53 protein-coding genes and 2 tRNA genes (2 of these 55 running past the window's edge) are annotated in these 56,223 nt (G+C 65.7%); 16 read left to right on the top strand and 39 right to left on the bottom strand.

Annotated features, from left to right (window positions below):
- The 20 genes from nusA to tpiA all read right to left on the bottom strand — a co-directional run.
- Window positions 1-873, bottom strand: partial view of a transcription termination factor NusA gene (gene nusA / locus DFR29_RS22730; protein WP_133820927.1) — the 5' portion only. 618 nt of this gene lie to the left of the window's left edge; only the first 873 of its 1,491 coding nucleotides appear in the window; it begins with the start codon at window positions 871-873; the stop codon falls past the left edge of the window.
- Between the two features lie 40 nt (window positions 874-913).
- The gene (gene rimP / locus DFR29_RS22725; protein ID WP_133820926.1) at window positions 914-1,537 is read right to left on the bottom strand and encodes a ribosome maturation factor RimP; all 624 of its coding nucleotides are present in this window, start codon (window positions 1,535-1,537) and stop codon (window positions 914-916) included.
- A gap of 142 nt (window positions 1,538-1,679) precedes the next feature.
- Window positions 1,680-1,756 (bottom strand) — tRNA-Met (locus DFR29_RS22720).
- A gap of 256 nt (window positions 1,757-2,012) precedes the next feature.
- Window positions 2,013-3,452, bottom strand: coding sequence for an NADH-quinone oxidoreductase subunit NuoN (gene nuoN, locus DFR29_RS22715; RefSeq protein ID WP_133820925.1), 1,440 nt, complete (start codon window positions 3,450-3,452; stop codon window positions 2,013-2,015).
- 10 nt (window positions 3,453-3,462) lie between these two features.
- On the bottom strand, window positions 3,463-4,977 hold the full coding sequence (locus DFR29_RS22710) for an NADH-quinone oxidoreductase subunit M (protein WP_133820924.1): 1,515 nt from the start codon (window positions 4,975-4,977) through the stop codon (window positions 3,463-3,465).
- Between the two features lie 21 nt (window positions 4,978-4,998).
- Window positions 4,999-7,098 carry an NADH-quinone oxidoreductase subunit L gene (gene nuoL / locus DFR29_RS22705; RefSeq protein WP_133820923.1) on the bottom strand — a complete coding sequence of 700 codons (2,100 nt, stop codon included), beginning with the start codon at window positions 7,096-7,098 and terminating at the stop codon, window positions 4,999-5,001.
- Window positions 7,099-7,105: 7 nt separating this feature from the next.
- Entirely contained in the window at window positions 7,106-7,411 is a 306-nt protein-coding gene (gene nuoK / locus DFR29_RS22700) for an NADH-quinone oxidoreductase subunit NuoK (protein ID WP_133820922.1), read from the bottom strand.
- Entirely contained in the window at window positions 7,408-8,022 is a 615-nt protein-coding gene (locus tag DFR29_RS22695; protein ID WP_133820921.1) for an NADH-quinone oxidoreductase subunit J, read from the bottom strand. Before DFR29_RS22695 ends, nuoK begins: the two co-directional genes overlap by 4 nt.
- Window positions 8,023-8,041: 19 nt before the next feature.
- Window positions 8,042-8,533, bottom strand: a complete 492-nt coding sequence (nuoI, locus tag DFR29_RS22690; protein ID WP_133820920.1) for an NADH-quinone oxidoreductase subunit NuoI — start codon at window positions 8,531-8,533, stop codon at window positions 8,042-8,044.
- Entirely contained in the window at window positions 8,530-9,594 is a 1,065-nt protein-coding gene (gene nuoH, locus DFR29_RS22685; protein ID WP_133820919.1) for an NADH-quinone oxidoreductase subunit NuoH, read from the bottom strand. The genes nuoI and nuoH overlap by 4 nt, the downstream gene beginning before the upstream one ends.
- 4 nt (window positions 9,595-9,598) lie before the next feature.
- Window positions 9,599-11,944 (bottom strand): NADH-quinone oxidoreductase subunit NuoG, encoded by a 2,346-nt coding sequence (gene nuoG / locus DFR29_RS22680; RefSeq protein ID WP_133820918.1) that lies wholly within the window; start codon window positions 11,942-11,944, stop codon window positions 9,599-9,601.
- A gap of 13 nt (window positions 11,945-11,957) precedes the next feature.
- Window positions 11,958-13,289, bottom strand: a complete 1,332-nt coding sequence (gene nuoF, locus DFR29_RS22675) for an NADH-quinone oxidoreductase subunit NuoF (RefSeq protein ID WP_133820917.1) — start codon at window positions 13,287-13,289, stop codon at window positions 11,958-11,960.
- An 8-nt stretch (window positions 13,290-13,297) separates the two neighbouring features.
- Window positions 13,298-13,825: an NADH-quinone oxidoreductase subunit NuoE gene (nuoE, locus tag DFR29_RS22670; RefSeq protein ID WP_133820916.1), complete on the bottom strand. Its 528-nt coding sequence runs from the start codon at window positions 13,823-13,825 to the stop codon at window positions 13,298-13,300.
- Window positions 13,826-13,843: 18 nt separating this feature from the next.
- A complete protein-coding gene (locus DFR29_RS22665; RefSeq protein ID WP_133820915.1) occupies window positions 13,844-15,097 on the bottom strand; it encodes an NADH-quinone oxidoreductase subunit D in 1,254 nt (417 codons plus the stop codon).
- Window positions 15,098-15,100: 3 nt separating this feature from the next.
- Window positions 15,101-15,835, bottom strand: a complete 735-nt coding sequence (locus tag DFR29_RS22660; protein ID WP_133820914.1) for an NADH-quinone oxidoreductase subunit C — start codon at window positions 15,833-15,835, stop codon at window positions 15,101-15,103.
- A 12-nt stretch (window positions 15,836-15,847) separates the two neighbouring features.
- Complete coding sequence (locus tag DFR29_RS22655) at window positions 15,848-16,402, bottom strand: NuoB/complex I 20 kDa subunit family protein (protein ID WP_133820913.1); 555 nt, start codon at window positions 16,400-16,402, stop codon at window positions 15,848-15,850.
- On the bottom strand, window positions 16,393-16,749 hold the full coding sequence (locus DFR29_RS22650) for an NADH-quinone oxidoreductase subunit A (RefSeq protein ID WP_133820912.1): 357 nt from the start codon (window positions 16,747-16,749) through the stop codon (window positions 16,393-16,395). Before DFR29_RS22650 ends, DFR29_RS22655 begins: the two co-directional genes overlap by 10 nt.
- A gap of 79 nt (window positions 16,750-16,828) precedes the next feature.
- Window positions 16,829-16,913: transfer RNA gene (locus DFR29_RS22645), tRNA-Leu, on the bottom strand.
- Window positions 16,914-16,925: 12 nt separating this feature from the next.
- The gene (gene secG, locus DFR29_RS22640) at window positions 16,926-17,396 is read right to left on the bottom strand and encodes a preprotein translocase subunit SecG (RefSeq protein WP_208113682.1); all 471 of its coding nucleotides are present in this window, start codon (window positions 17,394-17,396) and stop codon (window positions 16,926-16,928) included.
- A 25-nt stretch (window positions 17,397-17,421) separates the two neighbouring features.
- Complete coding sequence (tpiA, locus tag DFR29_RS22635; protein ID WP_133820911.1) at window positions 17,422-18,168, bottom strand: triose-phosphate isomerase; 747 nt, start codon at window positions 18,166-18,168, stop codon at window positions 17,422-17,424.
- Window positions 18,169-18,305: 137 nt separating this feature from the next.
- Between tpiA and DFR29_RS22630 the strand changes: the two genes are divergently transcribed.
- Window positions 18,306-19,124, top strand: coding sequence for an SDR family NAD(P)-dependent oxidoreductase (locus tag DFR29_RS22630; protein ID WP_133820910.1), 819 nt, complete (start codon window positions 18,306-18,308; stop codon window positions 19,122-19,124).
- The gene (locus DFR29_RS22625) at window positions 19,121-20,980 is read left to right on the top strand and encodes a hypothetical protein (protein ID WP_133820909.1); all 1,860 of its coding nucleotides are present in this window, start codon (window positions 19,121-19,123) and stop codon (window positions 20,978-20,980) included. The genes DFR29_RS22630 and DFR29_RS22625 overlap by 4 nt, the downstream gene beginning before the upstream one ends.
- An 89-nt stretch (window positions 20,981-21,069) precedes the next feature.
- Here the strand turns inward: DFR29_RS22625 and DFR29_RS22620 are convergent, their stop codons facing one another.
- From DFR29_RS22620 to rlmE, 5 genes are all read right to left on the bottom strand, one after another.
- A complete protein-coding gene (locus DFR29_RS22620) occupies window positions 21,070-22,005 on the bottom strand; it encodes an isopenicillin N synthase family dioxygenase (RefSeq protein ID WP_133820908.1) in 936 nt (311 codons plus the stop codon).
- A gap of 81 nt (window positions 22,006-22,086) precedes the next feature.
- Window positions 22,087-23,442 (bottom strand): phosphoglucosamine mutase, encoded by a 1,356-nt coding sequence (gene glmM, locus DFR29_RS22615; RefSeq protein WP_133820907.1) that lies wholly within the window; start codon window positions 23,440-23,442, stop codon window positions 22,087-22,089.
- Between the two features lie 61 nt (window positions 23,443-23,503).
- Window positions 23,504-24,394: a dihydropteroate synthase gene (gene folP, locus DFR29_RS22610; RefSeq protein ID WP_133820906.1), complete on the bottom strand. Its 891-nt coding sequence runs from the start codon at window positions 24,392-24,394 to the stop codon at window positions 23,504-23,506.
- A 115-nt stretch (window positions 24,395-24,509) separates the two neighbouring features.
- Entirely contained in the window at window positions 24,510-26,435 is a 1,926-nt protein-coding gene (gene ftsH, locus DFR29_RS22605; RefSeq protein WP_133820905.1) for an ATP-dependent zinc metalloprotease FtsH, read from the bottom strand.
- A 12-nt stretch (window positions 26,436-26,447) separates the two neighbouring features.
- Window positions 26,448-27,071: a 23S rRNA (uridine(2552)-2'-O)-methyltransferase RlmE gene (rlmE, locus tag DFR29_RS22600; protein WP_133820904.1), complete on the bottom strand. Its 624-nt coding sequence runs from the start codon at window positions 27,069-27,071 to the stop codon at window positions 26,448-26,450.
- 103 nt (window positions 27,072-27,174) lie between these two features.
- Here rlmE and yhbY point away from each other — a divergent pair, with 103 nt between their 5' ends.
- Entirely contained in the window at window positions 27,175-27,471 is a 297-nt protein-coding gene (gene yhbY / locus DFR29_RS22595; RefSeq protein ID WP_133820903.1) for a ribosome assembly RNA-binding protein YhbY, read from the top strand.
- A 7-nt stretch (window positions 27,472-27,478) separates the two neighbouring features.
- Window positions 27,479-27,868, top strand: a complete 390-nt coding sequence (locus tag DFR29_RS22590) for an Mth938-like domain-containing protein (RefSeq protein ID WP_133820902.1) — start codon at window positions 27,479-27,481, stop codon at window positions 27,866-27,868.
- Window positions 27,869-27,933: 65 nt separating this feature from the next.
- Here DFR29_RS22590 and DFR29_RS22585 read toward each other — a convergent pair whose 3' ends face one another.
- The 5 genes from DFR29_RS22585 to surE all read right to left on the bottom strand — a co-directional run bounded on the left by DFR29_RS22585 (window position 27,934) and on the right by surE (window position 32,303).
- Entirely contained in the window at window positions 27,934-28,851 is a 918-nt protein-coding gene (locus DFR29_RS22585; protein ID WP_133820901.1) for a sigma-70 family RNA polymerase sigma factor, read from the bottom strand.
- Between the two features lie 236 nt (window positions 28,852-29,087).
- Complete coding sequence (locus DFR29_RS22580) at window positions 29,088-30,203, bottom strand: peptidoglycan DD-metalloendopeptidase family protein (protein WP_243746148.1); 1,116 nt, start codon at window positions 30,201-30,203, stop codon at window positions 29,088-29,090.
- An 11-nt stretch (window positions 30,204-30,214) separates the two neighbouring features.
- Window positions 30,215-30,820, bottom strand: coding sequence for a YqaA family protein (locus DFR29_RS22575; RefSeq protein ID WP_133820900.1), 606 nt, complete (start codon window positions 30,818-30,820; stop codon window positions 30,215-30,217).
- A gap of 29 nt (window positions 30,821-30,849) precedes the next feature.
- The gene (locus DFR29_RS22570; protein ID WP_133820899.1) at window positions 30,850-31,527 is read right to left on the bottom strand and encodes a protein-L-isoaspartate(D-aspartate) O-methyltransferase; all 678 of its coding nucleotides are present in this window, start codon (window positions 31,525-31,527) and stop codon (window positions 30,850-30,852) included.
- Entirely contained in the window at window positions 31,524-32,303 is a 780-nt protein-coding gene (gene surE / locus DFR29_RS22565; RefSeq protein WP_133820898.1) for a 5'/3'-nucleotidase SurE, read from the bottom strand. Before surE ends, DFR29_RS22570 begins: the two co-directional genes overlap by 4 nt.
- 119 nt (window positions 32,304-32,422) lie before the next feature.
- Between surE and DFR29_RS22560 the strand changes: the two genes are divergently transcribed.
- Complete coding sequence (locus DFR29_RS22560; protein WP_133820897.1) at window positions 32,423-32,980, top strand: Smr/MutS family protein; 558 nt, start codon at window positions 32,423-32,425, stop codon at window positions 32,978-32,980.
- A 9-nt stretch (window positions 32,981-32,989) separates the two neighbouring features.
- On the opposite strand, the gene DFR29_RS22555 is transcribed toward DFR29_RS22560, so the two are convergent.
- From DFR29_RS22555 to pyrG, 9 genes are all read right to left on the bottom strand, one after another.
- A complete protein-coding gene (locus DFR29_RS22555; RefSeq protein ID WP_133820896.1) occupies window positions 32,990-33,211 on the bottom strand; it encodes a hypothetical protein in 222 nt (73 codons plus the stop codon).
- 137 nt (window positions 33,212-33,348) lie between these two features.
- The gene (gene truD, locus DFR29_RS22550; RefSeq protein WP_133820895.1) at window positions 33,349-34,386 is read right to left on the bottom strand and encodes a tRNA pseudouridine(13) synthase TruD; all 1,038 of its coding nucleotides are present in this window, start codon (window positions 34,384-34,386) and stop codon (window positions 33,349-33,351) included.
- Window positions 34,383-34,856 (bottom strand): 2-C-methyl-D-erythritol 2,4-cyclodiphosphate synthase, encoded by a 474-nt coding sequence (gene ispF / locus DFR29_RS22545; RefSeq protein WP_133820894.1) that lies wholly within the window; start codon window positions 34,854-34,856, stop codon window positions 34,383-34,385. The genes truD and ispF overlap by 4 nt, the downstream gene beginning before the upstream one ends.
- 226 nt (window positions 34,857-35,082) lie before the next feature.
- Window positions 35,083-35,778 (bottom strand): 2-C-methyl-D-erythritol 4-phosphate cytidylyltransferase, encoded by a 696-nt coding sequence (gene ispD / locus DFR29_RS22540; RefSeq protein ID WP_133820893.1) that lies wholly within the window; start codon window positions 35,776-35,778, stop codon window positions 35,083-35,085.
- Complete coding sequence (ftsB, locus tag DFR29_RS22535; protein ID WP_133820892.1) at window positions 35,775-36,086, bottom strand: cell division protein FtsB; 312 nt, start codon at window positions 36,084-36,086, stop codon at window positions 35,775-35,777. Before ftsB ends, ispD begins: the two co-directional genes overlap by 4 nt.
- 13 nt (window positions 36,087-36,099) lie before the next feature.
- On the bottom strand, window positions 36,100-37,395 hold the full coding sequence (eno, locus tag DFR29_RS22530; protein WP_133820891.1) for a phosphopyruvate hydratase: 1,296 nt from the start codon (window positions 37,393-37,395) through the stop codon (window positions 36,100-36,102).
- Window positions 37,396-37,451: 56 nt separating this feature from the next.
- Window positions 37,452-37,850 carry a hypothetical protein gene (locus tag DFR29_RS22525; protein WP_133820890.1) on the bottom strand — a complete coding sequence of 133 codons (399 nt, stop codon included), beginning with the start codon at window positions 37,848-37,850 and terminating at the stop codon, window positions 37,452-37,454.
- Window positions 37,847-38,680, bottom strand: coding sequence for a 3-deoxy-8-phosphooctulonate synthase (gene kdsA, locus DFR29_RS22520; RefSeq protein ID WP_133820949.1), 834 nt, complete (start codon window positions 38,678-38,680; stop codon window positions 37,847-37,849). The genes DFR29_RS22525 and kdsA overlap by 4 nt, the downstream gene beginning before the upstream one ends.
- A gap of 2 nt (window positions 38,681-38,682) precedes the next feature.
- On the bottom strand, window positions 38,683-40,344 hold the full coding sequence (gene pyrG, locus DFR29_RS22515; RefSeq protein ID WP_133820889.1) for a CTP synthase: 1,662 nt from the start codon (window positions 40,342-40,344) through the stop codon (window positions 38,683-38,685).
- Between the two features lie 229 nt (window positions 40,345-40,573).
- On the opposite strand from pyrG, the gene DFR29_RS22510 reads away from it, so the two are divergent.
- From DFR29_RS22510 to parE, 11 genes are all read left to right on the top strand, one after another.
- Complete coding sequence (locus DFR29_RS22510) at window positions 40,574-42,361, top strand: aminopeptidase P family protein (protein WP_133820888.1); 1,788 nt, start codon at window positions 40,574-40,576, stop codon at window positions 42,359-42,361.
- Between the two features lie 79 nt (window positions 42,362-42,440).
- On the top strand, window positions 42,441-43,565 hold the full coding sequence (wecB, locus tag DFR29_RS22505; protein ID WP_166654278.1) for a non-hydrolyzing UDP-N-acetylglucosamine 2-epimerase: 1,125 nt from the start codon (window positions 42,441-42,443) through the stop codon (window positions 43,563-43,565).
- A gap of 213 nt (window positions 43,566-43,778) precedes the next feature.
- Entirely contained in the window at window positions 43,779-44,846 is a 1,068-nt protein-coding gene (locus DFR29_RS29370; RefSeq protein ID WP_166654277.1) for a hypothetical protein, read from the top strand.
- Window positions 44,843-47,035, top strand: a complete 2,193-nt coding sequence (locus DFR29_RS29365) for a glycosyltransferase (protein ID WP_166654276.1) — start codon at window positions 44,843-44,845, stop codon at window positions 47,033-47,035. The genes DFR29_RS29370 and DFR29_RS29365 overlap by 4 nt, the downstream gene beginning before the upstream one ends.
- Window positions 47,032-47,781, top strand: coding sequence for a class I SAM-dependent methyltransferase (locus tag DFR29_RS22495; RefSeq protein ID WP_166654275.1), 750 nt, complete (start codon window positions 47,032-47,034; stop codon window positions 47,779-47,781). The genes DFR29_RS29365 and DFR29_RS22495 overlap by 4 nt, the downstream gene beginning before the upstream one ends.
- Before the next feature lie 794 nt (window positions 47,782-48,575).
- On the top strand, window positions 48,576-49,190 hold the full coding sequence (locus tag DFR29_RS22485; protein WP_133820883.1) for a cupredoxin domain-containing protein: 615 nt from the start codon (window positions 48,576-48,578) through the stop codon (window positions 49,188-49,190).
- Window positions 49,191-49,193: 3 nt separating this feature from the next.
- The gene (locus DFR29_RS22480) at window positions 49,194-51,194 is read left to right on the top strand and encodes a protein kinase domain-containing protein (RefSeq protein ID WP_133820882.1); all 2,001 of its coding nucleotides are present in this window, start codon (window positions 49,194-49,196) and stop codon (window positions 51,192-51,194) included.
- 24 nt (window positions 51,195-51,218) lie between these two features.
- Window positions 51,219-52,097, top strand: coding sequence for a DUF3034 family protein (locus DFR29_RS22475; RefSeq protein WP_133820881.1), 879 nt, complete (start codon window positions 51,219-51,221; stop codon window positions 52,095-52,097).
- A complete protein-coding gene (locus DFR29_RS22470) occupies window positions 52,097-52,594 on the top strand; it encodes a group I truncated hemoglobin (RefSeq protein ID WP_133820880.1) in 498 nt (165 codons plus the stop codon). Before DFR29_RS22475 ends, DFR29_RS22470 begins: the two co-directional genes overlap by 1 nt.
- A 281-nt stretch (window positions 52,595-52,875) precedes the next feature.
- Window positions 52,876-55,629: a TonB-dependent receptor plug domain-containing protein gene (locus DFR29_RS22465; protein WP_166654274.1), complete on the top strand. Its 2,754-nt coding sequence runs from the start codon at window positions 52,876-52,878 to the stop codon at window positions 55,627-55,629.
- 89 nt (window positions 55,630-55,718) lie between these two features.
- A protein-coding gene (parE, locus tag DFR29_RS22460) for a DNA topoisomerase IV subunit B (protein WP_133820878.1) crosses the window boundary here: on the top strand, window positions 55,719-56,223 show its start. It continues 1,385 nt past the right edge of the window; only the first 505 of its 1,890 coding nucleotides appear in the window; it begins with the start codon at window positions 55,719-55,721; its stop codon lies off the right edge, out of view.

Genomic DNA, 56,223 nt, shown 5'->3' with positions numbered 1-56,223 from the left:
CGCGTTGATGACGAACTGGGCCGGGTTGTCGTTCCACAGCACGATGTCGATGCGCTCGCCATTGAGCTCGTTCGACACGGCCTGCACGCGCGAACCGCGCATGCCGATGCAGGCGCCGATCGGATCGGTGCGCGTATCGGTGGCCAGCACGGCGATCTTGGCGCGGTCGCCCGCATCGCGGGCACAGGCCTTGATCTGCACCAGGCCCTGGCCGACTTCCGGCACTTCGAGCTTGAACAGCTCCATCATGAATTCCGGCGCCGTACGCGATACGAACAGCTGCGGACCGCGCGCTTCGGCGCGCACATCGTACAGATAGCCGCGCACGCGGTCGCCGGTGCGCACGGTTTCGCGCGGAATGGTCTTGTCGCGGGCGATGAACGCTTCGGCATTGCCGCCGAGGTCCAGGTATACCGCGCCGCGCTCCACCCGCTTGACCACGCCGGTGATCAGTTCGCCGATGCGGTCGCGGAACGCGTCCACCACCTGGGCGCGCTCGGCTTCGCGGACACGCTGCACGATCACCTGCTTGGCGGCCTGCGCTGCAATGCGGCCGAATTCGGGGTTTTCAATCGGTTCCTCGACGAAATCGCCGATCACCGAGCCGGGCTTCTCGTCCTCGGCGTCCATCAGACGGATCATGCGCTCGGGCGATTCCATCACGATGTCGTCGGCGACCACTTCCCAGCGGCGGAACGTCTCGTAGTCGCCGTTGGTGCGGTTGATCGATACACGAATCGACACGTCCTGGTCGACGTAGCGTTTCTTCGCCGCCGACGCCAGCGCCGCTTCCATGGCGTCGAAGATGACAGCCTTGTCCACGCCCTTTTCGTTGGCGACTGCGTCCACTACCAGCAAAAGTTCTTTGCTCATCGCTTGTCACTCCAGCCCGCGTCGCCGACGCCGGCACTATTCACTTCGTTGGCTTTTTCTTGGCAACTGCAGGCGCAGCAGCAGGGTCGGCAGCATCGGGCGCAGGGCCCGGCTTGCTGGGGTTTCTGAGATTTTTCGGTTTTTCCGGCGCCAGACCCAGGGCAACGTAATCGGGAACGATACGCGCCTTCTCGATATTGTCGTGATCGACGACAACGTCGACACCGTCCTGCTCGATGGTGATGCGCTCGCCGTCAACGGCGCGGATCGGGCCTTGCAGGCGGCGGCGGTTGTTTACCGGCAGGTTCAGCGACACCTTGACCTTTTCGCCCAGGAAGCGGGTGAACTGCGCGGGCGTGAACAGCGGACGGTCGATGCCGGGAGAGGAAACTTCGAGGGTGTAGCGGCCGCTGATCGGATCATTCACGTCCAGCTGAGCGGACAGTTCGCGACTGACGGCTTCGCAATCTTCGATCGCGATGGGACGTTCGGGATGGTCGATATAGATGCGCAGCAGACTATTGCCGCGGCTGGGGGCGTACTCGATGCCAAGGCATTCGAGGCCCAGGTCGGCAACTACAGGATTGATCAACTGGATGAGTTCGTCGTCTTTCACGCTGCTTCTTTCTGCACAAAAAAAAATGGGCACTAAGGCCCATTCCATAGTCCGCCGTTGTCTCGCTTCCCAACATCGGCAACGCGCGCATCCTGCGCTTTCTTTTGCCGGCCGACACCGATCTAGCTCGTAAGATCGGTGCTCCGGCTCTAGCAAAAAGGCCACACTAGGTGGCCTTTCGCTTGAATCCTGGTAGCGGGGGCAGGATTTGAACCTGCGACCTTCGGGTTATGAGCCCGACGAGCTGCCAGACTGCTCCACCCCGCATCAGAGAAACGGAAGTCTACGTACCTTGAGGGATTTACGCAAGCGTTAAGAGCAAGTTCGATGCATTCATCGATGTCGCTCCTGGTGCTCGGGCGCAAATCTCTGCAGAGACGCGTCGATGGACGCGCAGACGGCACACTGCTGCACCGATTGCCCTGTTCCATCCCCTCTCGACCGCAGAGGGCGGTACCACTACTGACTGCGCCGCAACACACGCGCAACACAGCCAGATTCACTGCAACTCACCGCTGCTGCGTTACTGCGCGATACCCAGCGCACGGGCGCACCAGCCGTACAACGGACCCCAGGTGAGGCCAAGTACCAGCAATGCAAGCGCGTTGATGGAAATCAGCGTACGCACCGGCGCATCGGCTACGGGCGGCAATGCGGAAGCATCGTCGGCGCCGTCGAAGTACATCACCTTGACCACTCTCAGGTAGTAGTAGATGCCGATGATCGCGAACACGGCGCCGACAATGGCCAGCCAGAGCGCGCCCGCGTCGACCGCGGCCTTGAGCACCAGCAACTTGCCGAAGAAGCCGAACAGCGGCGGCACGCCGGCCAGTGAGAACATGACCAGGGCCATCAGGAAGGCGTACCACGGCGCGCGCTGGTTCAGTCCCTTGAAGTCGTCGATCTCTTCCGATTCGAAGCCAGCGCGGGACAGCAGCAGAATCATGCCGAAGGCCGCCGCTGCGGTCAGCGCGTAGCTGATCGCGTAAAACATGGCCGCGGCATAGCCCGCCGGCTGGCCGTTGACCAGGCCGAGCAGCAGGAAGCCCACGTGCGAGATTGTTGAATACGCCAGCATGCGCTTGAGATTGCTCTGCATGATCGCAGCGATATTGCCGATCGCCAGCGACATCACCGCCAGTACGGCCAGCATCTGCTGCCAGTACGGGCCAACGCTGCCCAGGCCCGATTCGAACATGCGGTAAGCCATGCCGAACGCAGCCAGCTTGGGCGCCGAGCCGATGAATGCGGTCACCGCCGTGGGCGCGCCCTGATAGACGTCGGGCAGCCACATGTGGAAAGGTGCAGCGCCGAACTTGAACGCGATGCCTACCACGACGAAGACCACGCCGAACAGCAGCATGCCGCGCTGCGGCGTAGCAGCGGCAGCAGCGTGGATCTTGTCCAGGTCGAGCGTGCCGGTAGCGCCGTAGATCATCGACATGCCGTACAGCAGCATGCCCGAGGCCAGCGCACCAAGAACGAAGTATTTCATCGCCGCTTCGGACGACAGCGGCGAATCGCGGTTCAACGCCACCAGTGCGTACGACGACAGGGCCAATAGTTCCAGGCCGAGATAGATCATCACCATGCTGCCGGCAGACACCAGCAGCATCATGCCGAGCACGGCGAACAGGCTGAGGATGTAGTACTCGCCGACGAACAGGCCACGATCGCGCAGGTAAGGCCGTGCGTAGACGAACACCAGCGCTGTGGTCAGCAGCAGGAACACTTTCAACACGTCGGCGATGCCGTCGCGCACGAACATGCCGCCGAAGGCGCGCGGCGCGCCGTAGTGCTGCAGCACCAGCCAGCCGGTCACGCCCAGCACGGCAATCGCCAGGTAATGGGTGATGCTGCGCTGCCCGGGCTTGAGGAACAGGTCCAGCAGCAGCAGAGCGCAGATAGCCACGGTCAGGAACGACTCGGGCAGCAGGGTCAGGATGTCGGTAAGGCTGATCATGGTCGGTCCTTCACGCGCCCTTGCTGATGACGATGTGCTTCACCAGCTCGGCGATCGGCGCATCCATGAGATTGCCCAGCGGCTGCGGCCACAGGCCGAACAGCAGCACCGCGATGGCGAAGGTGACGAGCACGAAGGTCTCGCGCGCATTCATGTCGCTGAGGCCGGCGACCTTGTCGTTGGCCACTTCGCCGAAGATCACGCGCTTGACCAGCCACAAGGTATACGCCGCGCCGATGATCAGGGTGAACGCCGCCAGCGCGCCGACCAGCGGGTTGGACTGGAATGCCGCCAGGATCACCCAGAACTCGCCGACGAAGCCGCTGGTGCCCGGCAGGCCGCAGTTGGCCATGGCGAACAGCACGAACAGGGTGGCAAAACGCGGCATCGTATTCACCACGCCACCGTAGTCGCGGATCATGCGTGTATGCAGGCGGTCGTACAGCACGCCGACGCAGGAGAACATCGCGCCGGAAATGAAGCCGTGGGAAATCATCTGCACCATCGCGCCCTGGATGCCGATCGCCGCGCCGGTGGCGTTGCCGCCGCGTGCCAGCGACAGGGACACGAAGATGCCGAGCGTGACGAAGCCCATGTGTGCGATCGACGAATAGGCGATCAGCTTCTTCATGTCTTCCTGCACCAGGGCGACATAGCCGACGTAGACCACCGCGACCAGCGACATGGCGATGACGACCCAGGCGTATTCCATGCTGGCGTCGGGCACGATGGGCAGCGAGAAGCGGATGAAGCCGTAGCCGCCGATCTTAAGCATGATCGCCGCCAGCACCACCGAACCGCCGGTCGGCGCCTCGACGTGGGCATCCGGCAGCCAGGTGTGCACTGGCCACATCGGCACTTTCACCGCGAACGCGATGAGGAAAGCGAAGAACAGCCAGGCCTGCTCCTTGCCGCTAAGGCCGACCTGGGCCAGCGTAGCCAGTTCGAAGCTGCCGGTCTTGAAGTACAGGTAGATCAGTCCGATCAGCATGAAGATCGAACCGAAGAAGGTGTAGATGAAGAACTTCAAGGTGGCGTACACGCGCCGCGCGCCGCCCCAGATGCCGATCAGGATGAACATCGGAATCAGCATGCCTTCGAAGAAGACATAGAACAGCAGCGCGTCCATGGCGCAGAACACGCCAACCATCAGGCCTTCCAGCACCAGCATCGCCGCCATGTACTGGCTGACGCGCTCGTCGATGGAACCCCAGCCGAGGATGATGACCAGCACGCTGGTGAAGGTGGTCAGCAGCACCAGCGCGACCGAGATGCCGTCGACACCGAGGTGGTAGCGCACGTTCAGCGTTTCGATCCAGCTGTGGTTTTCCTGCAGCTGCATCGCCGCGCTGGACGAATCGAAGCCGGGCAGCATGCACAGGCTGACGGCAAAGGTCAGCACCGCGACGATCAGCGCCAGCAGGCGCGCCGTGTCGGGACGTTTGTCGCCCGCCAGCAGCACCGGAATCGCGCCGAGTATGGGCAGCCAGATGAGCAGGCTAAGCAAGGGCCAGTTTGCAAACATTGTCATTATTCCCTTGTGGCCTCAGCGCGCCGCCATCCACAGACCGCCGAGCAGCACGATCAGGCCCAGAATCATCGCGAACGCGTAGTGATACAGAAAACCCGACTGCACGCGGCGCACGCTGGCGGCAATGCGGCCGACCAGGGCAGCCGAGCCATTGACCAGGCCGTCGTCGATCACCGCCACATCGCCGCCGCGCCACAGGCCGCGGCCGAGCTTGAGGCCGCCGCGGGCGAACACGGCGAAGTACAGATCGTCGATGCCGTATTTGTTCTGCAGCAGCCGGTACAGCGGCGCGAACATCTTCGCTGCGCGGTCGGCAATCGACTGGTTGAACATGTACACATACGTCGCCACGGCGAAGCCGGCCAGGGCCAGCCAGAACGGCGGCGCCATCAGGCCGTGCAGCAGCATGGCCCAGGGGCCGTGCCAGTGATGCGCAAGCTCGGCCAGCGGACCGCCCTCCTTCACCACGATGGCACCGGCAAAGAAATCGCCGAACAGCATGGGCCCGATGGTGAGCCAGCCGATGATGACCGACGGAATCGCCAGCAGGATCAGCGGCAGAGTGACCACCCAGGGCGACTCGTGCGGCGCGTGCTCCAGATGCCCCGGCGCGTGATGGCCGTGGTCGTCGTGGGCGTGCTCGTTCTTGCCATGGCCGGCGTAAGCGTGATCGTCGTGGCCGTGCTTGTCTGCGTGCGCATCGTGATGCGCAGCGTGAGCCTGCGGTGCGTGCTCGACGACGAAGCGTTCCTTGCCGTGGTAGGTCAGATAGATCAGGCGGAAGCTGTACAGCGCGGTGACGAAAACGCCGGTCAGCACGCAGAAATACGCGTAGCCGGAACCGAAGCGATGCGATTCGTGCACGGCTTCGATGATCGCGTCCTTGGAGAAGAAGCCGGAGAAGCCGGGGAACCCGGTCAACGCCAGCGTGCCTATCCAGCCGGTGATGAAGGTGATCGGCATGTACTTCTTCAGCCCGCCCATGTGGCGCATGTCCTGCTCATGGTGCATGGCGATGATGACCGAGCCGGCGCCCAGGAACAGCAGCGCCTTGAAGAAGGCGTGGGTCATCAGGTGGAAGATCGCAGCGGAATAGGCCGACACGCCCAGGGCCACGGTCATGTAGCCCAGTTGCGACAAGGTGGAATACGCCACCACGCGCTTGATGTCGTTCTGTACGATGCCGATCAGGCCGGTGAACAGCGCCGTGGTGGCGCCGATGATCATCACGAACGACAGCGCCGTTTCCGACAGTTCGTACAGCGGCGACATGCGCGCAACCATGAAGATGCCCGCCGTCACCATGGTGGCGGCGTGGATCAGTGCCGAGATCGGCGTCGGGCCTTCCATCGAATCGGGCAGCCAGACGTGCAGCGGCACCTGGGCCGACTTGCCCATCGCGCCGATGAACAGCAGCACGCCGATCACCGTCGCTGCCTGCCAGGGATGGCCGGCGAAGATTTCCAGCGTCTTGCCCGCCAGCGTCGCATCGGCGCTGCGGAACACGGTTGCGTAGTCGAGCGAACCAAACCAGAACAGCACCGCTGCAATGCCGAGCAGGAAGCCGAAGTCGCCGACGCGGTTGACCAGGAACGCCTTCATGTTGGCGAAGATCGCCGACGGCCGCTTGAACCAGAAACCGATCAGCAGGTACGACACCAGGCCGACCGCTTCCCAGCCGAAGAACAGCTGCATGAAGTTGTTGCTCATGACGAGCATGAGCATGGAGAAGGTGAACAGCGAGATGTAGCTGAAGAAGCGCTGGTAGCCCGGATCGTCGCGCATGTAGCCGATGGTGTAGACGTGCACCAGCAGCGACACCGAGGTGACCACGACCATCATCACCGCGGTCAGGCGGTCGACCAGGAAGCCGACATGGGCACTGAGGTTGCCCACTTCGAACCAGGTGTACAGATTTTCGTTGAACACGCCCCAGCCGCCGGTGGCCAGCTGGTAGAGCGCATAGCACGACAGCAGGAACGACCCCAGCACGCCGGCGATGGTGACCGTATGCGCACCGGCGCGGCCGACGCGCTTGCCGAACAGGCCGGCGACGATGGCGCCGAACAGTGGCAGCAGCGCGGTGACGAGGAGAATGAGCTTGGGCGTGATCATCGGAAGCCTATCCCTTCATCGAATCGATTTCGGCCACGTTGATCGTGCCGCGATTGCGGAACAGCACGACCAGGATGGCCAGGCCGATCGCGGTTTCCGCCGCGGCGACCGTGAGAATGAAGAACACGAAGACCTGGCCGGACGGATCGCCGAGAAAGCGCGAGAACGCGACAAAGTTCATGTTCACGGCCAGCAGCATCAGCTCGATCGACATCAGCAGCACGATGACGTTCTTGCGGTTGATGAAAATGCCGGCGACCGAGATGCAGAACAGGATCGTGCCCAGCACGATGAAATGCGCGAGCGAGATCATGCGGATTCTCCGGGTTTGCCTTCGCTGGCCATCTTGACCACGCGCAGACGCTCGTTGCGCTGCACCTGTACCTGTTCGCTCGGCTTCTGCGTGCGCACGCCGCTGCGCTTGCGCAGGGTCAGCGTGACGGCGGCGATCAGCGCGACGGTAAGGATCAGCGCAGCAATTTCGAACGGCAGCAGGAATTGCGTATACAAGGCCTTGCCCAGCCAGGCGGTGTTGCTGCCGTCGGCCAGGGCCGGGTTCGGCGGCAGCGCCTGCGCCTGCAGCGCCTTCACGCCGATCAGGCTGAGCATTTCCACCAGCATCACCAGCGCGACGATGACGCCGACCGGCAGGAAGCGGATGAAGCCTTCGCGCATCGATTCGGGCTTGATGTCGAGCATCATCACCACGAACAGGAACAGCACCATCACGGCGCCAACGTAGACCACGATCAGGGCCAGGCCGAGGAATTCGGCTTCGGCCAGGATCCAGATGCCGGCGGCGGTGAAGAAGGTCAGCACCAGGCTCAGCGCGGCGTGGACCGAATTCTTCAGCGTGATCACCGCCAGCGCCGAGGCCACCAGCACCGTGGCGAAAAAGTAGAAGATAACCAGTTGGGTCGTCATCGGGCGTTCTCCTGCACGCTCAGCGGAAGGCCGCGTCTTGCGCGCGTGCGGCCGCGATCTCGGCCTCGTATCGGTCGCCCAGAGCCAGGAGCTTTTCCTTGGTCAGGATGTTTTCGCCGCGTTTTTCAAAATGGTATTCGTGGATGTCCATCTCGACGATGGAGTCGACCGGGCAGGACTCTTCGCAGAAGCCGCAGAAGATGCACTTGAACAGGTCGATCTCGTAGCGCGTGGTGCGGCGCTGGCCGTCGCTGGCGCGCGGCGCCGCATCGATGGTGATGGCCAGGGCCGGGCAGACCGCTTCGCACAGCTTGCAGGCGATGCAGCGTTCCTCGCCGTTGGGATAGCGGCGCAGCGCATGCAGGCCGCGGAAACGATTCGACTTGGGAATCTTTTCCATCGGGTATTGCATGGTGTACTTCGGCTTGACGAAGTATTTGCCGGTTACCCACATGCCCTGCAGCAGTTCCAGCAGGAACAGGCTTTTGATGTAGCTGATGACGCGGTTCACGGAGTGCCTCCCGGGCCGATGGTCACACCGCCGAAAAAGGCGAGGCAGCCGGCAACGAAGGTCCAGGCGATGGTGATCGGAATGAACACCTTCCAGCCCAGGCGCATGATCTGGTCGTAGCGGTAGCGCGGAAACGTCGCGCGGAACCAGAGGAACAGGAAGGCCATCACGAAGGCCTTGGCGAACAGCCACCACCAGCCCGGTGCCGACAGTATGCCCAGGCCCCAGCCCTGCAGCGGCGACAGCCAGCCGCCAAGGAACAGCACTGAGGACAGGAACGCCACCAGGATCATGTTGGCGTATTCGGCCAGGAAGAAGATGGCGAAGGCCGAGCCGGAATATTCCACATGGAAACCTGCGACGATTTCCGATTCGCCTTCGGTCACGTCGAATGGCGCGCGGTTGGTTTCGGCCACGCCCGAGATGAAATAGATCACGAACATCGGCAGCAGCGGCAGCCAGTACCATTCCAGGAAACCCTTGCTGCCGGCCTGCGCCTGCACCACGTCGCTGAGATTGAGCGAACCGGTCAGGATCAGCACGCTGACGATGGCCATGCCCATGGCGATTTCGTAGGAAACCACCTGGGCGGCAGCGCGCATCGCACCGAGGAAGGCGTATTTGGAATTCGATGCCCAGCCGGCCAGCACGATGCCGTAGACGCCGAGCGAGGTCATCGCCAGCAGGTACAGCAGGCCTGCATTCGCGTTCGACCAGGCCATCTTGTCGCCGATCGGCACGACGGCCCAGGCCGCCATGGCCGGCACCAGCGCGATCAGCGGCGCCAGGTAGAACAGGAAGGTGCTGGCTTTTTCCGGCACCGTGATTTCCTTGAACAGCAGCTTGAACACGTCGGCGAAGGCCTGGGCCAAGCCCAGCGGACCGACCTGGTTCGGCCCCATGCGCACGTGCATCCAGCCGATGACCTTGCGTTCCCACCACACGTACATCGCCACCGAGATGATCAGCGGCAGTAGCGGCAGCAGGATCAGGCCTATGGCCAGCGACAGGTTGGGCCAGTCGTTGACGAAGGAATTGAACAGCGCGATTACCGAGTCCATGCGCTTATGCCTTGCTGATACTGAGTTCGGCGCCGTAAGCCGGCAGCGCAGCGGTTTCTACGTAACCCGCCTCCAACCAGGCGCCGCCCCTGGGCACGCCGGCACTGACTACCACGGGCAGGGTCGCGGTACCGGCGGCACCGTTGATCTTGACCATGCTGCCGTTTTCCACGCCGAGGCCGGCGGCATCGGCCGGATTCAGGCCCAGCCCTGCGCCGCTGTTGAGCGGATGTGCCTGCAGCGCCGCGGCACGGCGCAGCACCGCGTCGGCGCGGTAGATCGCGACGCTGGCAATGCGCGCCAGGCCCTTGCCGTCGTGGCGGCTGGCGATCTTGGCCTGCAGCTGGGGGACGGTCTGCGCCGGCTTGGCCGCCAGCGCTGCGCGTACTTCGCCGATGTCGGTGAAATCGAAACCGGTCAGTCCCAGCTTGGCACCGAGCGCACGCAGCACCTTCCAGCCCGGACGTGCCTCTCCCGGCGGCTTGGCACCGGCGTTGACGCTCTGGCTGGTGCCGTTGAAATTCACCAGGGTGGCTTCAATCTCAGGCAGTGCCGCAATCGGCAGGATGATGGTAGCCACGGCCTTGAGCGCTTCGGACGCGAATGCGCTGAACGCGATCACGGCATCGGCCTTGCTCAGCGAGGTCATGGCCAGGCCGCCGTCGCCGAAATCGAACGGCGGCTCGGCGCCGTATACAAGGTAGCCTTTGCGCGGCAGGGCCAGCATGGTGCGCGCATCCAGCCCACCGGCAGCCGGCAGCGCGCCGACGCGGCTCAGGCCGATTGCGTTGGCACCGAGCGGCACTTCGTTATAGGCCGAATCAGTAGCCTGGGCGACGAAGCGCGCGCAGGCGCGCAGCAGCGAGGCCTGCGGATGCATGGCCGCGCTTTCGCCAAAGATCAGCAGCGAGCCGCTGGCATCCTTCAAGGCCTTGGCCTGGGCCCTTGCGGCGTCATCGGTCGCGGCCGAGGCCAGCAGTGCAGCGAGTTCCGTCGGCACATCGACGCCCAGTTCGGCAGCGGCCTTGGCCAGTTTCGCCGCTTCGTCGACGAGTGCCGCCGGCGCGGCGATCACCTTGCCGGCGAAGTCGTAGTTGAAATCGAAATCGATGGGGTTGAGCGCATATACCTTGGCGCCACGCTTGGCCGCCTTGCGCACGCGGTGATTTACCAGCGGCAGTTCGTGGCGCAGGTTGCTGCCGAGCAGGAATACCGCATCGGCCTTCTCCACCTCGGCCATGCTGCTGGCAAAGCCCCAGCCTGCCGCCGCGTCGGTGAAGTCGAGCTGGCGCAGGCGGTGGTCGATATGCTTGGAGCCCAGCGCGCGGACGAATTCGGCCAGCAGGTGGCCTTCCTCGTTCGAGGTGGCCGGATGCACCAGGGCGCCGAGATCGTCGCCGCGCACCGTGCGGAGTTTCTCGGCAACGGCATCAAGCGCCTGTTCCCAGCTCACTGCCGCCCACTCGCCGTTTTTCTTCATCAGCGGCTGCGTGGCGCGATCGTCGGCATACAGGCCCTGATGGCTGTAGCGGTCGCGGTCGGACAGCCAGCACTCGTTGATCGCTTCGTTGTCGCGCGGTACGTGGCGCAGCACTTCGCCGCGACGCGTATGCAGCCACAGGTTGGAACCCTGCGCATCGTGATAGCCGAGGCCTTCGCGCGCAATCAGTTCCCAGGCGCGGGCCTGGAAGCGGAACGGCTTGTTGGTCAGTGCGCCGACCGGACAGACATCGATGATGTTGCCGCCGATCTCGCTCTCGATGGTCTTGCCGACGTAAGTACCGATTTCCAGATTTTCGCCACGGCTCATGCCGCCCAGTTCGTACGTGCCGGCGACTTCGCCGACGAAACGTACGCAGCGCGTGCACTGGATGCAGCGCGTCATCTCGGTGGCGATCAGCGGACCGATGTCCTCGTCGGCGACAGCGCGCTTGCGCTCGACGAAGCGGCTGACCGAACGGCCATAGCCCATCGAGATGTCCTGCAGCTCGCATTCGCCGCCCTGGTCGCAGATGGGGCAGTCCAGCGGATGATTGATCAGCAGAAATTCCATCACGTTGCGCTGCGAGCTCAGGGCCTTCTGCGAACGCGTCTGCACCTTCATGCCTTCCATCACCGGCGTGGCGCAGGCGGGCATGGGCTTGGGCGACTTTTCCACTTCGACCAGGCACATGCGGCAGTTGGCCGCGATGGGCAGCTTGTCGTGGTAGCAGAACCGCGGGATCGGCACGCCGGCCTTGTCGGCGGCATGGATGATCATCGAGCCTTTCGGCGCGGTCATCGGCTTGCCGTCGATCTCGATATTGACGTGATCGGGCGGTGTATTCGGGTTGACGGGCTGGGCGCTCATGCGTAATTCGTCCTCAAGCGGCCTTGCCGAGCTGGTCGTCCACGAGCGAGCGCTTGTTGACGATGAAGTATTCGAATTCATGCCAGAAGTGACGCAGCATGCCCTGTACCGGCCAGGCCGCGGCTTCGCCGAACGCGCAGATGGTATGGCCTTCGATCTGTCCGGCCGCCTGCTTGAGCATGGCCAGGTCGCTCAGTTCCGCCTTGCCGTCGACAATGCGCGTGAGCAGGCGGTACATCCAGCCCGTGCCTTCGCGGCACGGCGTGCACTGGCCGCAGGATTCGGCGTAGTAGAAACGGCTGATGCGCTGGCAGGCGCGCACCATGCAGGTGGAATCGTCCATCACGATGACCGCGCCCGAACCCAGGCCAGAGCCGGCTTTCTGGATCGAGTCGTAGTCCATGGTGCAGTCGAGCATGGTCGCCGCTGGCAGCACCGGCATGGAGGAGCCACCCGGAATCACCGCCTTGAGCTGGCGGCCGTTGCGGATGCCGCCGGCCAGTTCGAGCAGATCCTTGAACGGTGTGCCCAGGCGGATTTCGTAATTGCCCGGCTTGGCCACGTGTCCGGAAACAGAAAATATCTTCGGACCACCGTTGTTCGGCTTGCCCTGGTTGAGGAACCACTCCGCGCCCTTGCGCAGGATGGCCGGCACCGAGGCATAGGTTTCGGTGTTGTTGATCGTGGTCGGCCGGCCGTACAGGCCGAAACCGGCAGGGAACGGCGGCTTGAAGCGCGGCTGTCCTTTCTTGCCTTCCAGCGATTCCATCAGCGCGGTTTCCTCGCCGCAGATGTAGGCACCGGCGCCCAGCGCCGTATAGATGTCCACGTCGACGCCCGAGCCCAGGATGTTCTTGCCCAGCAGGCCGGCGGCATAGGCTTCTTTCAGCGCTTCTTCGAAATGCTCGAACGGCTCGTGATGGAACTCGCCGCGCAGGTAGTTGTAGGCAACGGTGGAACCGGTGCAATAGCAGGCGACAGCCAGGCCTTCGATCACCGAATGCGGGTTGAAGCGCAGGATGTCGCGATCCTTGCAGGTACCCGGCTCGGATTCGTCTGAATTGCAAAGAATATACTTTTGCCCCGGCGCGGTACGCGGCATGAACGACCACTTCAGGCCGGTCGGGAAGCCGGCGCCGCCGCGTCCGCGCAGCGAGGACTTCTTCAGTTCCTCGATCAGCGTGGCGGGGTCGGGCTTCTCGGCCAGGATCTTCTTCCAGGCCTCGTAGCCGTCGACCTTGAGGTAGTTGTCGTAGGCCCAGGGCTTGTCGAAATGCAGCGTGGTGTAGACGACCTGGTGATCCTGCGGGGCCGGGCCGACCGGGCCAGTGGAATGCTGTGCCATGTCCTGCCTCACTTCAGACCGTCGAGAATCTGGTCCACCGATTCGGTGGTCAGGTTCTCGTGGTAGTGGCCGTTGACGACCATCATCGGCGCGCCGCAGCAGGCAGCCAGGCATTCTTCCTCGCGCTTGAGGTAGATGCGGCCGTCGCTGGTGGACTCGCCGAGCTTGACGCCGAGCTTCTTCTCGCAATGCCGCACCACGTCTTCGGCACCGTTGAGCCAGCACGAGATGTTGGTGCAGATGGCGACGTTGTTGCGGCCGACCGGCGAGGTCTCGAACATCGAATAGAAACTGGCGACTTCGTACGCCCAGACCGTGGGCAGATCGAGGTACCTGGCCACGGCCGTGGTCAGTTCGTCGGTCAGATAGCCGCCCTGCTGTTCCTGTGCGGCCATCAGGCCCTGGATCAGCGCCGAGCGCTTGCGGTCCGGCGGAAACTTCGACACCCAATGGTCGATGTGCTTGCGCGTGTGCTCGGTCAGTGCGACCAGCGGGTCGACATCCTTGACTTGGTTGTATGTGCCAGTGGCTTTCATGAATGTGCTCCCGTCGCCTCAGCGATCGATTTCGCCGAACACGACGTCATAGGTACCGATCATCGCGACGACGTCGGGCAGCATGTGGCCGCGCACGATCTCGTCCATCGACGACAGATGAGCAAAACCCGGCGCACGCACCTTCAGGCGGAACGGCTTGTTCGCCCCATCGGAAATCAGATAGATGCCAAACTCGCCCTTGGGCGCTTCCACCGCGCTGTAGGTCTCGCCCGCCGGCACGCAATAGCCTTCGGTGAACAGCTTGAAGTGGTGGATCAGCGCTTCCATGTCGTCCTTCATCTCCTCGCGGGACGGCGGAGCGACCTTGAAGTTCTCGATCATCACCGGGCCCGGATTGGCGCGCAGCCATTTCACGCACTGCTCGATGATGCGGTTGGACTGGCGCATTTCCTCGACGCGGACCAGGTAACGGTCGTAGCAGTCGCCCTTGGTGCCCAGCGGAATATCGAAATCCACATTGGCATAAGCGGCATAAGGCTGCTTCTTGCGCAGATCCCAGGCAACGCCGGAGCCGCGCAGCATGGGGCCGCTCATGCCCCAGGCGTTGGCCTGTTCCGGGGTGACCACGCCGATGCCGACGGTGCGCTGTTTCCAGATGCGGTTATCGGTGAGCAGGGTCTCGTATTCGTCGACCTTGCTGTAGAAATCCTTGCAGAAGGCTTCGAGGAAATCGAGCATCGAGCCTTCGCGCCAGGCATTCATGCGCTTGAGGTCGCCGCCCTTGTGCCAGCGCGACTCCTTGTACTGCGGCATGCGCTCGGGCAGGTCGCGGTAGACGCCGCCGGGGCGGTAGTACGTGGCATGCATGCGCGCGCCGGAAACTGCCTCGTAGCAGTCCATCAGCTCTTCGCGCTCGCGGAACGCATACAGGAACACCGCCATGGCGCCGAGATCGAGCGCGTTGGAACCTATCCACATGAGGTGGTTGAGGATGCGCGTGATTTCGTCGAACAGGGTACGGATGTACTGCGCGCGGATCGGCGCTTCGACGCCGACCAGCTTCTCGATCGCCCGCACATAGGCGTGCTCGTTGCACATCATCGACACGTAGTCGAGCCGGTCCATGTAGCCGATGGACTGGTTGAACGGCTTCGACTCGGCCAGCTTCTCGGTGCCGCGATGCAGCAGGCCGATGTGCGGATCGGCGCGCATGATGGTCTCGCCGTCCATTTCCAGCACCAGACGCAGCACGCCGTGTGCGGCCGGATGCTGCGGGCCGAAGTTGATGGTGTAGTTGCGGATTTCCTGCATGGCTTACTTCCCCGCGGCCGCGCTGGTGGCCGCTTCGGCCTGGGCCTGGTCGTAGCGCGAATCGTCGCGGATCACGCGCGGCACCAGCACGCGCGGATCGATACTGACGGGCTCGTAGATGACGCGCTGTTTTTCCGCGTCGTAGCGTACTTCGACGTTGCCGATCAGCGGGAAATCCTTGCGGAACGGATGGCCGACGAAACCGTAGTCGGTGAGGATACGGCGCAGATCCGGATGGCCGTCGAAGACGATGCCGTAGAGATCGAACGCTTCGCGCTCGAACCAGTTCACACCCGGGTGCAGCGCCGTCAGCGAAGGCATGATCGGCAGTGCGTCGTCGTGGCAATGGCTCTTCAGGCGCAGGCGCCGGTTGTGCGTCAGCGACAGCAGCTGCGCCACCACGGCGAAGCGGCCGTGCCGCGCTGCCACCAGTGGACGTTCGGACCAGCGGAAGCGCCCTGGCCCCTGCCCTTCGACGCCGCGGGAGAAGCCCTGGTTGGACACGTCGGTGGTATCCCACTCAGCCTGGCCGTAGCTCAGGTAGTCCACACCGCAGACATCGACCACTTGTTCAAAACGGAACTCGGCCTCGTCGCGCAGCAGCTGCGCCACGCGCAGCCAGTTTTCCGGCAGCACTTCAATCACGGTTTCGCCGCGCCACTCGGTCGCAGCAACGATATCGGCGCCCAAGCGCGCGGTAAGGCGCTGCGCCAGCGTATCAGGCAGGTTGTCGCTCATGCGGAGGTTCCGTTAGCGCGCAATGGTGTTGGTGCGGCGGATCTTTTTCTGCAACTGCAGGATGCCGTAGATCAACGCCTCGGCCGTCGGCGGACAGCCCGGCACGTAGATGTCGACCGGCACGATGCGATCGCAGCCGCGCACCACCGCGTAGGAATAGTGGTAGTAGCCGCCGCCGTTGGCGCAGGACCCCATGGAGATGACCCATTTCGGATCCGGCATCTGGTCGTAGACCTTGCGCAGCGCCGGCGCCATCTTGTTGACCAGAGTGCCGGCGACGATCATCACGTCGGACTGGCGCGGGCTGGGACGGAACACCACGCCGTAGCGATCAAGGTCCAGACGCGCCGCACCGGCATGCATCATTTCCACGGCGCAGCAGGCCAGGCCAAAGGTCATCGGCCACATCGAACCGGTACGCGCCCAGTTGATCAGCGCATCGGCCGAGGTGATGGCGAACCCGCGTTCGACCAGCGGATTGTCGTCACCCGGACGCAGGATGTCGTCGACGCTGGAGACCGGTACCGGATTGTGCATGACCCGGCTGAGGCTGTCGGTCATTCCCATTCCAGCGCTCCCTTCTTCCAGACATAGACGAAGCCGACCACGAGCAGCGCCAGGAACAGGCCCATCTCGATCAGCGCGATGATGCCGATCTGCTTGAACACCACCGCCCAGGGAAACAGGAAGGCGATTTCCAGATCGAAGATGATGAACAGGATGGCGATCAGGTAATAGCGCACGTCGAATTTCATGCGCGCGTCTTCGAAGGCTTCGAAGCCGCATTCGTAAGCTGATCGTTTTTGGGCGTCCGGACGCTTGGGCCCGAGGACAGTACCTACCGCCAGCAGGACCAGACCGAGTCCGGTGGCGATGACGAGAAACAACAGGATGGGCCAATATTCGGCAAGCACGAGTCCGCGAACCTCCGCATCGTTGAAGATGCATCAGCGGCCGCGCGCTGTGCTGAATGCCGCACGACCGTAACTAGATTGGTGCCCAAAGGGGGACTCGAACCCCCACGACCTAAGTCGCTACCACCTCAAGGTAGTGCGTCTACCAATTCCGCCATCTGGGCATGGTGTTCCAACTAGTTCTTCTTCGACTCGTCCGCCTTGGCTTCGGTCTTGTCGTCGGCCTTGGTGGCGACGGCAGGAGTAGCGGGCTGGGGCACCGCGGGCGTTTCGGTACCGGCTGCCGGTGCTGCGACCGGAGCCTGCGGCACATCGCTGGCGGGCGATGCTGCAGCGGGAGCGGTCGTGGCGGGGGCTGCAGGCACTTCTACGCCGGACATGATGCCGAGGTCGTTTTGCGGCTTTGCAATGCCGCCGCGACCGAGGTACATGCCCATGCCCAGACTGAGCAGGAAGAACAAACCGGCCAGGACCGCCGTGGCACGCGACAGGAAGTTCGCAGACCCGCGCGCGCCGAACACTGTTGCCGACGCACCGGATCCGAAACCGGACCCCGCGTCTGCACCAGCGCCGCGCTGCAGCAGGATCAGCGCCACCATCGCCACCGCGATCAGGATATAAAAGACGTTGAAGATCGTAAGCAGCATTTCTCTACTCAGTCTGGCCGCGCGCTCAACGCGCCGCCTCACAAATCTTGAGAAAATCGGCCGCAACCAGGGAGGCGCCGCCGATCAATCCGCCATCCACGTCGGCCTGAGCAAACAGCTCGGCAGCGTTGGAAGGTTTGACGCTGCCACCGTAAAGGATGCGCAGCAAGTTCGTGATTGTAGCATCGCATTTAGCGAGTTGGCTACGAATAAACGCATGTACGGCCTGGGCTTGTTCGGCGCTGGCGGTGCGGCCGGTACCGATCGCCCAGACCGGTTCGTAGGCCACCACGGCGCGTGCGAAAGCGCCGATGCCGCAAGCCTGGACGACCGCATCGATCTGCGCGGCAACGACGGCTTCGGTCTCGCCCGCCTCACGCTGCTGCAGGGTTTCGCCGACGCAGAGTACCGGCACCAGTCCGGCGGCCTGGGCCTGGGCAAACTTGGCCGCGACGCGCTCGTTCGACTCGGCATGATACTGCCTGCGCTCGGAATGACCGACCAGCGCGTAGCGGCAGCCGACGTCCTGCGCCATCGATGCAGCCAGCTCGCCGGTATAGGCACCCTGGGCGTGTTCGCTGACGTCCTGCACGCCGAAACCCAGAGCGCTGCCGGCATGCTCGGCAGCGAGTGCAGCTACGTAAAGCGCAGGCGGGAATACAGCCACATCGCAATGCGCCGGCGCCGCGGCCTGGATGGCGCGCACCAGTTCCGCCGCGCTGGCGGCAGTGGTGTGCATCTTCCAGTTTCCGGCAACGAGCTTGCGACGCATGGATCGGCCACATCCGTGAAAGGGCGCGCAGGATAGCGATGCGCCTGCGCCGGCGCAATGCGCCATTGATAGTGCGCGGTCAGTCGGGTTGAATCGCGCATTCCGGCCGCGGCCGCCAGTCTGCCAAAAGGATAGTCATGTCCCCTGCCCCCACCCGCTGGGCTCTGGTCACCGGCGCGTCCGCCGGCATCGGCGAAGCGTTCGCGCGCGAGCTGGCCGCGCGCCGGCATAACCTTGTACTGACCGCCCGGCGCGAAGATCGCCTGAGCACACTGGCAGCGGAACTGACCCGCGCACACGGCATTGCCGTCGATACGATTGCCGCCGACCTGGCCGAACCGGCTGCCGTGGCCGATCTCTGCGCGGAACTCGAACGCCGCGGTCTGGCCATCGATGTGCTGGTCAACAACGCCGGCTACGGCGTACCCGGCCATTACCTGAGCCAGCCCTGGCAGCGCCATGCGGATTTTCTGCAGGTACTGGTGACTGCGCCCTGCGAACTGGCATACCGCCTGCTGCCGGGCATGCAGCAGCGTGGCTACGGCCGCATTGCCAATATCGCATCGCTGGCCGGCCACGTGCCAGGCTCGGCCGGCCACACCATGTACGCCGCGTCGAAGGCCTTCCTGATCAAGTTCTCGCAGTCGCTGGCACTGGAAAACCGCGACAAGGGCGTGAATGTCTGCGCCGTCTGCCCGGGCTTTACCTGGTCGGAATTCCACGATGTGGTCGGCTCGCGCGAACAGGTATCGAAGATGCCGAAATGGATGTGGATGACTGCCGCCGCGGTCGCGCGCGAAGGTGTGGAGGCAACCGAGCGCGGCGATATTGTCTACGTAACCGGCCGTGCCAACCGTTTCATCAAGGGCCTGATGAAACTGCTGCCGGATTCGTTCGCCCTGGCCATGGTGCAACGCCGCTCCAAGGATTTCCGCGTGCAGGAACCGATTCAATGACGCCAGCGCCGCCGGCGGCGCAGCTTGCGCCGGCAGTCTGGTGGCATTGGCTGCTTCTGTGCGGCTTGGCCGCGCTGCAGGTCTGCACGGCGCTGGGCATGGCCGGCACGCCCGACACCTTGCGCGACATGTATTTCGCGCAGCAACTGGCCACGGGGGCGCAATGGCCGCTGGATGGGCCGGTGATCTACAACACCCTGCACCTGGGGCCACTGTGGTACTACCTGCTCGGCGCCAGCCTGTGGCTGCTGCCCTTTCCACTGACCGTGCCGGCGACGATCGCCCTTGTCGCCGCACTGAAATACCTGCTGGCGTATCTGATCGGCCGCCGCTACGGCGGCGCCCAGCTCGGACTGCTGTTCGTGCTGGCCAGTTTTGCGCCGGGCTGGTCGTCTTTCGCGCTCGCTGCGATGACGCATACCACGGCCGTAGAAGCCGCCGTACTGTTCGGTCTGTGGAGCAGCCTGTACTACCGTGACCGTCCGGGGCCGGCGCGCGCGTTGGTGCTGGGACTGGCTGCGACCGCAATGTTGCATGCTCATCCGACCACGCTGCTGCTGGGCAGCCTGTTCGTATTGCATGCGCTGAGCAGTGTCGACAAGTGGACATGCCGACTGCGCGACCTGGCTGTCGTTGGCCTGATCGGCCTGCTCAGTCTGATGCCGATGCTGATCGCCCAGGTCCAGGCCGGCTATACCGACCTCGCCACCTTGCAGGGCTATGCAGCGCGCGATCCGGCGGCCCCGACCCTGACACGCCTGGCCGCGATGCTGCTGAGCCTGGCTGGCTACGGCGCCGATTATGCGGCGCGCTATTGGCTGGAGCTGACGCCGGGCTGGCGTCGCGCGCTGATGGCGGCGCATCTGTCCGGCCTGGCCGCCTGCCTGGTTGCCGCCGTGCATGCGCAGATGCCGCAACGGCGCCAGCTGGCCTGGACCCTGCTCGCACTGCTGCCGCTGCAATCCTTCTTCGTACTCGCGCTGCGCCCGGTAACGCCATATTGGATGTTGTTTGCGCATCTGCCGCTACTGGCCTTGCTGGTTGCCCTGGGCCTGCAACGCCTGCTGCAGGCCGGCCGCGCCGCACGCTGGCTGACCTGGGCCCTGCTGGCCCTGTGGAGCGGCAGCTCGCTGGCGATCCACTGGACCCTGGCCCACCCGGCCAGCGAGGCGCTGCTGCCGCTGGCCCGGCCGGGCCAGCAGGGCCTGATGGATGCTATCCAGCACCTGACGGGGGCCGAACGCCATACCATCCTGCTGCTGCCGCTGCAGGACCGCTACGCGATCACAGCACCGCTGTGCGTACCGACCACGCTGTATGCGCACTACGCCGAGTTCATCGACCAGTCGCTGGGCGTGGGTTTGCTCGCCCGCTGCGGGCACAGGAACCAGGTCCAGATCGGTGGCCCGCCGCAGGGCCAGGCGCTGCTCGGCCTGCGCGACCATGCCTGGGCACAGATCGGCGAAACGGCGCCGCAGCGCCTTGCCCATCTGGGCTATACGCCAATCGGTGCGATCTGGCATGCGGGTTCGCCATCGCCCGCTGCCGTGCCGGGACTGTTTCCGGCGCATCCGGGCCTTGCGGTAAGCCCGCGCGATTTTGTCGTGAACGGAAAATCCGCTGCCGGCGAACTGGTCGTAGTGGCGCATCGGGCCGCCTTCTACGAGCCGTTCGCCGTGACCGCGGCCAGCGCTGGCGGCGAGGCATTGCAGCCGCTGTATCGCGATCAGATCACCGCGATCTACCGCGCACCGCGCGATCGCGGCGATGCCGTGGACTGGACCTTGAACGTGCACGCGACACCAGACCACGTCGACGTAGTGACGCTACCGCCGGCAACGGCCAGCGCGCCGTAGCTGGCGGGGAAAGAGCGCGCCATGGCGCGCTTTTTCCATTTTCCCTTCGTTCGCTCGGTCGGTCGGCGCTGGCGCTCCGCGCGGGTGCGTCAGGCGAGCTTGATCTCGCGCAGGCGCTGCATCAGGTATTCGTGCGAGGTGATCGATTCGCTGTAGCGGCTGGGATTGTCGGTGCTGATGCACGAGGCCAGCGGATCGAGTACCACGTCCGGATTCGGATGCAGGAAGAACGGCACCGAATAGCGTGGCTTGCGCGCCAGTTCGCCCGGCGGATTGACCACGCGATGGGTCGTCGACGGATAGACGTGATTGGTCAGGCGCTGCAGCATGTCGCCGATATTCACCACGATGGTGTCGGCGTCGGACGTGAACGGCACCCAATCGCCGACGCGCGATTTCACTTCCAGGCCGGCGGCGCTGGCACCGACCAGCAAGGTGATGAAGTTGATGTCTTCGTGCGCACCGGCGCGCACATTCGGAATATCCGGCGCGGTGATTGGCGGATAGTGGATGGGACGCAGGATGGAATTGCCGACATCGGTCTTGTCTTCGAAGAAGTTCTCCGGCAGCTCGATATGCAGCGCCAGTGCGCGCAGCACGCGCGTGCCGAGTTCGTCCAGCGCCGTATACAAGGCGTAGCCGTATTCGCGAAAGCCGGCAACTTCGCTGGGCCACAGGTTCGGCGGCATCACGTCGGCGAAGCGCGAATCGCGGGGAATTTCCCGGCCGATATGCCAGAACTCTTTCAGATCGGGATAGTGGGAATCTTTCGCCGTTTCCACACCGAACGCGGTATAGCCGCGCGCACCGCCGCTGCCCTTGAGGTGGTACTGCATCTTGGTTTCGGACGGCAGGGCGAAGAACTCGCGGAAACGTTCGTAGGCGCCGTCGATGAGCGCGGTATCGATGCCGTGGCCGCGAATGCCGGCAAAGCCCCATTCGCGGTAGGCGGCGCCCAGTTCGGCAACGAAGGCGTCGCGGTCGGTGTCGTAGCGGCGGATGTCCAGGGTCGGGATGGCTGACATGAGTAGGTTCCGGAGCTTGGGGAACAAGCGGCGCAGGACACCGCTGCGAGTGCGCCGCCGCCGCGGCAGCGCTGGCCGAATTCAGGCAGATTCTGTGGCCGCGGATTCTACGGCGCGGGCGAGCCGCCCGGCCAGCGCGTCGACCAGGGCCGCATCGGCCGCCTCGATGGTGACGCGGATCAGCGGCTCGGTACCGGAAGCCCGCAGCACCAGGCGGCCGCGGCCTTCCAGTTCGCGTTCGACCACGCTGCGCTCGGCCAGCACCTGGACATGTTCGAGCAGGCGGCCGGCATTGCCGCTGACGCGCACATTGCGCGTGATCTGCGGTAGGCGTTCCCAGCCGGTACAGGCCTGGGCCAGGGTCTGGCCGTTGCGCACCAGCACTTCCAGCAGCTGCAGCGCCGCCACGATACCGTCGCCGGTCGAGGCGCTGTCCAGGCACAGGATATGACCCGAGGCTTCGCCGCCGAGCATGCCGGCGGTTTCCTTCAGTGCCTGCATCACATAGCGGTCGCCCACCTTGGCACGCAGAAAACCGATTCCCGCTGCAGCAAATGCGCGCTCCAGGCCGTAATTGGTCATCAACGTGCCCACCACCGGACCGCTGAGGCGGCCGCTGCGCTGCCAGTCGCTGGCCAGTACGTAGAGGATGTCGTCGCCATCGACCAGGCGCCCGCCAGCATCGACGAACAGTACGCGGTCGCCGTCGCCGTCGAAGGCGATGCCGAGGTCGGCACCCTGCTCGACCACGGCACGCTGCAACGCCGCCGGACTGGTGGAACCGCAGTCGCGGTTGATATTCAGGCCGTCGGGTTGGGTGCCTATGCTGCTGACGCGCGCGCCCAGCTCCTCGAACAGCTTGGGTGCGATCTGGTAAGTGGCGCCGTGGGCGCAGTCGACCACCAGCTTGAGGCTGCGCAAGCTGAGGTCATGCGGAAAAGTGGAATTGCAGAATTCGCCGTAGCGCGTGGCCGCGTCGCTGACGCGCACGGCCTTGCCGATCTGTTCCGACGGCACGGTTTCGAACGGCGCTTCGAGTTCGCGCTCGATCGCCGCCTCGACGTCGTCGGCCAGCTTCTCGCCATCGGCGGAAAAGAATTTGATGCCATTGTCCTGGTGCGGGTTGTGCGAAGCGCTGATCACGATGCCGGCGCTGGCGCGCAGGCTGCGCGTGAGATAGGCAACAGCCGGCGTCGGCATGGGCCCGAGCAGCCGTACATTGGCACCAGCGGCAACCAGGCCGGCTTCCAGCGCCGATTCGAACATATAGCCGGAGATGCGCGTGTCCTTGCCGATGACGACGGTCGCGTCGCCGTCCGGTCCGGTCAGTACCTTGCCGGCGGCACGGCCCAGCTTGAGCATGAATTCGGCGGTGATCGGCCACTGCCCCACGCGGCCGCGGATGCCGTCGGTGCCGAAATACGTGCGCTTGCTCATGCGGGGGCTCGGTTTGCCTTAAGGGTCGGCAAGCATAGCGCGGGCTGTTGCGGGACGCCTCTCAGTCGTCGTCGCCCCAGCGCAGGCTGGGCGCTGCACTCTTGCGCACGGCCGCAGGTTGGGCCACCGGCAGCCAGATCTTGAGCGCATCCACGGTCGCGGCCACGTCGTGGACGCGCAGGATCGCGGCACCGCGCTGGGCCGCGATCAGCGCCGCAGCGACCGAGGCGTATACGCGCTCGGCCGGTGCCTGGCGCCCACTCAAGGCGCCGAGGAAAGATTTGCGCGACAGGCCGACCAACAGCGGCGCGCCGAGGTTGGCAAACTGCTGCAACTCGCGCAGCAAGGCCAGGTTGTGTTCGAGCGTCTTGCCGAAACCGAAGCCCGGATCGACCAGCAGGCGCTTGCGCGGAATACCGGCCAGCTCGCAGCTGAAGATGCGATCGGCGAGGAAGCGCTTGATGTCAGCGACCACTTCGTCGTAGTGCGGCTCAGCCTGCATGCTGCGCGGCTCACCCTGCATATGCATCAGGCAGACCGGCACCTGCAGATCGGCTGCGGCATCGAGTGCGCCGTCCAGGCGCAGCGCATGCACGTCATTGATCAGGCCGGCGCCAGCGGCGACAGCGGCGCGCATCACGCCGGGCTTGGAGGTATCGATGGAAATCGGTACGTGCGTCTGCCGCGCCAAGGCCTCGATCACGGGGATGACGCGGCGGCGTTCTTCATCTTCGCCGACGGCTGCCGCCCCCGGTCGGGTGGATTCGCCGCCGATGTCGAGCAGGTCGGCGCCTTGCTCGACCAGTTGCAGGCCGTGTGCGATCGCCGCCGCCGCATCGAAGTGATCGCCGCCGTCGGAGAACGAATCGGGCGTGACATTGACGATGCCGCAGACCAGCGGCCGGTCCAGCACCAGCTCGCGGCCGGCGCAGTCGAGGGTTGGGTGGATCATGCTATTGGCTCGCTCCGTATTGGCGGACGTGGACGAAAGCCACCCCGGAAAAGACAAAATACACAAAAGCAAAAGGCCGCAGATGCGGCCCTTTGCGCAGGTATTGCAGACTCGCCTACTCGCCGAGCGAATTCCGCGTCACGGCAGCATCGCCGATCGGGCTTTCGCCGCGCGGGCCGCTGGCCGGCGTGTTGCTGCTGGGCTTGGTCGGCGTCCAGTCTTTCGGTGGCGGCGGCTCGCGGCCTTCCATGATCGCGTCGATCTGCGTCGCATCGATGGTTTCGTACAGCAGCAAGGCCTGGGCCATCTTGTGCAGTTTTTCCATGTTCTCGGTCAGGATATGCGTAGCTTCCGCATAGGCCTTGTCGAGGATGCTGCGCACCACTTCGTCGATCTTGCGCGCCGTCTCGTCCGAGACATTCTTGTGCTGGGTCACCGAACGGCCGAGGAATACCTCGTCTTCCTGCTCGCCGTAGGCGATAGGGCCGAGTTCGTCCGACAGACCCCACTTGGTCACCATGTTGCGCGCCATCTCGGTTGCCCGCTTGATGTCGTTGGACGCGCCCGTAGTCACCTTGCCTGCACCGAAGATCAGCTCTTCCGCAACGCGGCCGCCGTAGAGCGAGCAGAGGTTGCTGTGGATAAAGGTGCGGTTGTAGCTGTAGCGATCGCCTTCGGGCAGGAACATGGTCACGCCCAGCGCACGGCCGCGTGGAATGATGGTGACCTTGTGCACCGGATCGTGCTCGGGCATGACACGGCCGACGATGGCATGACCGGCCTCGTGATAGGCGGTATTGCGCTTTTCGTCTTCGCTCATGGCCATGGAGCGGCGCTCCGCGCCCATCATGATCTTGTCCTTGGCCCGGTCGAAATGGCTCATCACCACTTCGCGCGAGTTCTCGCGGGCGGCGAACAGGGCGGCTTCGTTGACCAGGTTGGCCAAGTCGGCGCCGGAGAAGCCCGGCGTGCCGCGCGCGATAACCATGGGCTCGACGTCGGCGGATACCGGCACCTTGCGCATATGCACCTTGAGGATCTGCTCGCGGCCGCGCACATCGGGCAGCGGCACCACGACCTGGCGGTCGAAGCGGCCCGGACGCAGCAGCGCCGGATCGAGCACGTCCGGCCGGTTGGTCGCGGCAATGACGATGACGCCTTCGTTGCCTTCGAAACCGTCCATCTCGACCAGCAGCTGGTTCAAGGTCTGCTCGCGCTCGTCATGGCCGCCACCCAGGCCGGCACCGCGATGACGGCCGACCGCGTCGATTTCGTCGATGAAGATGATGCAGGGCGCGTGCTTCTTAGCCTGCTCGAACATGTCGCGCACGCGGGCCGCGCCGACGCCGACGAACATCTCGACGAAATCGGAACCGGAAATGGTGAAGAACGGCACCTTGGCTTCGCCGGCAATGGCCTTGGCCAGCAGCGTCTTGCCGGTACCGGGCGAACCGACCATCAGCACGCCGCGGGGAATCTTGCCGCCAAGCTTCTGGAACTTGCCCGGATCGCGCAGGAAGTCGACCAGTTCCTTCACGTCGTCCTTGGCCTCGTCACAACCGGCCACGTCGGCAAAGGTGATCTTGACCTGGTCTTCGCCTTGCAGGCGTGCACGGGAACGACCGAAGCTCATCGCACCGCGGCCACCGCCGCCGGACTGCATCTGGCGCATCACATAGATGAGGAACCCGATGAACACCAGGAACGGCGCCCAGGTGACCAGGATGTTGAGCAGCGAGAAGCCGTTGTCGGAAGGCTCGACGCGCATCTTGTCGACCTTTTTCTGCAGCTCGTTGATGTTCTCGTCCGTGGGCAGGAAGGTCGTGCGCACGGAACTGCCGTCCTTGAGCTTGGCCTCGATGCTGCGGTTGTCGTTGCGCACGAGGACTTCGGCGACCGAGTTGTGCTCGACCTTGTCCATGAAATCGGAATAGGCGAGATCCTGCGTGCCTGCGCCGCGCTGGTCGAAGCTACGGAAAACCGTGAGCAGCACTACGGCGATGATCAGCCAGAGCAGCAGGTTCTTGGCCATGTCATTCATCTATAACACTCCTTACTTACGCCGGCCCCGAGCCAGCGCATAGACTTCGTTGGATCGCGCCCGCGAAGCCTTGGGTTTACGGATGCTGACGCGGGTAAATGCCGTCCGCAAGTTCCTAACGTACTCGTCGAAGCCGATGCCCTGGAACAGCTTGATCAGGAAATCGCCTCCGGGCTTGAGCCAGCGGCCGGAAAAATCCAGCGCCAGTTCGGACAGATGCATGGCCCGCGTCTGGTCGACCAGGTCCACGCCGCTCATATTGGGTGCCATGTCCGACAGTACAAGATCCACCTGGGCGCCGTTGAGTTGCGCCTCCAGCTGTGCAAGAACCGCCTCTTCGCGGAAATCGCCGCAGATGAAGTCCACTCCGGAAATGCCCTGCATCGGCAGAATATCAAGGGCGACGATACGGCCCCTGCCTTTCAGTTTTTCGTTGACCAGCTGCGACCAGCCGCCGGGCGCAGCGCCCAGGTCGACCACGGTCATGCCCGGCTTGAGCAGATCGTCGCGCTCCAGCAGCTCGTCCAGCTTGAAAACCGCACGCGAGCGATAGCCCTCGGCCTGGGCTTTCTTGACGTAGGGGTCTTTGAAATGTTCTTGCAGCCAGCGTTGGCTACTCTTGCTGCGCGAGGACATGGCGTATTACCGGGCTGAGCCGGATCAGGAAGGACAACGGGCCGGGCATGATACCCTGTCGTCCTTGCCTGCGGTGCAGCGCCGCGTCTTGCCTTCGATTCCCATGTCCCTCAGCAATAGCCAGCGCCGTTACCTGCGCGGTCTCGCCCACGATCTCAAACCCGTCATCCTGGTCGGCGCCAAAGGCGTCACCGAAGCCCTGATCCAGGAATTCAGCCTGGCCCTGGATCATCACGAACTGGTCAAAGTGCGCATTCCGGCCGAAGACCGCAGCGAATTTGCCGCCCACGCCGCCCAGCTGGCCGAAGCGACCAAATCCGAAACCGTTCAGACCATAGGCCGTACCGCGGTGTATTTCCGCCGCAACGCGGAAAAGCCGGTCATCGCTCTGCCCCGCTGAGTCCGCCATGCAGCTGTCGCTGAACCGGCCGGGCGAATACCTGTTCATACGGCGCGTTGCCGCCGAGGCAATCACCGTCGTCGACCGCGAGCTGCAACACAGCTTCGTGCTGGCACCGGACCGGGCCATCGAAGCCTGGCCGGTGAACGCGGTCGGCGCGATCGATACCGCCGCGATCGCGCCGATACTTGAGCTGAAGCCTGCCGTTGTCATCCTCGGCAGCGGCTCGCGCATCGTATTTCCGTCGCAGGCGATACTGGCGGAATTCCTGCGTCGCGGCATCGGCATCGAAGTGATGGACAACGCCGCCGCGGCGAGAACCTTCAATGTGCTGGTCGGCGAGGGCCGCAAGGTCGTTGCGGCGTTTATCCTGCCGGCGCCTTCAGGCATTCCGTAGAACGGCGGGCATTGCGCTATCCGTTTGCGACGCCAGGACGAACAGCAGCCCGGCCGCACGCCACACTAGCCAGCTTCAGGACCGCCCACGCCATCCGCCTCGCCAATCCGCCGCAGGCGCGCCAAGGCTTCCACCTGGATCTGCCGCACGCGTTCGCGCGTAAGGCCCAGCTCGCCCGCAATCTCGGCCAGCGTCTGCGCCGCATGCCCGGCCAGGCCGTAGCGGCGCTCGACCACCAGGCGCTGGCGCGGATTGAGCTTTTCCAGCCACTGTGGCAGGCGTCCGCCGGCAATTTCGTTGAATTCGCTGCCAGCGACAACGCTGCTGGTTTCGGCGGATATCTGCTCGACCAGGGCACGATCGTCGGCTTCGGACATCGGAGCATCCAGCGAGCGGATTTCCTCGGTCACGCAAAACAGCGCAGCGACGTCGCCAGTCGACTTGTTCAGGGCCTGGGCGAGTTCTTCCTGGGTCGGCTGGCGTCCCAGGCTCAGCAGCAGTTCGCGCCGGGCGCGCAAAGCCTGGGCCAGCTCGCGCAGCACATGTACCGGCACGCGCACGGTACGGCCCTGCTGCATCAGCGCGCGCTGCACCGACTCGCGTATCCACCAGCTGGCGTAGGTGGAAAATCGCAGGCCGCGGGCCGGATCGAATTTCTCCACGGCACGGATCAGGCCGAGATTGCCCTCGGCGATCAGGTCCAGCAGCGGCACGCCGCGGCCGACGAAGCTGCGCGCGATCGCCACGACCAGGCGCAGGTTGGCCTCGATCATCTGCCGCCGCGCCTCGCCGTCCCCCAACGCCACGCGCTCGCCCAGGCCCCGCTCGCCGGACGCGTCGAGCAGCGGAATCAGGCCGATTTCGTTCAGATAGGCACTGGTGGAATTGCGCGTTTCCTCGCCCTGCGGCGGCTCGATCGCATCGAGCAAGGCCAGCATGTCGTCAGCGTCCAACGACGGTTCTTCGCGCAGGGGTGAACTCATTGCGCCAGCATACTCCCAGGCGGTTGCGCCAGAGCTGTGGCGCGTCGGTGTCGTTGTTGCCAGGCCTGCGGCGAGGCAGGCGAATGCATATTCGGAAAAACGCTGCGGACAGGCTCAAGCGGACATAAACCCGGGGCCGGGCCCGCAGCCGGACAGGATCGCCCGCGCCACAGGAAGGCCGTGCTCACGACAGGCATGTCGTGGGCACGACAACCTAGCAGCCGCTCCTTCGCCGCTCAGCGCGCGGGCAAATACTCCAGCGGGTTGACCGGCTTGCCGTTGCGGCGGATTTCAAAATGCAACATTTCCCGGTTGGAGCCGCCCATCTCGGCAATAGCCTGGCCAGCCTTGACCGTATCGCCTTCCTTGACGAGGCGTTTGCGGTTATGCCCGTAAGCCGACAGGAACGAGGCGGAATGCTTGACGATGATCAGCTCGCCGTAACCGAGCAGTCCGTTACCGCTGTAGACGACCGAACCGTCCGCCGCCGCCGCGACAGCCGCTCCGGCGCTGCCGGCGATATCAACGCCCTGGCGGGTCTGGTCGCCGGCAATGAAGGTGCCGACCACCTTGCCGCTGGCCGGCCAGCGCCAGCTGACGCCGCCGCTGTTGAGTACCGGCGTGGTCGGCCCAGGCGTGGCCACTGCCGTGGTATTCGCGCCGGGCGCCAGTGCGCCGGACTTGGCCGGCAGGGCGACCGGATCGGCCGCAGGCGTGGTCGCTGCCGGCGCCGGTGGTGTCGGCACCGGTGCAATCGCCGGTATCGGCTGCGTCGCCGCGGCAACCGAATTGGCCGGCGGCTTGCTCGCCGGCAGCGTACCCGGCGGACGCTCGTTGCTCGGCGGCGTGGCGCTGCGCACCGCCAGCGGATCGACCTTGCTGTTCGGCCCGCTGGCCGGAATGCTGGTCGGCGCCGTCGTCGCACTGGCGCCCGGCGCGGGCCGCCGCGGCGGTTCCGGCGGCAGCTCGCTGATGCGTGTCGGCGCTGGCGCGGACGGCACTGCCGCAACGGCGACGCCGGCAGGCGGTGCTTCCTCGCCCAGCTTCAGCTGCTGCCCCACATAGATGCGATACGGCGCCTCGATATGGTTGAAGCGGGCGATTTCGCGGAAATCCAGCCCGTTCTTGAAGGCGATCGAATACAAGGTGTCGCCCGCCACGACCTTGTGCGTGGCGACCTGGCTGCCCTGGCGCACGGCCCGCGGTGCGGTTTCGCGCGGCGGCTGACGTTCATCCAGGGCGATGTCTTCCACCGGCGCCGGCGGCGTGGTGGCGCAGGCGCTGAGCAGCAGCGCCAGCGTCCATGCCGTACCGCGGCAGATCCTGTCCACGCCCCTGTTCGCGTGAGTCACGTCGTCTTCCTTCAATGCCGCAGCTTCAACCAGAGGATCAGGCCGGCAAACAGCAGCAGCGCCGCCCAGCCCACCCACTCGATGTACTTGTGCAATACCGCCTCGGCCCTGGGCCCGCCGAGCCGGATCACTCCGGCCAGCAGGTAGACGCGCTTGCCGCGGCCGATAATCATGCTGGCGACAAAAGCCAGCATCGGCACGCCGACAATGCCCGAGGCCCAGGTGAAGATCTTGAGGGGAACCGGCATGAATCCGGCCAGAACCAGCAGCCAGAAAGCGGTCCAGGCGCTGTTCGCCACGGTCGTGCGCAACTCCAGTACCAGCGCGTCGATGCGCGGCAGCCAGCCCAGGTAGTCCAGCAGCGGCCGCAACAGGTCGAAAGCGTAGTGGCCCAGCACATAGCCGACCACGGCACCGATCACGGAGAACACCATGCTGATGGTGGCGTAGCGCGCCCAGCGGCTGGGCCTGGCCAGGGTCATCGGTGCCAGCATCACCTCCGGCATCACCGGGAAAATGATCGCCTCGACAAAACTCAGGCCCGCCAACAGGCGCTCGGCCTGGGGATGAGCCGCCCATTGCAGGGCTTTTTCGTACAGCGGCTTGAACAATTTCATGCGCGTTCCGTCCGTGGACAAATCGACATTTACAGAACGCCGCTCAACAGCGGCACGAAACTCACGGCACACAGCACCTCGCGCACGCGGCCGTCGCCGTCGGGCCGGATGCGCACCAGCTGCTGGCGCCCGGCCGCTCCGACCGGCGCGACGAGCACGCCGTCAGGAGCGAGCTGGTCGAGCAAGGCATTTTCCAGGGTAACGCCGGCAGCAGTAAGTACGATGCCGTCAAAAAGTGCTTCTTCCGGCCAGCCCAGGCGGCCGTCGTCATGCTTGGAGCGGATATTGGCGATGCCGAGCTTGCGAAAGCGCCGGCGCGCATTGCGCAGCAGTTCCTCGATACGCTCGACCGTATGCACCTGCTCGACCAGGCCAGCCAACACCGCAGCCTGGTAGCCCGACCCCGTGCCGATTTCCAGCACCCGCTTCGGCGTCTGGAATTCCAGCAGCGCCTCGCTCATGCGTGCGACCACCCAGGGCTGCGAGATGGTCTGGCCCTGGCCGATGGGCAGGGCGGTGTCTTCGTAGGCGCGCGTGGCCAGCGCCTCTTCCACGAACAGATGACGCGGCAGCTGGCGCATCACTTCCAGTACGCGGCGATCCTTTATGCCGTCGGCCTGCAGGCGCTCGATCAGGCGATCGCGCGCGCGCTGCGACGTCATGCCCAGGCCGCGCGCTTCCGGACTCAGGCGCGAGTACGCGCTCATGCGCCGGCCTGCTCCGCGCTTTGCTCCAGGCTGACCACCCATCCGGCGACTTTTTCCAGCGCCTGGTAACGCGTCAGATCGACATGGATCGGCGTGATCGAGATGTAGCCGTCGCGCACGGCGTGGAAATCGGTGCCGGGACCGTCATCTTCGGCTTCGCCAGCCGGGCCTATCCACCAGATCGGCCGACCGCGCGGATCCCGTTCGCGGATGCACGGCGCGGACCGGTGGCGCCGGCCCAGCCGCGTCACGGCGAAGCCGCGGATTTCATTCCAGGGCCGGTCAGGTACGTTGACGTTGAGGATGGTATCGGCCGGCAGCGGATCGACCAGCAGGCGCTGCATCAGCACCAGGGCGGCCTGGGCCGCGGTTTCGTAATGTTCGGCCTGATGGTTATGGCAGACCAGCGATACCGCGATCGCCGGCAGGCCAAGGAAGCGCCCTTCCATCGCCGCCGACACGGTACCGGAATAGATCACGTCGTCGCCGAGGTTGGGTGCGTTGTTGATGCCGGAAACCACGATATCGGGCTGGAAATCCAGCAGTCCGGCCAGGGCCAAGTGGACGCAGTCGGTCGGTGTGCCGGCGACGCGGTAACGGCCGTCGTCCATGCGGCTGACACGGATGGGCTGGTCCAGGGTGAGCGAATTGCTGGCGCCGGAACGGTCCCGGTCCGGTGCGACGACAGTGACGGAACCGGCGACAGCCAGGCGTTCGGCCAGTACGCGTATGCCCGGCGCATCCACGCCGTCATCGTTGGAAACCAGAACTCGCATGCGGGCAACCTGTTGAGACAGGCGGAAAGTTTAGCGGAATTCGGCCCGCTCTCCCGCATTGCCGCAAGCCCGGCTTGGCCGCACCATTGCCGCCAAGCTCACGCCGCGACCGGATTTCCATGCGCAAGCGCCAACGCCTCACTCCGCTGGTCAGCGACGCCGACCGGGAACTGTTCGAACAGGCCATAGGCCCGGTACGCCGGCACCAGCCGGCCGAACCGGCCCAGGCGCTGCCGCGGCCCGAACCGGAAGCGCGCCAGTTCGCCCTGGACGAGGCCCGCGTGCTGGACGAACTGCTGACCATGCAGTTCGACCCTGCCGAGATCGAGATCGGCGAAGAGCTGAGCTACCTGCGCGACGGCTATCGCCCGGACCTGCTCAAGCGGCTCAAGCGCGGCAGTTTCAGCGTGCAGGACGAGATCGACCTGCACCAGATGACCGGCGAGGTCGCGCGTGCAGCGATCGTGGGTTTCCTGGCCGAGGCACAGCGCCGCGGCCTGCAATGCATCAAGCTGATCCACGGCAAGGGCCTGCGTTCGCGCCCTGGCGGTCCGGTGATCAAGCGGCTGGTGGACAAGATGCTGCGTCAGCGCGACGACGTGGTCGCGTTCGCCTCGGCCCGGTCCGAACAGGGCGGAACCGGGGCGGCGGTGGTATTGCTCAAGCTGAAGCGCTGAGCCGTCGGATCAGTCGTCGCTGTTCTTTTTGTTCTTCTGCGGCAAGTTGACCCAGGTCACCGCGTAGCCGCGATCGCTGGCCCACTTGTTCACCGAGACGATTTTTTCCTGGTCGATCCTGTCGTTGTCGCCATAGCTAGCCTTGGCCGAGGACGGCCCGCCGCTGGTGGCACAGCCGCCCAGAGCCAGGCCGAGCAGCATTACCGGGCCGATCCAAAGTGCGCGTTTCATGGGGTATTCCTCCTGCGTGAATTCGTCGTGCGCCCGGTCTGGCGGCGCGGTGTGAATTCAGTATAGGAAGCGTTTTCCAGCGCGGAAGCGCCGTTGGCCCAACTCGCGATTTCCGCTACAGCCGCAGTCGCTGGCGCCTATTCCTGCATCGCCCCTGGGCTGTCGACCACAGCAAACTCGGCCAGCTCGCGCAGCAACGTCGTGGCATAGCAGCCCGCCGGCAGGGCGAACTGCAGGCAAAGGCCGGCGTCGTTCCACTGCCAGCTCAGCTCCTGGGCGTACAGGCGCAGGCTGCGCCGTTCCTGCGCCAGCCCGGCTTTCTCCAGGCCGGCCGCGAGTTCCGCCTGCTGCGCAGCCACCGTGCGTTCGCGCTCGGCGCAGGCAGCCGCACTGCGCAGCGCGCCTTCGCCCCAGAGCGGGCCGGTCGGATGAATATCGCCCTCGCGCAGGCGCCGGCGCAGCTCGTCCGTTGCCGCCTCGGGACCGAAGATGCTGTGCGTGCCGGCCAGCATCCAGACATCGCCCTCGACAGCCTGGTCCCAGTCTCCCGCGGCGACGCGCTGCGCCAGCACCGCGTTGAACAGGGTGGAGCGTGCCGCCGACAGCAGCAGGCTGCGTTCGTGCCGCGGCACGCGCCGTCCGGCGAACATGGCCAGCGCACGCGCAGCATTGTCGCCGTCGCGGCCGAAGCGCTGTTCGCCGAAATAGTTCGGCACGCCGCCCGCGCGCATCGCGGCCAGGCGCTGCTCGGCCTGTGCGGCATCGCCCCGTACCTCGCGCAGCTGGATGCGGAAACAATTGCGCTTGAGTGCACCGCGCTTGAGCTTGCGCCCATGCCGCTGCGCCTCCAGCACATGGAATTCGTCGTTGGCCAGCGTGCTCCAGTCGATCTCGCGCTTGATCGGCACCGGCACGCAGAATGTCTGCCGCGTCACTGCATGGCGGTCCTTCAGCCCGGCATAGCTGACCGCTTCGGGCGCCACGCCGGCAAAGCGCGCAATCGCCTTGGCCACCCATTCGGTATTGGCCGAGCGCTTTTCCACCCGCAGCAATACGTGCTCGCCGCTGCCGTCGGCGGCAAAGCCCAGGTCCTCGTCGACGAAGAAATCTTCCGGCTGCGCGCGCAGGCGCGCCAGCAGCACTGCTCCGCCGTGCGCCCGCGGCCAGGCACTCATGCGCGCTGCAACAGCACGACGGCCATCGCCGCAATGCCTTCGCTGCGGCCGGTAAAACCCAGCTTCTCACTGGTCGTGGCCTTCACGCTGATGTCGTCCACGCTGCAGTCCAGGTCGGCCGCCAGCACGGCGCGCATGGCCGGCGCGTGCGGCCCGACCTTGGGCCGTTCGGCAATCACGGTGATGTCCGCATTGCCCAGGCGATAGCCGCGCTCGCGCAGCAGCAGCTGGCAGTGACGCAGGAAGCTGCGGCTGTCCGCATCGCGCCAGCGTTCGTCGCTGGGCGGAAAATGCTGGCCTATATCGCCCAGTGCCAACGCGCCGAGCAGCGCATCGCACAAGGCATGGATGACCACATCGCCGTCAGAATGCGCCACCACGCCGTGTGTGTGCGGCACCTTCACCCCACCCAGCATCGTGTGGTCGCCGGGGCCAAAGGCGTGTACGTCGAAACCCTGTCCGATGCGCATTGTCGTCTCGTGGAAAAAGAAAAAAACGTAGGTTGGGGCAAGCCGCCAGGCGCCCCCCGATATCGAGGTGGCCCACCATCCAAAAGCCGATGCCGAAGCCGATCGCCTGTGTCGATGCCCCAGGAAGCGCATAGCGAGGTCTTTCCTTCGCCACGGGCTTTTCGTTGGTTGAAATACCTCGATGTTGGGGTGCGCCTGGCGGCTTACCCCAACCTATGTATTGACCTCAACGCTCCATCTTCGCGAGCAGAAACTCCGCCAGCAGCAGATCGGCCGGCGTGGTCACCTTGATATTGTCCTCGGCGCCTTCGACCAGCAGCGGCGCGAAACCGGCGCGTTCCATCGCCATCGCCTCGTCGGTGATGGCAATGCCGGCCGCAGACGCGTCGGCCAGCGCGGCCTGGAGCGCAGCACGGGGAAACACCTGCGGCGTCAGCGCACGCCAGCGCGACTCGCGCGGTTCGGTCGCCACGCTGCGCGACTGCGCGTCGGCACGCTTGAGGGTATCGCGCAGCGGCGCCGCCAGCAGGCCGCCGCCAGCAGGCACGGCCAGGTCGAGCAGACGGGAAATATCCTGCGGCCGCACGCAGGGCCTTGCAGCATCATGTACGAGTACACAATCCACCGGGCCGACCGAATCCGGCAGCGCGCGTAATCCCGCCAGCACCGAGTCGGCGCGCTCGGCGCCGCCGCAGGTGCGCAGCAACGGCTTGCCCAGCACTTCGACCAGGCCCTGCGCCCAGCCGGCGTCGTCGGCCGCCACCACCAGCATCAGCCCGGCAATACGCGGATGCGCGGCCAGGCGTTCCAGCGTATGCAGCAGCAGCGGCTTTTCGCCCAGGCGCAGGTATTGCTTGGGTACCTCGCCGCCGAAGCGGCGGCCGCGGCCGGCCGCCGGCACTACGCACCAGTGACGGCTCATTTCTGCTGCGGCGTCGGTGCCGGGGCGGCAGCCGACGGTTCGACGATCTGGTAGAAGGTCTCGCCCGGCTTGATCAGGCCCAGCTCGGAACGAGCGCGCTCCTCGATCGCCGCGCGCCCTTCCTTGAGGTCGCGCACTTCCGCCGCCAGGGCTTCGTTGCGCGCCTTCAGCTCCTCGTTCTCGCGTTTGGTCTGCGCCACGGTCTGGCGCAGGCTGTCCACGTCGCGCACGCCGCCGGCACCGGTCCACAGCTTCAACTGCAGGCCGATCAGCAAGATCAGCAGAATCAGGGCGGCGTAGCGCAGCACGTCAGGTCAGGTCTCAGCGAAACAGCTCGGGCAGGTTCGGAAACGCCTGCTTGCCCGCATACGTCGCTGCCGAACCCAGTGCTTCCTCGATGCGCAGCAGCTGGTTGTACTTGGCCACACGGTCGCTGCGGCAGAGCGAGCCGGTCTTGATCTGGGTCGCCGTGGTCGCCACGGAAATATCGGCGATGGTGGTGTCCTCGGTCTCGCCCGAGCGGTGCGATACCACCGAGGTGTAGCCGGCAGCATCAGCCATGGCGATGGCCTCCAGGGTTTCGGTCAGCGTGCCGATCTGGTTGACCTTGATCAGGATCGAGTTGGCGATCTTCTTCTCGATGCCCTGCTTGAAGATGGCCGTATTGGTCACGAACAGATCGTCGCCGACCAGCTGGATCTTCTGGCCGAGCTTGTCGGTCAGCACCTTCCAGCCGTCCCAGTCGCCTTCGGCCATGCCGTCTTCGACCGTAATGATGGGATAGCGCGCGCACCAGTCGGCGAGGAAGTCGGCGAACTGCTCCGACGTCAGGCGCTTGCCTTCGCCGGACAGGTTGTACTTGCCGTTCTCGAAGAATTCCGAGCTGGCCACGTCGAGGCCGAGGAACACGTCCTTGCCGGCGCTGTAGCCAGCCTTGGCGATCGCCTCAAGGATGGTTTCTACCGCTTCCTCGTTGGATTTCAGATCCGGCGCAAACCCGCCTTCGTCGCCGACGGCGGTAGACAGGCCGCGGCTCTTTAGCACCGACTTCAGCGCATGGAAGATTTCCGCGCCGCAACGCAGCGCCTCGGAGAAGCTGCTGCAGCCCACCGGCAGCACCATGAACTCCTGCATGTCGACGTTGTTGTCCGCATGCGCGCCGCCGTTGACGATATTCATCATCGGCACCGGCAGGCGCGCTGCGCGCGAGCCGGCCAGCAGCTTCCACAGCGGCAGTCCGCGCGCCGCAGCCACCGCATGCGCATTGGCCAGCGACACGCCGAGCAGCGCATTGGCGCCGAGGTGGTTCTTGTTCGGCGAACCGTCCAGCGCAATCAGCTTGCGATCCAGCGCGACCTGGTCATCCGCCTCGAAACCGACCAACGCCGCGGCGATGGTGGTGTTGACGTTGCCGACGGCCTTGGTCACGCCCTTGCCCAGGTAACGCGTCTTGTCGCCGTCGCGCAGCTCTACGGCCTCGCGCGAACCGGTGGACGCGCCCGACGGCACGGCAGCGCGGCCGGTATGGCCGCTGCTCAGGGTGACTTCGGCTTCCAGCGTGGGATTGCCACGGGAGTCGAGGATTTCGCGGGCGTGGATCTTGCTGATCGTGGTCATCGGTCAGAGGCTCTGGGAAGGTTGCGAGAGTGAAAAATAAAAGTCATTCGCCGGGCTCATTGCTTGGGCCAGAACAGGCTGACGCTGTACTTGTCGGTCAGCCCATCGGCGAGCTGGAAGAACTGTTCGCGGTCGTACACCGGCGACTCCACGCGCAGGCAGGAGAAACGCTTGCGCAGCGGCACGCGCCTGACCTCGTCGATCAGCGCCTTGGCGCTCAGCGCGCGCTCCTCGCGCACGAACGCACCATCGGCAAAGCCGACGGTCAGCGTGCCGCGGCTGCACGCAGGCTTGCCGGTGCGAAGCAGCGCATCGGCCTCGGCGCGGGATATTTTCGAGGTGGTATCCATGGCACGCAGTTGCTCAGGCGTGATGCGGCCAGCGTAAGTCACACCCTCCGTCGCCGCCGCAGCTCCGCTCAGCAGCAGGGCAGCCGCAAACGCGCTCGCCTTCACGAAATCGATTCCCGCGCGAGCGCGCGCTTGGTTACCGCATCGAGTTCGAGCAGCGTTTCCAGCAGCGCTTCCATCTTGCCCAACGGCCAGGCGTTGGGGCCGTCGCTGAGTGCCTTGTCCGGATCCGGATGCGTTTCGGCAAACAGGCCGGCGATGCCGACGGCGACCGCCGCACGCGACAACACCGGCACGAACTCGCGCTGGCCGCCGGACTTGCCGTCCGCGCCGCCGGGCAGTTGCACCGAATGCGTGGCGTCGAACACCACCGGGCAGCCGGTATCGCGCATCACCGACAGACTGCGCATGTCCGACACCAGGTTGTTGTAGCCGAAGCTCGCGCCACGCTCGCACACCATGATCTGCCCGTTGCCCGTGGCCTTGGCCTTGGCCGCAACATGCTTCATTTCCCAGGGCGAAAGGAACTGGCCTTTCTTGATATTGACCGGCTTGCCGGCCTTGGCCACGTTCTGGATGAAATCGGTCTGGCGGCACAGGAACGCCGGCGTCTGCAGCACGTCGACGACGCTGGCCACTTCGTCCAGCGGCGTGTATTCGTGCACATCGGTCAGCACCGGCACGCCGAGCTGGCGCTTCACTTCGCCGAGCACCTTCAGGCCTTCTTCGAGGCCGGGGCCGCGGAAACTCGTGCCCGAGGTGCGGTTGGCCTTGTCGAAGCTCGACTTGAAGATGAAGTTGATGCCCAGACGCGCAGTGATTTCCTTCAGCGTGCCGGCGGTATCCAGCTGCAGCTGCAGCGACTCGATCACGCAGGGGCCGGCGATCAGGAACAGCGGCTGGTCGAGGCCGACCTTGAATCCACACAGCTCCATGCTCATGCGCCGGCCACCTGCGCCAGGCGCGGCGCCGTGCGCACAGCCTTGTATTCCCGCGCCGCCTGGACGAAGCCGATGAACAGCGGATGGCCTTCCCGCGGCGTGGAGGTGAATTCCGGATGGAACTGGCACGCCAGGAACCAGGGATGATTCGGTAGCTCGACCATTTCCACCAGCAGGTCGTCCATGGACTTGCCGGCAATGGCCAGGCCCAGGTCTTCGAATTTCTGCCGGTACAGGTTGTTGAACTCGTAGCGGTGGCGATGCCGCTCGCGGATCACGTCCTGGCCGTACAGCTTGCGTGCCAGCGTGCCGGCCTTGAGGCGGCATTCCTGCGCGCCCAGGCGCATGGTGCCGCCCAGGTCGGATTGCTCGGTGCGCTTTTCCACATCGCCCGCAGCGGTACGCCATTCGGTGATAAGGGCGATGACCGGGTCAGCGCAGTTCTTCTCGTTCTCGCTGGAGTTGGCGCCTTCCAGCCCGGCGATATTGCGTGCGAAATCGACCACCGCCGCATGCATGCCGTAGCAGATGCCGAAATACGGCACGCCGTTCTCCCGCGCCCAGCGCGCTGCAGCCACCTTGCCCTCGAAACCGCGCTTGCCGAAGCCGCCGGGCACCAGCACGGCGTCGCAGTCCTTCAGCACGCTGCCGCCTTCGGCCTCGACCTGCTCGGACTCCAGCCAGCGCAGGTTGACCCGGGTCGACTGCTTGATGCCGCCATGGCGCAGCGCCTCGCCCAGGGACTTGTAGGCGTCCTTGTGCTCGACGTATTTGCCGATGATGGCGATGGTCACTTCGTCCTTGGGGTTTTCCACCGCGGCGACGACGCGATCCCAGGCCGACAGGTCGGCCGGGCCCGCATCCAGGCGCAGGTGGTCGATGACCAGGCGGTCCAGTCCCTGCTGGTGCAGCCACGACGGCAGCTGGTAGATGGTGCCCACGTCCATCGCGCTGAGTACGGCGCGTTCGGGAACATTGGTGAAAAGTGCAATCTTGCGCCGTTCGCTGTCCGGCACCGGCTGCTCGCAGCGCAGCAGCAGAATGTCGGGCTGGATGCCGATGGTGCGCAGTTCCTTGACCGAATGCTGGGTCGGCTTGGTTTTGATTTCACCGGCGGCCTTGATGTACGGCACCAGGGTCAGGTGCATGAACAGGCACTTTTCCTGGCCGTGCTCGATGCGGATCTGGCGGATGGCTTCGAGGAACGGCAGCGACTCGATGTCGCCGACCGTGCCGCCGACTTCGACCAGGGCGACGTCGTAGCCGCGCGTGGCCTCGTAGATGCAATGCTTGATCTCGTCGGTGATGTGCGGAATCACCTGTACCGTGGCACCGAGATAGTCGCCGCGGCGCTCCTTGCGGATCACCGATTCGTAGATCTTGCCGGTGGTGATGGAATTGCGCCCGGTCAGGCGCGTGCGCACGAAGCGTTCGTAATGGCCCAGATCGAGGTCGGTCTCGGCACCGTCGTCGGTGACATAGACCTCGCCGTGCTGGAACGGGCTCATGGTGCCCGGGTCGACGTTGATGTAGGGATCGAGTTTCATCATCGTCACGCGCAGGCCGCGGGCTTCGAGGATGGACGCGAGAGAGGCGGCGGCGATGCCCTTGCCAAGCGAGGACACCACACCACCGGTAACGAAGATCAGAGGGGTCATGAGCAGCGGGGATGGCTGGAAAACCCGATTTTACCGGCAACCCGGCCGCGCTGCGAGCCAAAAAGTGAATGGCGCGCCGGACATAGCGCCTTTGCCCGGCCCGGCTGCTGCGCCGCAACGGCCCGCGCGCGGACACCGCTGCGCGTAGCGTCGACGCGCGCAAGCGCTTGTACTGTAACGGCCGGGTTGCTAGCTTGCCCGGCTGCCCCCGAGTCCGAAATCGCCTCCCATGAGCCCCAGCGAACGCCTGAACGACTTGCGCGCCGCCCTGCGCCAGCACGGCGTGGATGCCGTCGTCGTACCCTCGGCGGACCCGCATTTGTCCGAATACCTGCCGGAACGCTGGAAAGGCCGCAGCTGGCTCAGCGGCTTTACCGGGTCGGTAGGCACCTTGGTCGTGACCGCGGACTTTGCCGGCGTCTGGACCGATTCGCGCTATTTCGAGCAGGCCGAACAGGAGCTGGCCGGCAGCGATGTGCAGCTGATGCGCCTGAAGCTGGCACATGCGCCTGAACACCTGGACTGGCTTTGTGCCCGGCTCGAACCCGGCCAGGTCGTTGCCGTCGCCGCCGACGTACAGGCGCTGGCTATGCAGGAACTGATGCAGAACCGGCTCGGCGCCTGCGGACTGGCCCTGCGCACCGACCTGGACCTGGTCGCAAAAATCTGGGACGAACGTCCGTCGCTGCCGACCGCCGCCGTGCGCGAACATCGCAGCGACAAGGTCAGCTCGACCCGGCGCGAACGCCTGGCTCGGGTGCGCGAAGCCGTCGCCGCCGCAGGCGCCAGTCATCACCTGGTGTCCTCGCTCGACGACGTGGCCTGGATCACCAACCTGCGCGGCAGCGACATTCCCTACAACCCGGTATTCCTGGCGCATCTGTTCATCGGCCCGGAGCACGCCATCCTGTTCGTGCCGCCGGGCAAGATCCCCGCCGAACTCGGCCGCGCCCTGGGGGCCGACGGCATCGTACTGGCCGACTACGGCGCGGCCACCGCGGCGCTGTCGGCCCTGCCGGAAGACACCCGCCTGCTGCTGGACCCGCGCCGGGTGGTACATGCCCTGACCGACAGCATTGCCGAAGGCGTGGCGCTGGTTCGGCAGGTCAATCCCAGCCAGCGCTTCAAGGCGTGCAAGACAGCGGGCGAACTGGCGCAGATTCGCCAGACCATGCGCCACGATGGCGCCGCCCTGGTCAGGTTTCTGATCTGGCTGGAACACAACGTTGGCAGCGGCGGCCTGACCGAGCTGGATATTGCCGCCCAGCTGCGGCAATTGCGCGCGGCCCAGCCCGACTTCGTCGGCGAAAGCTTCGCCACCATCGCCGGCTACATGGCCAACGGTGCGCTGCCGCATTACCGCGCCAGTGCCGGCCGCCATGCCAGGATCGAGCCTGCCGGCCTGCTGCTGGTGGATTCCGGCGGCCAGTACGAAGGCGGCACTACCGATATCACCCGTACCATCGCCGTCGGTCCGACCAGCGAAGAACAGCGGCGCGACTACACCCTGGTGCTCAAGGGCATGATTGCGCTGTCGCGCGCGCGCTTTCCCCGCGGCACCAGCGGCCAGCAGCTGGATGCGCTGGCCCGGGCTCCGATCTGGGCTGCCGGCATCGACTACGGCCACGGCACCGGCCATGGCGTGGGCTATTTCCTCAATGTGCACGAGGGGCCGCAGTCGATACGTCCACCGGCTGCCGGCGACAGCGGCGAGCCGCTCGCCGTCGGCATGGTCACCTCGAACGAACCCGGCATCTACCGGCCCGGCCGCCACGGCGTACGCATCGAAAACCTGATTGCCACGGTGTCTGCCGGCGGCGGCGAGTTCGGCGAATTTCTGGCTTTCGATACTTTGACGCTTTGTCCCATCGATACGCGGCCGGTCGAGCGCGACATGCTGGAAGCCGGCGAACGCGATTGGCTGGACTGGTACCACGCCCAGGTCGAGGCCGAGCTGTCGCCGCTGCTGGATGAATCCGCGCAACACTGGCTGGCTGCCGCCTGCGCCGCCCTGTAAGCTGCGCGCCGCATACTCCACGCAACATCGCTTTCCAACCGCATCCAGCCACGCCGTCGTGCAGGGACGACGTCCGACCATGTCTGCCAACAGCCCCAACTCCCGCGTCCTCGTCGTCGCGGGCACACGTCCCGAATGCCTGAAATTGGCCAGCGTCGTACGCGCCCTGCGCGCCACGCCCTCGCTGCAGCCGCTGCTGCTCAACAGCGGCCAGCACCAGGCCATGGTCGAACGCACCTTCGCCCAGCTCGATCTGCACTGCGACCTGGTCAACCCCCAGATTGCCTCGGCCTCGCTGTCGCATGCACTGGCCGCACTGCGCGACGGCGTACGCCGGGTTGCGCGGGAGCAGTCGGCCGCGCTGGTCGTGAGCCAGGGCGATACCTCCAGCGCCTATGCCGCCGCACTGGCCGCGCGCGACCTGGGCCTGCCGCTGGCCCATGTCGAAGCCGGCCTGCGCACCAGCCATCCCTACCGGCCCTTCCCGGAAGAACTGTTCCGCCGCCGCATCGCGCCGATTGCCCGGCTGAATTTCGCGCCGACCGCGCAAGCCGCTGCCAACCTTCGCAGCGAAGGCGTCGCCGGCGAACGCATCTTCCAGGTCGGTAACAGCGTGATCGACCTGCTGCGCGAACAGGTGGAAGATTCGCGCCCGCTGGCGCTGCCATTCCTGCCCGATACGCCGCGGCATATCGCCCTCACCCTGCACCGGCGCGAAAACTACGGCCGTGGCCTGGATCTGGTGTGCGCCGCCGTACTGCAGCTGCTCGACCTGCACGACGACATCGGCGTGGTCTGCCCAGTGCATCCGAATCCGGCTGTCGGCAGCCGCATCCGCCGGCATCTCTCGGCGCATCCGCGCATCAACCTGGTCGATCCGCTGGACTACCGACCGTTCATCGCCCTGCTCGCCCATGCACGCCTGGCCATTACCGATTCCGGCGGCATCCAGGAGGAAGCGCCGTATCTCGGCACGCCGGTACTGGTGGTGCGGGAAAACACCGAACGGCCCGAATCCGTCGCGCTTGGCGCCGCCACCCTGGTGCCGCTGAAGACCGAACGCATCGTGGCCGAGGCGAACCGGCTGCTGGCCGTGCCGGCGCCGCTGCGGCTGCCGTTCGCGCCGGAATCGGCCTATGGCGACGGGCGCAGCGGCGAACGCATCGCCGCTGCCATCGCGAATCACCTGCACGACCGCGCCTGAAATGGCGGCAGCCGTTGTGTCGTCATGCAATGCCGGGCACGGTGCGTCGTTTTTGCACCGTCCTGCGTCCGTACGCCGGTTCGACATCGAACACCTTCAAACTACCCTGCGCCACCTCGACTGCCAGGCCTGCCGCAAACATCGCAGCCCTGCCTGTCGCTGAGGACGCGCTCCAGCCACTGCCCCGCCACCCGACCAGGACAAGGAAGCGTCATGAATGCCGCGCTATTGATCGACCAAGCCGACGCCACCGCCGCGCGCCTGCGCCAGTGGCTGCTGAGCGGCAGCGTGCAATGCGGCGACGGCGCCCAGGCCGGCGGCATCTTCGGCGCGTTCGATGCAAAGGGCGGTGCGCGCTATGTCTATCCGGAAATTACCGGTTACTACCTGCACTGGCTCGGCGACGTGGCCGGCAGCCACGGCGAGGCACGCCTGCAGCAGCACGCCCAGGCCGCGGCCGACTGGGCCGGTCGCGCCCTGGCCAGTGGCCAGGTACCGGCGACACGCTCCTATCTCGGCGGTGGCGACGGCGACGACTGGCGCAACCACGCGGTGTTTTTCTTCGACCTGGCCATGCTGCTGCGCGGTCTCTGCGCCGCCAGCGAGGCTGGCCTGATCGCGCTGCCCGGGTTTGCCGTGGCGCGGCTGGTGGAAGAACTCGCCGCCTTCGTCGACAGCGACGGCCGTATCCGCGCGGCACGCCTGCTGCACGCCGGCCATGTACTGCCCGAACGCTGGTCGACCCTGGGCGGACCGTTCGAGGTAAAAGCCAGCTCCCGCGTGGAACTGGCCGCCCGCCACCATTGCGTACCCGAAACCCTGGCTGCGGCCTGCCGCGAACTGGCCGCTTCATACCGGCCGCAGATCGCCACGCTGCCGCTGCAGATGCTGCATCCCACGCTGTATTTCGCCGAAGGCATGCTGGTCGCCGCAGCCGACTGCCGCGAGCCCATCGCTACGCTGGCGCAGCGCTGCCTGGCCCTGGCCGACGCCCAGGGCAATCTGCCGGAAGCGGAAGATTCCCCGGTGCCGCGCAGCGACATCCTGGCGCAGACCTTGCGCGTACTGCTGCTGACCGGTACCGCCGACAGTGCCGCCGCCGAGACGCTGGTGCGCAATCTGTGCCAGCGCGTCGACGCCGCCGGCCAGCTGCCGTTCCGTGTCGATACGCCCGAACGCCTGCCGAATGTCTGGTGCGCCATGTTTGCCGAACAGGCGCTGCGCTGGTTCGCCCAGGCACGCCGGGGCGAGGCGCTGCCCGCCGCGGAATGGCTGGTATGAGCCGTCTGCGCGAACTCGCCGGCGCCGCCTGGCGCCTGCTGCCGCATCTCCCGCTGGCCGCGGCGCTGCTGGTGGCCGACCAGCTCGCCCGCCGGCGCCCGGGCAAGCGGCGCACGGCGCGCGGAGCGGCGCTGCGCGGCGTGTCGGTGATCGTGCCCGAACGCGGCACGCCAGACCTGCTGGCGGAAACGCTGGCCGCGCTGGAAGCTGCACTGGCCCCGTTGAGCGAACCCACCCAGGTCATCGTCGTGGTCAACGGCGCAGCGCGCGAAGACTATGCCGCGCTGCTGCAACGCTGGCCCGGCTACGACTGGCAGTTCCACGCCGCAGCGCTGGGCTACAACGGTGCGATCGAAGCGGGACTGCGCGCCGCGCGCCATGGCTGGAGCTATCTGCTCAACAGCGACATGCGCCTGGCCGAAGACGCACTCGCGCAACTGCTGCCGTACCGGCACGCGCAGGTATTCGCAATCACCTCGCAGATCTTCTTCGTCGACAGCACACGCCGTCGCGAGGAAACCGGCTGGTCCGACTTCCATATCAATCCGGATTTCGCCGAAGTCTACGAACGCGACCCGGGCGCCACCCGGGTGGCACGCGGCAATCTGTACCCGGGCGGCGGCTCGTCGCTGTGCCGCACCGAGGTATTGCGCCGCTACGTGGCCGATTCGCGCGACTACAGCCCGTTCTACTGGGAAGACGCCGACTGGGGCATACGCGCCTGGAGCGAAGGCTGGGAACTGGTGTTCTGCCCCGCCTCGCACGCGCACCATCACCACCGCGGCACGGTGCGGCGCTATTTCGACGAGGCCGAAGTCGCTCGCGTGATCAAGCGCAACGAGCTGCTGTTCGACCTGCGTCATCGCTGGACCCGACGCCACCCGCTGCGCACGCTGGACCGTCTGCTGCGGCTGGACGCGCCGTCGCGCCGCGAACTGCGCGGCATCGGCCTGGCCTGGCGCGCGTTCCGCAGCCGCCTGGCGACCGAACGCGCGCGCCAGTGCGGCCTGCGTTTCGAGCGCATTACCAAGGATTACTGGTACGGACCGGCGCCGCAGGGCGAACAACCGCGCCCGCGCGTGATCCTGGTCACACCGTTCGCGCTGTTCCCGCCGGCCCACGGCGGCGCGCGGCGCATTGCCGAACTGGTCACGCGGCTTTCGCAACAGGTGGATTTTTTCCTGCTCGGCGACGAAGCCTCGCTGTACGGCGCCGCGTCCGAACCCTGGCTGCAGCATTTCCGCGGCGCCCAGCTGCTCGAAGGCCGCGGCGACAGGGCCGGCGAGCCGCCGCTGGACTTTCCCGCGAGGCTGCGGCGGCATGCCTGGCCCGGACTGCGCGCCGAGTTGGCGACGCGCATCGCCCAGTTCCAGCCCGACATCGTGCAAGTGGAATTCATGGAGCTGGTCGAACTGGCCGACATGCACACGGCGCAGCAGCGCTGGCTGCTGTGCCTGCACGACGTCTATGTCAGCGCACAGGGCGACGGTGCCGACGATGCCCTGCAGCGCGCGGCGATCGCGCGCTACGACGCCGTCGTGGTCTGTTCGGACGAAGACGCCGCGCTGCTGGCGCCGCAGCCGGCTAGCCTGATCGGCAACGGCGCGATCGACCGCCGTGCCGGCTATACGCCCTCGCCCGACGGGCTGCTGCTGTTCATGGGCCCGTTCCGCTACGCGCAGAACCGCAGCGGCATCCTCGCCTTCATCGAGCAGGCCTGGCCGGCGCTGCGGGCGGAATTCCCGCAGTTGCGGCTGCGCATACTCGGCGGCGTCGAATCGGCCGCCGTGGCCGAGCAGGACGCACGCCTGCGCCAGCCCGGCATCGAACTAGTCTCGGCCTTCGTCGATCCGGCGCCGCACCTGGCCGAATGTAGCCTGAGCATCAATCCGCAGATGGATATCCGCGGTTCCTCGATCAAGCTGATCGAGTCGCTGCTCGCCGGGCGTGTCTGCGCCAGCACCGCCGACGGCGCGCGCGGTTTCGCCGCGGCCGGACTGCAGGGCCTGCGCAGCAGCAGCGACATCGCCGGCATGGCCGCGACGATAGCGCCGCTGCTGCGCGACAGCGCCCTGCGTCATACGCTGGAATGTGCAGACACAGACATTCTGGAAAATTTCACCTGGGATGCGATGGCCGCACGCCAGCGCGAGGTATACCGCACGCTTTGTCCGGAGAGCACGCCATGAGCAGCTGGTCCTACGACGCGATCGCCGATGTCTACGCCACCGACATGGGCCAGAGCATGCCCTTCGACGATGTGGGCTGGTATCGCGAATTCAGCCGCGCTCAGGGCGGCCGCGTGCTGGAGCTGGGCTGCGGCACCGGGCGTATCCTGATCGAACTGCTTGCCACCGGCCTGGACATCACCGGTGCCGACCGCTCCCTGCCCATGCTGGCCCGCCTGCGTGCCGACGCCGCCGCGCGCGGCCTCGCCGCCGACGTGCTGCAGATGGACCTGCGTGCACCGGCCCTGCGCGCGCGCTTCGGCAGCATCCTGCTGCCGTATTCGCTGATCACCTACGTCACCGATCCGCCAGCCGTGGTGGCGACGCTGACAGCCCTGCGCGAGTTGCTGGATAACCACGGCCGCCTGGTGCTCGACGCCTTCGTGCCGCAGCCGGTCGCCAGCTTCGCCGACTTCCGCCTTGACTACCGCCGTCCGCACGAGCAGGGCTTCCTGGAACGGCGCAAGCGCATCACCGCGCATGCCGACGGCAGCAACCGCATCGAACGCTGGTATCGCGTACTCACTGCCGACGACAGCCTGCTGCAGGAACTGCGTACCGACGAAACCATCCGTCCCTATTCCGCGGCCACGCTGGAAGCCCTCGCCGCCGCCGCCGGCTATTCGCTGCAATCCCTGGTACAGGACTACGCCGCACACAGCAGCACAGCACCGCGTTTCGCCACCCTGGTGCTGGCAGCGCGCTGAGCCCCGCGCGGGAAGCGATATGCCGGCCGACTGTTGCCGGCTGCGCAGCGAAATTTACATTTCGTCACTGCATCCGCCGGCGAAACCCTTCGTATGTGCTGCGACTTGGCGTCGGTGTAAAACCCGCAGCGCCAGCGGCAACGCTGATTACTGGCCTTTCGTTATCGCCTGAAACCGCCTGCATTTGGATACGCATGCGTACCGTTGTGGGAAGTTATTACGCACAGGCACAACAAAGGCGTCGATCACGCGAAATTTGCACACCGCGTTCACTCTGCGCGCCGCAGCCTGCGCCGCGCATCGAGCGGGGTCCGGATTTTTCGCGCGAGTGATCGCAACAGCGTTCGCCGCAGTCACCTCGGCATGCACACACTAGGGGAAACACCGCGATGCGAGCGAAAGTCTGGGATAGCAGGTCGGCACTGCTGGCCTTCGTTTTACTGTGCGCAGGCTGCGCCGGAACACGTCACGAAGTGCGCGACGCGGCGCCGGCCGCACCACCGCCCCGAAACGCGGAGGCCGCCGCGCCAGTGCCGCCGCCCGCAGCACCAGCACCAGCACCCGCAACGGATGCAGCAGAACCGCCACCGCCCGCGCTGCCGTCACCTGCGCCGCCGGTTGCTCCACCGCCTGCTGCACCGGCGCGGGAAAAACCCGTGGCGGGGCCCAGGCCTGCTACCGCCGAACCCGCTGCCGCCCCCATTGCGCCCAAGCCCGCAGCGGCAGCTGTTGCAGCAAAGCCAGCAGCGCATGCGGCACCGGCGGTCGCCGCACCATCCGCAACGCCGACTGGCGTGGTCGAAGGCAATGAACAGGTACAAGGCCGCATCGAGCTGGCCGCTGGTCCGGGCCAGCAGATCGCGGCCGGCGAAATCACCAACACCATCGTCTATTTCGTGCCCGCGCGCGGCGCCCCGCGGCCGAAGCCCGGCCGCTACAGCATCGTCACGCGCAACAAGCGCTTCGAGCCGGAAGTGCTGGTGGTGCCGGCCGGCAGCACGGTGTCGTTCCCCAACCAGGACGAGATCCTGCACAACGTCTACTCGCCCAGCACGGGCGCCGGCTTCGACCTGGGCCTGTATGGCGAAGGCCAGAGCGCCGAAACCGTGTTCAACCGCGCCACCGTGGTGCAGATCTTCTGCAATGTCCATCACAGCATGCATGCGGACGTACTCGTCGCCCCGACGCCGTGGTTTGCCCGCGTCGACGGCGAAGGCCGCTTTGCTCTGACCGGCTTGCCGCCGGGCCCGGGCACGCTGAGTCTGTGGCATCCGCGCAGCGGCATGATCGCGCGCGAAATCAGCTTGCCGCTGGCGGCACCGCTGCTGGAAAAACTGCTGGCGACCAAGCCGGTCATTCCCGAGCACCAGCGCAAAGACGGTGCCAGCTACCGTCCACCGGCGCGCTGATCCATGCGTACCGAAAAGATTCTGCTGGTGCTGGGCAGCATGCTGCTGCTCGCCCTGATCGCCCTGGCCGGATGGCGCGTGCTACACAGCGCCGACACGGACGCGCGCCGCCTCGGTGCCGAACGGCTGCAGAGCGCGGCGCTGGCCCATGCCGCCTTGCAGGACGCGCGCGCACGCGAACTGCGCCTGATCACGCGCCAGCTCAGCACCGACCAGGGCTTCGTCAGCTACATCGCGCAATCGCTGCGCGGCGGCAGCGGCGGCGCGGTCGACAGCGCGTCGATCCGCGACCTGCTGGACGAGCGCCGCGGCCAGCTCGACATGGATGTAGCCCTGCTGCTGGACAACCAGGGCCGCACCATCGTCGACACCTCGGCCTACCAGAGTACGCGCTCGGATCTGTCGCACAACCTGGCCGTGGCCCAGGTCATCCAGTCGCTGCAGCCCGCCAGCGGCTACCTGTCCAGCCGCAGCCAGCTGCTGCAGATCGCAGTAGAGCCTCTGCTGCTCGGCGGCAGCAGCGAAGGCGTGCTGGTCAGCGGCAAGTTCGTCGACGACGCTGGCGCCAGACGCATAGGCCAGATCGCCGGCACCGACCTGGCCTTGCTCGCCCGTACCGCCGATGGTTTCAAGGTCGTGGCCAGTACGCTCGAGCCGGATATGCGCAAGCAGCTGCTCGCAGCCGCCACTGCGCACGGCTGGACCGAAGGCCGCCAGGAAAGCCGCGGCGAGCTGCTCGCACTGGGGCCGAACCGCTGGCTGGTACGGCTGCAAGCCAGCGCCGAGGACGGCAGCAACAGCCTGTTGATCACCCTGCTCGAACAGACTGCCGTCGCCGCGCCGTATGCAGCCGTCCGCACCGATCTGCTGGTCGGCGGCGCCGTATTGGCGTGCGCCGTCGTTTTGCTGGCGGCACTGGCCTGGTGGCGGCTGCTGGCGCCGCTGGGCCAGTTGAGCCGCAGTGCTGCCAGCATCGGCACTGGTGCCCTGGAACCGGTTCCCGTCGCCGGCAGCGGCGGCAGCGCCGCGCTGGGACAGGCGCTGGGCCGGCTGGTCGGCGAACTGCGCGAACAGCGCGACTTCGAGGCCTATAGCGCCGACTTGCTGCGCCAGCGTACGCGCAGCAGCGAAACCGGGCCGCGCGGCGACGCCGCTGCCGCGATCGATCACGGCGCCGCCGCGCGCCTGCAGGCGGGGACGGTGCTGGCGGATCGCTACGAAATCTATGCCCGCGTCGGCGCGGGCCAGAGCGGCGTGGTCTATCGCGCGCTGGACCGGCGCCAGGGCGAAGTGGTCGCCTTCAAGCTGCTCGGGCCGACGGCCATCGCCGACACCGGACATGCCGCGCACATCAAGAAATTGCTGCGTGCCGGCGCCGCCCTGAATCACCCGGGTGTCGCGCGCATCGGCGATGTCGGCCAGATCGACGAAGGCATCTATGTGGCCGGCGAATACGTGCGCGGCATCACGCTGAAACAGGCACTGGCCCGCACCGGCCGCATTCCCCTGTATGCAGCGCTGCATGTGGCGCGCGATATCTGCGCCGGTCTTGCAGGCATCCATGCGGCCGGCACCGCCCACGGCGCCCTGCGCCCGTCGAACATCGTGCTGTCACCGGGCATGGCTGCGCAGTTGCTCGATCTGGGCCTGACTCCACCGCCGCCAGGTTTCGATGCGGCGCGTCCGGAACTGCAGCTGCGTAGCGATCCCACGTATCTGTCGCCGCAGCAGATCGTCGGCAAGCTGGCCGACCACCATGACGATGTCTACACGCTAGGCCTGATCCTGACCGAAGTATTCACCTCGCGCCTGCCCCAGTCCGGCAGCCCGGCCGAGCTGTGCCGCGCGCGCGTGCAGCGCGAGGCGACGCCGCCATCGCGCCTGTGGACCGAAATACCGCCGCCGATCGAGGCACTGCTGCTGGGCTGCCTGGAACGCGATCCGGCCAAACGCTTTGCCGACGCGGTTGCCGTCCAGCGCGAGCTGGACCGCTGTCGCCTGTAACGCACGCCAAGGGAAATCTGCACCATGAAAAATTATATCTTTGGCAATAAATGCATAGCGCTACTCGGCGTGCTGGCGCTGCTCGCAACCGGCACTGCCACGGCCGCCGGCACACGCCAGCTCGCCACTGGCGGCGCCAGTACGATCGAAGGCAGCGCGGGCGGCGGCATCGTGCCCTGGGCCGCCATCACCGGCTATGGCACCGGCGACGAAATCGGTGCCACCGCGTTCGCCAGCCGTGTCGATACGGGCGACTACCGCCTCGACAGCCAGGGCGCGGCGGTCGGCCTGTTCAACCGCATCGAACTGTCGCTGGCGCGGCAGGATCTTGACCTGATCACACTGGGGCCGGCGCTCGGCCTGCCCGGCGCGCACCTGCGCCAGCACGTAGTCGGCGTCAAGCTGCGCCTTTTCGGCGACGTGATCTATACCGACTGGCCGCAGGTTTCGCTGGGTGTGCAGTACAAGAAGAATCGCGACTTTCTGATTCCCAGCGTGGTCGGCGCGACCGACGACAGCGATGTGGATGTCTACCTCAGCGCGACCAAGGTATTTCTCGCCGGCGTCGGCAATTTCAATGCCTTCATCAACGGCACGGCGCGCTGGACCCGGGCCAACGAAACCGGCCTGCTCGGCTTCGGCGGACCGCTGCATTCCGGCCGACGACTGCAGGCGGAAATCTCCGGCGGCGTATTGCTGTCGCGCCATTTCGCCATCGGCGCCGAATACCGGCGCAAATCCGGCAATCTGAGTGGCCTGCCGGAAGACGACTGGCGCGACCTGTTCATCGCCTGGTTTCCCAATCGCCATCTGTCGCTGGTACTCGCCTACGTCGATCTCGGCACCGTCGCCACGCTGCAAGACCAGACCGGCTGGTACCTGTCCCTGCAAGGAGCCTTCTGATGCGCCGCCACTTCGTACTGCATACCCCGTGCGCCTTGCTGGCAATGGCACTCCTCGCAGTGGCCGGCAACGTGGCCGCGGACGGCGCTCCGCATGCCGCGGCCGATGCATCGACTACCACGGCCGATGCGCCCGCACGCGATGATTCGCTGTATCGCGCCCTCGGCGGAGAACAAGGCGTCGCCACCCTGGTCGAGGCACTGCTGCAACGCGTCTATGCCGACGAACGCATCGCCTTCCTGTTCGCCGAGGCCGACCGCAATAATCTCGCCCGGCTGATCCGCGAACAGTTCTGCAACGAATCCGGCGGCCCCTGCGCCTATTCCGGCCGCAGCATGGCCGAAAGCCACAGCGGCCTGGGTTTGAAGGAAAAAGAATTCGACGCCTTCGTCGAAGACTTCATCGACGCGATGGAAGACGCCAGGCTGCCCTACCGCACGCAGAACCGCATGCTGAAGATCTTTGCGCCGATGCGTCCAGACATCCTGCACAAGTAGACGCGGCGACCGCGCCGCGCAGGACTGGCGCAACGTCCGGGCCGGCTGCGGCCATGTTGCAGAACCGCGCAGGAGTCCCGGTTCTGCAACGGCGAAGCTGTCCGGACCATTGCGCCGCGAGACCGCCCCAGCCGTTGAGCTACCTGCTTTTTCCGCAATGCATGCGTAACTGCGCAGTGGCGTTGCGGAATATGCGCGCCTGAAGAAATCATGCCGCGGGCATTGCGGCACGAAAGGTACAAATGCGAAGGTTCGCGCTCTCGGCAATCCAGGCATTACGCATGAGCACTTCTGTACGACTGTCTTTTTCTGCTTTATTCACCGCTTTACTCTTCGCTGTCCATGCGCCTGCGCAGGCACAGGCCGGCGACGCCACCTCTGCCGATCCGGCCAAGGCTGCGCAGCTGGAAGCCGTCACTGTCACCGGTTCGCGCATTCCCCGCGCCACGGTGGAAGGCCCTTCGCCGGTCACCGTGATCGATGCCGGCGACATCGATGCCGGCGGGTATCGCAGCGTATTCGACGTGCTCACCGCCGTGACACAGAACACCGGCACGGTACAGGGCGAAGATTTCGGCAGCACCTTCACGCCCGCGGCCAATGTGATCAACCTGCGCGGACTGGGCCCCAACCACACCCTGGTACTGGTCAACGGCCGCCGCGTCGCCGACTACCCGGTGGCGTACAACGGCTCGGTCAGCGCGGTCGATCTGGCGAATATTCCCAGCGTGATGATCGAGCGCGTGGAAATCCTCAGCGGCAGCGCCTCGGCCATCTACGGCTCGGACGCCATCGCCGGCGTGGTCAATATCGTGCTGAAGAAAAAGCAGCAGGGCATCGACCTGTCGCTCAAGGTCGGCGGCACCCAGCAGGGCGGCGGCGCCAACCAGCGAGTGCAGATCAGCGGCGGCGGCACGCGCGGCGATCTGTCGGCCGTATTCGGCGTGGAACTGACCAACCGCGAACCGATCCGCTGGGGCGACCGGCGCCTGACCAACAGCTACTCGCGCTACGCCCCGGACGACCTGCCCGGCGCCCTGTTCGCCCTGCGCAACCCGGCCACCGGCGACTACTACGAACTGCCCGGCAGCGGTTGCGCCGGTATCGGCCATCTGATGAACGGCAGCCTGCGTGCCTACGAAAACCCGCGCTACGACGGTTCGTACTGCAGCAGCGACGGCTATTACAACAACCGCACCATCCAGACCGCGAAGAAGCTGGCCACCGGCTATGCCAGCGTGCAGTACGCGCTCAACGACAGTACCGAACTGTTCGGCGACTTCATGTTCGGTTTCTCCGACGTGGAGAACAACGTGCGCAATACCACCTGGTCGGCACCGGCCGGTGCGTTCTGGAACGAGGCCACCAGCCGCCTGGAAAACTGGAGCCGCGTGCTGACGCCGGAAGAAATGGGTGGGAGAAATGGCAACAATTCCACTTACCTGCAACGCTCGACCAACCTCACCTTCGGCATCAACGGCACCCTGGGCGACGCAGGCTGGCGCTACGAGCTGGCGGCCAACCGTTCCGACTACGTCAGCGACCAGGGCCGCGTGCGCCTGCTCGCCGGCATCACCGATTTCTTCCTCGGCCCGCGCACCGGCTCGCACGACTACCAGGGCTCGACCTTTGCCGCCTACAACGCCGACCCCGCCCGGCTGATCACGCCGCTGACCACGGACGAGTTCCGCCGCCTCAGCGCCAGCTCGACCTCGCGCAACAAGGCCTGGACCGAAGACCTCAGCTTCAGCTTCAACGGCGATCTGCTGGAACTGCCGGCCGGGCCGCTGGGCATTGCCGGCGTGGTGGAAACCGGCCGCCAGGGCTTCCGCAACACGCCCGATTCGCGCATCAATAACGGCGTCTACTGGAATACCTCGGCCGCCACCCTGGAACACGGCAGCCGCAACCGCTACGCCGCCGGATTCGAGCTGAATGCACCGATCCTCTCCACCCTGACCGCCACCGGTGCGGCGCGCTACGACCGCTTCAGCTACGACGGCAAGCAGATCGGCAAGAGCACCTACAACGCCGGGCTGGAATTCCGCCCGCACGAAACCCTGCTGCTGCGTGCTACCCGCGGCACCTCGTTCCGCGCGCCGGACATGAACTACCTGTTCGCGCAGAGCACCCTGGGCTATTTCCCCGGCGTCACCGACTACTACCAGTGCCGCCTGCAAAACCAGCCGTACAACAGCTGCGACGTCAGCTACAACATGAACTTCGCCTCCAGCGGCAATACCGGGCTGAAGCCCGAGCGCGGCAATTCGCTGAGCTACGGCTTCGTGTGGTCGCCGGTTGCCGATTTCGACCTGCAGGCCGACTACTACCGCATCCGCATCAGCGACGGCGTGACCAATCTCGACGAAGACCAGATCCTGCGCACCGAAGCCGACTGCCGCCTGGGCCGCACGCCGTCGGGCACGCCGATCGACGTGAACTCGACCCTGTGCCGCGACGCCTTCGCCCGCGTCGTACGCACCTCGGCTACGGCGCCGGTGAATCCGAATACCGTCACCAACATCCTGGTCAATCCGGTCAATGCGGCCACCGAACGCACCTCGGGCATCGACATCAGCGCGAACTACCGCTTCGCGCTCGACGGTATCGGCAAGTTCCAGGCCCGCGCCGCATTTACCCGCGTGCTGGAACACGTCTACCAGCAATTCCCCGGCGATCCGGTGCGTGACTACCTGAACGACCTGAGTTCGCAGTCGGACTGGCGCAAGAAGGTGAATGCCTCGCTGTCCTGGCAGCTGGGCGCCTGGAGCGCACGCCTGGACGGCACGCGCTACGGCGAGATTTCCGACAACGCCTACGTCGGCCTGCGCCGCTCGTATACGGTCTACAACGGCAGCGTCGGCTACGAGATCGGCAGCAACTCCGACCTGCTGGTCAGCGTCAACAACCTGCGCAACTCCCTGCCGGTAGACAAGAGCGCGGGCTGGCCGTACTACTCCATCGGCTGGTACGACGTCTACGGCCGCCAGTGGTGGGTGCAGTACAACTACCGCTTCGGTGGCGGCCGCGGCTGAGCCCTGCTTTGGCAAGGAGCACGGCGGCGGCTTGATTGCCGCCGCCGTAACCGCCAACATGGGTGGTTTCCGTTTGCCGCGTGAGCTACATGAGCAGTCGTTACAACGCCGCCGATATTGAAGTCCTGTCGGGGCTGGACCCGGTCAAGCGCCGGCCGGGCATGTATACCGATACCTCCCGTCCCAACCATCTCGCCCAGGAAGTCATCGACAACTCCGTCGACGAAGCCCTGGCCGGACATGCCAGGACGATCGATGTCACGGTACACACAGACGGCTCGGTCAGCGTCAGCGACGACGGCCGCGGCATGCCGGTCGATATCCATCCGGAAGAAGGCATTCCGGGTGTCGAGCTCATCCTTACTCGCCTGCATGCGGGCGGCAAATTCTCCAACAAGAACTACCAGTTTTCCGGCGGCCTGCACGGCGTCGGCGTGTCGGTGGTGAACGCGCTGTCCACGAAAGTGGAAGTGACCATCAAGCGCGACGCGCAGCTGCACCGCATGGAATTCCGCAACGGCGACCGCGCCAGCCCGTTGGAAGTGATCGGCAGCGTGCCCAAGCGCCAGACGGGCACCACCGTGCGCTTCTGGC

Origin of the sequence: Tahibacter aquaticus (genome assembly GCF_004363655.1) — a bacterium.
Classification (GTDB): domain Bacteria; phylum Pseudomonadota; class Gammaproteobacteria; order Xanthomonadales; family Rhodanobacteraceae; genus Tahibacter; species Tahibacter aquaticus.
Note: the sequence above shows the minus strand (reverse complement) of the source record. Positions and strands in the feature narration are given on the sequence as shown.

Excerpts from the sequence above, each read along its gene's own strand:
- DFR29_RS22585 (WP_133820901.1), bottom strand. The coding sequence starts at position 28,851 with ATGAGTTCACCCCTGCGCGAAGAACCGTCGTTGGACGCTGACGACATG.
- DFR29_RS22470 (WP_133820880.1), top strand. The coding sequence starts at position 52,097 with ATGCGCCGCCACTTCGTACTGCATACCCCGTGCGCCTTGCTGGCAATG.
- DFR29_RS22660 (WP_133820914.1), bottom strand. The coding sequence starts at position 15,835 with ATGAGCGACAACCTGCCTGATACGCTGGCGCAGCGCCTTACCGCGCGC.
- nuoK (WP_133820922.1), bottom strand. The coding sequence starts at position 7,411 with ATGATCTCGCTCGCGCATTTCATCGTGCTGGGCACGATCCTGTTCTGC.
- DFR29_RS22475 (WP_133820881.1), top strand. The coding sequence starts at position 51,219 with ATGAAAAATTATATCTTTGGCAATAAATGCATAGCGCTACTCGGCGTG.
- kdsA (WP_133820949.1), bottom strand. The coding sequence starts at position 38,680 with ATGGAGCTGTGTGGATTCAAGGTCGGCCTCGACCAGCCGCTGTTCCTG.
- nuoE (WP_133820916.1), bottom strand. The coding sequence starts at position 13,825 with ATGAAAGCCACTGGCACATACAACCAAGTCAAGGATGTCGACCCGCTG.
- folP (WP_133820906.1), bottom strand. The coding sequence starts at position 24,394 with ATGATCCACCCAACCCTCGACTGCGCCGGCCGCGAGCTGGTGCTGGAC.
- DFR29_RS22480 (WP_133820882.1), top strand. The coding sequence starts at position 49,194 with ATGCGTACCGAAAAGATTCTGCTGGTGCTGGGCAGCATGCTGCTGCTC.
- wecB (WP_166654278.1), top strand. The coding sequence starts at position 42,441 with ATGTCTGCCAACAGCCCCAACTCCCGCGTCCTCGTCGTCGCGGGCACA.
- DFR29_RS22625 (WP_133820909.1), top strand. The coding sequence starts at position 19,121 with ATGACGCCAGCGCCGCCGGCGGCGCAGCTTGCGCCGGCAGTCTGGTGG.
- DFR29_RS22575 (WP_133820900.1), bottom strand. The coding sequence starts at position 30,820 with ATGAAATTGTTCAAGCCGCTGTACGAAAAAGCCCTGCAATGGGCGGCT.
- DFR29_RS22695 (WP_133820921.1), bottom strand. The coding sequence starts at position 8,022 with ATGACGACCCAACTGGTTATCTTCTACTTTTTCGCCACGGTGCTGGTG.
- DFR29_RS22710 (WP_133820924.1), bottom strand. The coding sequence starts at position 4,977 with ATGTTTGCAAACTGGCCCTTGCTTAGCCTGCTCATCTGGCTGCCCATA.
- pyrG (WP_133820889.1), bottom strand. The coding sequence starts at position 40,344 with ATGACCCCTCTGATCTTCGTTACCGGTGGTGTGGTGTCCTCGCTTGGC.
- DFR29_RS22560 (WP_133820897.1), top strand. The coding sequence starts at position 32,423 with ATGCGCAAGCGCCAACGCCTCACTCCGCTGGTCAGCGACGCCGACCGG.
- DFR29_RS22465 (WP_166654274.1), top strand. The coding sequence starts at position 52,876 with ATGAGCACTTCTGTACGACTGTCTTTTTCTGCTTTATTCACCGCTTTA.
- glmM (WP_133820907.1), bottom strand. The coding sequence starts at position 23,442 with ATGAGCAAGCGCACGTATTTCGGCACCGACGGCATCCGCGGCCGCGTG.
- ispF (WP_133820894.1), bottom strand. The coding sequence starts at position 34,856 with ATGCGCATCGGACAGGGTTTCGACGTACACGCCTTTGGCCCCGGCGAC.
- DFR29_RS22655 (WP_133820913.1), bottom strand. The coding sequence starts at position 16,402 with ATGGGAATGACCGACAGCCTCAGCCGGGTCATGCACAATCCGGTACCG.
- nuoH (WP_133820919.1), bottom strand. The coding sequence starts at position 9,594 with ATGGACTCGGTAATCGCGCTGTTCAATTCCTTCGTCAACGACTGGCCC.
- ftsH (WP_133820905.1), bottom strand. The coding sequence starts at position 26,435 with ATGAATGACATGGCCAAGAACCTGCTGCTCTGGCTGATCATCGCCGTA.
- rimP (WP_133820926.1), bottom strand. The coding sequence starts at position 1,537 with ATGGAATGGGCCTTAGTGCCCATTTTTTTTTGTGCAGAAAGAAGCAGC.
- DFR29_RS22495 (WP_166654275.1), top strand. The coding sequence starts at position 47,032 with ATGAGCAGCTGGTCCTACGACGCGATCGCCGATGTCTACGCCACCGAC.
- DFR29_RS29370 (WP_166654277.1), top strand. The coding sequence starts at position 43,779 with ATGAATGCCGCGCTATTGATCGACCAAGCCGACGCCACCGCCGCGCGC.
- DFR29_RS22665 (WP_133820915.1), bottom strand. The coding sequence starts at position 15,097 with ATGCAGGAAATCCGCAACTACACCATCAACTTCGGCCCGCAGCATCCG.
- nuoN (WP_133820925.1), bottom strand. The coding sequence starts at position 3,452 with ATGATCAGCCTTACCGACATCCTGACCCTGCTGCCCGAGTCGTTCCTG.
- DFR29_RS22620 (WP_133820908.1), bottom strand. The coding sequence starts at position 22,005 with ATGTCAGCCATCCCGACCCTGGACATCCGCCGCTACGACACCGACCGC.
- DFR29_RS22510 (WP_133820888.1), top strand. The coding sequence starts at position 40,574 with ATGAGCCCCAGCGAACGCCTGAACGACTTGCGCGCCGCCCTGCGCCAG.
- nuoF (WP_133820917.1), bottom strand. The coding sequence starts at position 13,289 with ATGGCACAGCATTCCACTGGCCCGGTCGGCCCGGCCCCGCAGGATCAC.
- eno (WP_133820891.1), bottom strand. The coding sequence starts at position 37,395 with ATGACCACGATCAGCAAGATCCACGCCCGCGAAATCCTCGACTCCCGT.
- nuoL (WP_133820923.1), bottom strand. The coding sequence starts at position 7,098 with ATGATCACGCCCAAGCTCATTCTCCTCGTCACCGCGCTGCTGCCACTG.
- yhbY (WP_133820903.1), top strand. The coding sequence starts at position 27,175 with ATGTCCCTCAGCAATAGCCAGCGCCGTTACCTGCGCGGTCTCGCCCAC.
- DFR29_RS22630 (WP_133820910.1), top strand. The coding sequence starts at position 18,306 with ATGTCCCCTGCCCCCACCCGCTGGGCTCTGGTCACCGGCGCGTCCGCC.
- ispD (WP_133820893.1), bottom strand. The coding sequence starts at position 35,778 with ATGAGCCGTCACTGGTGCGTAGTGCCGGCGGCCGGCCGCGGCCGCCGC.
- tpiA (WP_133820911.1), bottom strand. The coding sequence starts at position 18,168 with ATGCGTCGCAAGCTCGTTGCCGGAAACTGGAAGATGCACACCACTGCC.
- nuoG (WP_133820918.1), bottom strand. The coding sequence starts at position 11,944 with ATGAGCGCCCAGCCCGTCAACCCGAATACACCGCCCGATCACGTCAAT.
- DFR29_RS22590 (WP_133820902.1), top strand. The coding sequence starts at position 27,479 with ATGCAGCTGTCGCTGAACCGGCCGGGCGAATACCTGTTCATACGGCGC.
- truD (WP_133820895.1), bottom strand. The coding sequence starts at position 34,386 with ATGAGTGCCTGGCCGCGGGCGCACGGCGGAGCAGTGCTGCTGGCGCGC.
- DFR29_RS22555 (WP_133820896.1), bottom strand. The coding sequence starts at position 33,211 with ATGAAACGCGCACTTTGGATCGGCCCGGTAATGCTGCTCGGCCTGGCT.
- secG (WP_208113682.1), bottom strand. The coding sequence starts at position 17,396 with ATGCTGCTTACGATCTTCAACGTCTTTTATATCCTGATCGCGGTGGCG.
- surE (WP_133820898.1), bottom strand. The coding sequence starts at position 32,303 with ATGCGAGTTCTGGTTTCCAACGATGACGGCGTGGATGCGCCGGGCATA.
- DFR29_RS29365 (WP_166654276.1), top strand. The coding sequence starts at position 44,843 with ATGAGCCGTCTGCGCGAACTCGCCGGCGCCGCCTGGCGCCTGCTGCCG.
- rlmE (WP_133820904.1), bottom strand. The coding sequence starts at position 27,071 with ATGTCCTCGCGCAGCAAGAGTAGCCAACGCTGGCTGCAAGAACATTTC.
- DFR29_RS22570 (WP_133820899.1), bottom strand. The coding sequence starts at position 31,527 with ATGAGCGCGTACTCGCGCCTGAGTCCGGAAGCGCGCGGCCTGGGCATG.